Source organism: Methylobacterium sp. Leaf361 (genome assembly GCF_001424445.1).
Lineage (GTDB): Bacteria > Pseudomonadota > Alphaproteobacteria > Rhizobiales > Beijerinckiaceae > Methylobacterium.
Genome location: NZ_LMPY01000003.1, coordinates 220,432 through 277,539, shown reverse-complemented (window position 1 = coordinate 277,539; position 57,108 = coordinate 220,432). Strand labels below are relative to the sequence as shown.

Sequence of the window (57,108 nt, the reverse complement as noted above, 5' to 3'; positions counted from 1 at the left end):
CGGGCGTGTTGGCGAAGAAGTTGGGGCGGTAGTACTCGCCCATCTCGCCGGCCAGCTCCAGGGCGTAGTCGGTGAGCTCCTGCTTGGTGTTGCGCCACGTGAAGTAGGTGTAGCTCTGCTGGTAGCCGGCCTTGGCGAGCTTCTTCATCATCTTCGGCCGGGTGAAGGCCTCGGCGAGGAAGATCGCGTCCGGGTAGCGGCCGTTGACCTCGCCGATCACCCATTCCCAGAACGGGATCGGCTTGGTGTGCGGGTTGTCGACCCGGAAGATGCGCACGCCGCGCGCGCACCAGCCGAGCAGGATGTCGCGCAGCTCGATCCAGAGCGAGGGCAGGGCGCCGCCGTAGAAGTGGACGTTCGAGATGTCCTCGTACTTCTTCGGCGGATTCTCGGCGAATTTCAGCGTGCCGTCGGGGCGCCACTCGAACCATTCCGGGTGGTTCTTGATCCAGGGATGGTCGGGCGAGCACTGGATCGCGAAGTCGAGGGCGATCTCCATCCCGTAGGCGTGGCTCGCCGCGACCAGCCGCTCGAAATCCGCGAGCGTGCCGAGGTCGGGATGCACGGCCTCGTGGCCGCCCTCCTCCGCGCCGACCGCGTAGACCGAGCCGACATCGCCGGGCTCGGCCTTGAGGGTGTTGTTCTTCCCCTTGCGGTTCGTGCGGCCCACGGGGTGGATCGGCGTGAAGTAGAGGACGTCGAAGCCGAGCTCGCGGATCTCGGGCAGGCGCCGGATCACGTCGTCGAAGGTGCCGTGGCGGTTCACGTCCATCGACTGGGAGCGCGGGAAGATCTCGTACCAGGCGGAGAACCGGGCCGCGAGGCGGTCGGCGATCACCGGCAGGGTCACGGGGTATTGGGTCAGGTTCACCCGCTCGGCGTTGCGGCGCACGAGGCTCGATGCCTCGGGCTGAAGGATCCGGTCGAGCTGGGCGGCCGAGCCCGTCTCCTCGGCGGCCAGCGCGGCCACGAGCGCGGCAAGGCGCTCGGCGTCGCGACCGCCCCGGGTCCGGGCGAGCGAGGCCGCAGTCCCGACGAGCGCCACGCCCTCGATCGTCTCGAGCCGCACGTCGACGCCGGCGGCGCGCTTCTTCAGGGTGTCGCGCACCCACGATGAGAAGGCGTCGCGCCACGCGATCAGGGTGAACTCGTAGCGGGCGTTCCGCTCCAGGGGGAAGTGCCCGGCCCAGCGGTCGTTGTCGACGAAGACCATCGGGTCCTCGCGCCAAGTCTCGCCTCCAGACGCCTCGGTGCCGGCGACCCGCGACAGGATCGCGGCGTCGATGATCTCGTGGCCGTCGGAGAAGATGTCGGCCTCGACCCGCAGGGACTCGCCGACGATCCGCTTCACCGCCGAGCGGCCGCCGTCGAGTTCGGGGGTCACCGCCTCGATCACCACGCGGCCCTCCCCGTCCGGGGTGCCGCGCGTCGGCTGCCGGGCGACCGCCTGGGCGCTTGCGGCGAGGATGCGCAGCTCCCCCGGCATCAGGTCGATGGCGCTGCCGGGGTGGAAGGCGATCGGCTCGGCCTCCGGGGTCCGGTCGACGAAGGTGCCGAGCATCCCGCCGGTGCGGGCGACGAGCGCGCCGGCCTCCACCGGCACGGGCTTGTCGGTGGGGTTGTAGAGCACGATCAGCCCGTGCTGCGCCGAGGCGGGGTGGCCGGTGTCGAAGCGGGCGAGCGCCACCAGATCGCTGTCGGGGGCCGAGATCCGGATCTGCGCGCCCTCGACATTGGCGGCCGGCAGCTCCGCCCGCAGGGCGTTGATGGCCCGAATGGAGCCGGAGATGTCGATGCCGGTCTCGTTCTCGCGGTCGCGCGGCGTGGTCTCGACCACGTGCAGCGCCCGCCGGTAGCCCCACTCGTAGCCGATCGGCATGAGCACGCCGGCCGAGAAGAAGGCCGCGAGCGCGTAGCGGGTGCGCAGATGCGCCGCCACCGCCTCCGGGCCGCCGCCGATCTCGGCGGCGAGCCGCGTCATGTCGTGGTTCTCGGGGAAGGCGATCGAGGGGGCCAGCACTCGCAGGCGCTCGTACTGCTCGAGCGCCCAGGGCTTCCTCAGGTCCCACCACGCGAAGGAGTTGAACAGGTAGTCGAAACCGGCGCCGGCTGTGGCCCGGGCCTCCTCGAAGGTGCAGCCCAGGGTCTCGGCGGCGAACAGGCAGGCGGGATCGCGCCCCTTGGCCTCCCCGATCAGGACGCGCCAGGTCTCCGGCGGCACTTTGTAGGCGGCGTCGCACCGGAAGCCCGTCACGCCGAGCCCCTGCAGATGCGCCACGTAGGCACCCCAGATCCGGGTCAGCTCGTCCCGGGCGGCGGGCGTGTGGTAGTCGAGCTCGGCCAGGTCGCCCCAGACGGTGCGGATCGACGGGTCGTCCGGGTCGACGGCGGCCGGGTGCATGATCGAGCCGTCGGGCTCCTTCATGAACAGGTCGGGCCGCTCGGTGGCGAGCCGGGCGTTGTCGGCGGTGTGGTTGATCACGAGGTCGGTCATCACCGACAGGCCCAGAGCCGCGGCGGCGGTGCAGAAGCGGCGGATCTGCTCGTCGTCGGGCGTGCCGTCGGGGTCGCGGAACCGCTCGTCCAGGCGCTCGGGATCGGCGACCGCGTAGAGGCTCCGCGAGCCGCCGGTCTGGTGGAACGGGTTGAGGTAGACCCAGTCGAAGCCGAGGGCGGCGATCCGCGGCAGCTCGGCCGTCCAGTCCGAGACGCGCCCGACCAGGAGCGGGAACAGGTTGTAGATCCGCGGCCCCTCGGCCCGGGGGGCCAGCGCGGCCGGCAGGACGGCCGCGGCCCCGGACGTCGCAGCGGCTTTGGTCGGTGCGTTCATGCTGCCTCTCGGCTCCCGTTCCCAGTGTCGTAACGCCCGAACCGCCGGGCTGTGCCGCGCGATCCGGTCCGACGTGTCTCAGCAGAGTCGCGTGACAGGGCTGCGGAGGTGCCACCGGAAGACGCGCCCGGACCGCCGCCGTCTCTGCGAGCGGCGCCACGCTGATCCAGGTCGCGCTGCCCTGGGTCGCCTCGCTGCGCTCGCGATGACGGCGCGGTCACGGTTCCCGCCGCAGCACCGCGTAGGGGAGGTCGCGCAGGAGAGCACCGAGATCGGCCCCCTCCCCCTCCACCACCCGCCCCGAGGCGAGGTCCCGCCAGCGCGTCCCCGCCCCGAGATCGACCCGGGTGCCGGCAAAGGCCTCGCCCGACCAGACGGCTTCCCCGACGAAGCCCGCCACCAGCCGCGGCACCGCCACGAACAGGTCGCCGCCCTCTTGGACGGGGTCGGTCCGCCGGTAGGCGATGACGTGGTCGGCCCGGGCGCCGGTGGCCGCGACGGGCTCGTAGGCGGCGCTGGCGTAGAAGTCCGGGCGCTCGGCCCGCTCGGCGAGGAGCCGCGTCAGCGTCGCCTGCTTGACCCGCCCGTCCGGCCAGTGGCCCAGCAGGTCGGCGGGCGCCCCGCCCTCCTCCAGCATCCGCTCCAGGGCCGGGTAATCCACCGGGCGGCGGTTGTCGGGATCGACGAAGGAGAAATCCCAGATCTCCGTGCCCTGGTAGGTGTCGGGCAGGCCCGGCAGGGTGCATTTCAGGACCGTCCGGCCGAGGCTCGCCAGCATGCCGAGATGGGCGAGCCGTCGGGCGAAGGGCCGGAGTTCGCTCAGGAAATCCGAGCCCGGGGCGATCAGCGCCGTGAACAGCCGCTTGACCGCGCCCTCGTAGACCTCGTCGACGTTGACCCAGCTCGACCGGCGCTTGCCCTCCCGCATGGCCTTCTCGCCGTAGGCGATCAGCCGGTCGCGGAAATCCACGATCGCCCCGGCCTCGTCCCGCTCCAGCAGATCCAGCGGCCAGGCGCCCAGGATCGCCTGGAAGAACATCCACTGGTCGTTGGCGTCCGGGGCCGGCTCGCCGTCGATCCGGGCGAGGTGCGGGCCGGCGACCCGCTGCCACAGGTCCCAGGCCTTGGCCCATTCCTCGGGGATCTCCGAGAGGGCGAGCAGCCGCGTGCGGGCATCCTCGCCGCGCTTGGTGTCGTGGGTCGCGGTGGTGATCATGGCGCTCGGCCAGTCGCGGGCGCGGGCGATCTGCAGATCGTGGAAGTGCTCCGCGTCGATCCCGTACTCGCCCGGATCGCCGCCGACCTCGTTGAGGCCGAGCAGGCACGCGTAGCGGTAGAACAGCGTGTCCTCCAGGCTCTTGGCCATGACCGGGCCGGTGAGCTGCTGGAACCGGCGGCGGAAGCGCAGCACCACCCGCGGGTCCGGCCGGCCGGGCCCCGCCGTCTCGACCCGCCCGAGCAGGACGTCGGCGGCGAAATCGTGGACCGAGCGGTCGGGCAGGCTCGACCAGCGCTTGGCCTTCGCGACGGCGCCCTCGATCAGGCGGACATCCTCGGGCTCGACCTCGCCCTCCTCCAGATCCGACGGCAGGTAGCTCCGGTAGGTCGGGAAGCGCGCGATGATCTCGATCAGCGCCCGGCGCAGCGCGTTGACGGTGAAGTCGCGGGTGCGCCGGTCGGCGTCGGCGACCTCCTTGAGGTCGGTGGTCAGCACCTCCAGCTCGCTCGCGAAGCTGATTTCCAGGATCTCGGCCTTGGCGGCGCGGAGCTGGAAGCCGTAGGGCTCGTCGAACCCCGTGGCCCAGGTGTAGAGCCGCTCGATTTTCCCGCGCCGGCTCTTGTCGACCAGGATCCCGTCGAGCTGGTTGAGCACGTCGTAGCCCGTGGTCCCGGCCACCGGCCAGGGCCGCAGCCGCTCGCCCGGCTCCAGGATCTTTTCCACCACCACGTAGAAGCCCGGGCCCACGGCCGCCTGGAGCGCCCGCGCGTAGCCCAGCGGGTCGGCGAGCCCGTCGATGTGGTCGATGCGCAACCCGTCGATCCGGCCCTCGCGGACGTGCCGGAACACGGTCTCGTGCGAGCGGTGGAAGATGTCGGACAGCTCGACCCGCAGGCCGGCGAGCGAGTTCACGTCGAAGAAGCGGCGGTAGTTGATGTCGCTCGACGCCACCCGCCAGTGGGCCAGCCGGTAGGCCTGCGCCTCCAGCAGCCGGTGCAGCGGCCCGAAACTGTCCGGGCGGCCTTTGAAGCCGTTGAGCAGCGCCAGCGTGCTGGCGGTGGCCTCCTGGATCAGCGGCGACACGCCGTAGATCTCGGCGAGCCGGCGCTTCAGCCCCTCGGCCTCCTCGGGGAAGCCTTTGCGGCGGGTCTCGTCGGTATCGATCGACATCGCCCGCAGCCGCTCGGAGATGGCGAGCAGTTCCGCGGTGGTGTCGTCGTCCACCGCCCCGATCGCGGCGATCACCCGGTTGAGAATGGTCGGGTAGCTCAAGGGGCGGATCGGCAGCTGGTGCTCGTAGTGCCAGACGCTGAAGGCGCCGGTCTCGGGGTCGAACTTCAATTCTAGCGTGCCCTTCTCCAGGGCCTCACCGTAGCGGTCGCCGAGGAATGGGATCACGAGGTTGCGCCCGGCCCCGAGCCGCTGCCAGTCGATGTCGAAGGCGTCGGCGAAGGGCGACAGGGAGCCCCATTCGAGCACCGAGAGCCACCACGGATTGTCGGAGCCGCCGACGCCCATGTGGTTCGGGACGATGTCGAGCAGGAGCTTGATCCCGTGGGCGTGGAGCGTCTCGGAGAGCGCGATGAAGCCCTCCTCGCCGCCGAGCTCCGGGTTGATCGCGCCGTGATCGACGATGTCGTAGCCGTGGGTCGAGCCGGGCCGCGCCTTCTGGAGCGGCGAGGCGTAGACGTGGCTGATCCCGAGCCGGTGCAGGTAGGGGACGATCCGGCCCGCATCCGCGAAGGTGAAGTCCTTGTGGAACTGCAGCCGGTAGGTCGCGCGCGGCGGCGGCGCGGCGAGCCGCGCGGCGCCCGAGCGCGGGCCCCGCGCCTCGGCCGAGAGGGACGCCGCGAGCTTCGCCAGCGGCCCGCCGGGGGCGGCGATGTCCACGAGATCCCGGTCGAGCTTGCGCCGCCAGTTCGGGTAGCCCTCGGTCGAGCCGGGCACGTTGGCCTGGGCGAGTTCCGAGACCACGTCCTCGTACTGGACGGCGGTGAGCATCGCGGGCGCGCGGGCGAGGTAGCGGGCGGCGGCCTCGAAGGGCGCGGAATCCGGCGGCTCGGCGGAGGGCAGCAGCTGCTCGGCCGCCAGCGCCTCGGCGAGGCGGCGGCGCTCGACGACGCGCTCGCCCCGCTCGACCTCGGCCCGCTCCTGATCGTAGAGGCCGAGCGACTGGCGGGTGTCGGTGTCGACCCCGCGCCACCAGCCGACGAAGGTCGGCAGGTCGTGGGTGGTGATGGCGGTGAGCGCGTCCCGCGGGTAGGCCGAGGGCGGCTTGAAGCGTCCGTCGGCCTCGCGCTCGAAGGCGAGGATCCGGTAGCTCAGCACCCCGGCCCGCATCAGCGCGTCGGAGAAGCCTTCCGGCGCCGTGCCGAGATCCTCCGCGATGACGAGGCACTTGTTGCGGTGGCTCTCCAGCCGCAGCACCGCCAGCATCGGCTCGAACGGCATGGCCACGTAGGCTCCGGCCTGGGCCCCCGCCCCCAGCGGGATCAGGAACAGGCGGGCGAGCTGGAAGGCGTGGTCGATCCGGATCGCGCCGGCGTGGCGCATGTTGGCCTGGACCAGGGCCCGGAAGGCCGCGAGCCCGTCGCGCTCCATCGCCAGCGGATCGAAGGCCGGCAGGCCCCAGTTCTGGCCCTTCGGTGCGAGCAGGTCCGGCGGCGCGCCGATCGACACCTTGTCGGCGAAGCGCTCGGGATGCGACCAGATCTCGGAGCCGCCCCGGTCGGCGCCGACCGCGAGGTCGCGGTAGAGCCCGACCCGCATGCCGGCCCCGAGCGCCGCCGCGGAGGCCTCGGCGAGCTGCCGGTCGGCGAGGTACTGCAGCCACGCGTGGTAGCCGACGAGGTCCGCGTTCTCCGCCGCGAAGGCTCGGACCGCCTCCGTGCCGGCGCGGCGATACGCCTCCGGCCAGTCGCCCAGCCAGTGCGCCCCCTGCCCCCGGAAATGCTCGGACAGCGCCTCGAACAGGGCGTGCGCTTCGAGATCCTCCCCGCCCTCCTGGCGGAACTGCTCGAAGCCCGCGTCGGTCCCGGCCCGGGCCGGCGACTCCGCCCAGAGCGCCCGGAGCACCGGGTCGAGTACGTCATGCACGCCCTGGTGATCGACGAGGGCGGCCTCGCGCAGAGCCGTGATCGCGTCCGCGCGCTCGGCGAGCAGCGCCTCGGCCCGGGAGCCCGCGAGCCCCGGCAGGCTGCGCGGGGCGATGAACAGGGTCTCCAGGAACAGCCGCGAGGACGGCGAGTAGGGCGAGATCTTGGTCCGGTCGGAGCCGAACAGGGCGTGGACCGGGCTGAGCCCCAGGAACGCCGCGCCGCGCAGGGCGGCCTCGCGGGCGGCCTCGCCGGCATCCGCGTAGGTGCCGATGCCGATATTGCTGCCCGAGCGCAGGCCGTAGAGCTGGGCGGCCATGCCCCAGTCCGAAGCCCCCTCCTCCGTGTAGGGGCGCGGGCGCCAGCAGCGCTGGGGCGCGGCGATCACCCAGGCTTCGGTGCGGGTCTGCCCGGCCTGGACGGTCAGGCGATGGTAGCCCGGGGTCAGGGGCGGCAGCTCGAAGCCCGGCTCGGACCCGTGCGGGTTGGCCCTGCCCTCCCGGGCCGTGCCGCGCTCGTCCACGAGGCGCCAGACCAGGGTGTGGGGCGCGCCGTTCTGCGGGCGTACCGGGATGCGGGCCGCCCGGCGGGCCTCCACGGGCAGGAGCGGCGGGATCAGGCCGCGGCGCAGGCGCTCGACCTCGGCGAGGCTTCCGGTGATCGCCGCCTCGTCTTCGACCGCGAAGCCCAGGGACGCGAGCAGGCCGCGGCGCACCTCCAGCGGCGTCTCGACGGGCTTGCCGAAGGCATCGGTGTAGCCGGCGGCGACGCCGACGAGGTCGGCGAGTTTTTCGAGGGGGCTCACGCGCGAGGCTCCGTCAGGAAGACGCCGGTCCACGACGGCAACTCACGTCCGGCCCCGTCCGGGGCGTTGGTCCAGACCACGCGGCCGCCGCCCGGATCCAGCGCGAAGGGGGCGTCGCCGACATTGGCGACGAAGCGCAGGGTGCCGGTGCCGAAGCGCCACGTGCAGTCGACCACATCGGCCCGCGGCAGGGTGGCGGCGGCGCCGTCGTAGCCGGACTTCGCCAGGGGCACGACCACGTCGCGGCGCAGCCCCAGGAGCCGGGTCGTGTCGGCCAGAACCTCGCGGTGGGGCGAGCGTTCCCGCTCGGACCAGTCGAGCTTCGAGGCCTCGAAGGTCTCCCGTTCCGTGGGATCGGGGATCTTCGAGGTGTCGTCCGCGAACGCCGCGAAGCTCTTGAATTCCCGGCGGCGGCCATCGCGCACCGCCTTGTTCAGCTCCTCGTCCGGCGCGAAGTCGACGAAGAACAGGAACGGCGCCGAGGCCGACCATTCCTCTCCCATCCAGAGCATCGGGATCTGCGGCGCCAGCAGGAAGCCGGCCCGGGCGAGGTCGAGCTTCTTCGGATCGGCCAGATGGTTGAGGCGCTCGCCCAAGGCGCGGTTGCCGACCTGATCGTGGTTCTGCAGGAAGGTCACGAAGGCCGAGGGCGGCAGGTGCCCGGAGGGCTCGCCGCGCGGGTGGTTGTCGAGCGTGGCAAAGGGCTCGCCCTGATAGGCAAAGCCCTCCGCGAGGCAGCGGGCGAGGTGTTCGACCGGTTTGTCGGCAAAGCTCTTATAGTAGCCGGCATCCTCGCCGGTGAGCAGGACGTGCCAGCAATGGTGCAGGTCGTCGGCCCACTGGGCGTCGTGCATCTTCGGGCGCCCGGCGGCGTCCCGCTCCAGCCAGCGGGCCTGGTTGGCCTCGTTCTCCAGCATCAGGTGGATCTGCCGGTCCGGGAAGGTCTTGCGGACCGTCTCGCCGAGTTCGGCCAGGAAGTGGCGGGGCGAATCGTCGAGGATGGCGTGGACGGCGTCGAAGCGCAGGCCGTCGAAATGGTACTCTTCCAGCCAGTACAGGGCGTTCTGGATGAAGAACTGCCGCACCGTGGCGCCGCTCTCCTTGCCGTCGAAGTTGATGCCCGCGCCCCAGGGGGTCTGGTGGCGCTCGGTGAAGAACGTCCCGGCATAGGCGTGGAGGTAGTTCCCGGCCGGCCCGAAGTGGTTGTAGACCGCGTCGAGATAGACCATCAGGCCGAGCCCGTGGGCGGCGTCGATCAGGCGCTTGAGGTCGTCCGGGCGGCCGTAGGCGCCGTCCGGCGCGTAGGGCTGGACGCCGTCGTAGCCCCAGTTGCGCGAGCCCTTGAAGTCGGCGAGCGGCAGCAGCTCGAGGGCGGTGACGCCGAGCGCCTTGAGGTCGGCCAGCCGGGCCTGCAGGCCGGCATAGGTGCCCTCCGGCGTCGCGGTGCCGACATGGCACTCGTAGATCACCGCCTCCTCGAACGGCCGCCCGGTCCAGCCCGCGTCGGACCACTCGAAGCTCCGCGGGTCGATCACCTCGCTGAGGCCCGAGACGTCGTCCGGCTGGAAGCGGGAGGCGGGATCGGGCACGACGAGGTCGCCGTCGACGCGGAAGCCGTAGCGGGCGCCGGGCTTCACCCCGGGCAGGGCCGTGCGGCGCCAGCCGCCGCCGGATTCGGGCAGCGGGTGGTCGACGCCGTCGACGACGAGGTCGACGCTCCGGGCGGTGGGCGCCCAGAGGGCGAAGCGGACGCCGCCCCCGACCATCTCGGCCCCGAAATCCATGCTGTGGGCGCGCCGCATCGGGCCACCGTCCTCGTCATTGGCCGCGCGACCGGGACGCAAGCGCGGCAGGATCATCTGTCGTGGGAGAAGGCCCCGGGCCCGATCCGGTTCCCGCAGCGCAGCTATGGCGGAGCGGCCGCGTGGCAATGGGGTATCGGCGGGCGTGACGGCGAGGTGACGGCCAGGTGACGGCGGAGGGCAGCGGCGTGACGGCGGGCCGCGCGGAAACTAAGCCGCAGTTCCGTCCGCGCGGGGCGGCCCTATCTTGCCCGGCCGGCACTCTCGTCGGTCTGGGAGCGGACACTGGGTCGGGCGCACATCATCGGCATCCACGGGCTCGCCAACAAGCCGCCCCGGGACGAGAAGGCCGCCTGGTGGCGCGCCGCGATCCGCGAGGGGCTCGACCGCAATCTCGGGCTCCGGGTCGCGGAGCCCGACCTGCCCTTCACCTTCGTCTACTGGGCGGACCTGCGCTACCCGCAGCCGCTCGCGGGCGACCGCAACCGCGAGCCCTACCGCCCCGATCACGGCCTCGGGCCGTTCCCCTCCCCGGCGGGGGAGCCGGAGCGCGCCGAGCCGACCCTCACCGACCGGATCTACCGCGGCCTGTCGCATCTGCAGGAGGCCGCCGGGCTGACGCCGGTGGACGACCTGATCCTGGAATACCGCCTCGACGACCTCTGGGGCTACTACGAGGACGCGGACTTCCGGGCGGCGGCGCGGGCGCGCCTGCGCGATGCCCTGGCGGCGGCCGCGGCGGACCGCGTGCTGATCGCCGCGCACTCGATGGGCGGCCTGATCGCCTACGACGTGCTGCGCGCCGCCGAGGCGGACGGGACGCCGATGCCCCGCTGCGACCTCGTCACCCTCGGCGTGCCCCTCGGGCTCGCCGAATTGAAGCTGAAGCTCGCCGACGAGCACGGCGACCTCCGGGTGCCTGCGGCGCTCGCCGCCTGGACCAACCTGATGGATCGCCAGGACATCGCCACGGTGGGCGACGACCTCGCGGCCCTCTACGCGCCGAACGCCGCCGGGGTGCGGGTGCGGGACGTACCGGTGATCAACGCCTACCGGAGGCCGGACGGCGCCGAGAACCGGCACAAATCCTACGGCTACCTGCGGACCCCGGAATTCGCCCGGGTCGTGGCCGGGTTCCTGGACGCCGCGGCGTGAGCGATCCGGGGGAGGTGCCGCGCTCCGCCGCGCGCCGCCTCCCCGACCCGGGACGCGCGCCGCCCGGGTCGGGGCGCGGGCCTGCCGGGCCTCAGAGCCGACCCGGCACCACCTCGCGCAGGACGCGCTCCGTGGCGGCGTCCTCGATCTTGTTGATCAGCCGCTTCGCCTCGTGCTCGTCGCGCAGGGTCTTGGCCAGGGTGAAGGTCGTGCCCGTGAGGAACAGCGACGCCATGGCGAGGTAGCCCTTGATCCAGATGTCGGCGGGCAGGAAGAAGATGCCGAACGTCAGCATGGCGGCGGCGACGGCGAAGCTGACCAGCGTGAAGGTCTTCCAGGCGCCGGTATGGGGCATCTGCGGTGTCATGGTGCGGTCTCCTGAGGAATGATCGAAGGGGAAGCGGTGCGACGCCGATCAGGCGCCGGCCCTGAGGCGGTCGAGCACGGCCCGCGGGTCGGTGCGGGGGCGGCCGTAGCCCGCCGCCTCGAGATCGGCCTCGATCCCGCCCGCGGCCTCGGCCTCGAGCGCGGTCAGCGCGGCGGCGACGTCCGCCTCGGCCGCCTGCCGCTCGCGCAGGCGCGCCAGCGTCCGCTCGGCCTCCCCGAGCGCCCCCGCCGACAGGGTCGTGACCCGGCGGCCCTCGAGTCCGGCCCGCCGCAGCGCCTCGGTGGTGCGGGCGGTCTGGAGCCCGCGGTCGAGGTCCCGCAGGCGCTCGCCGCCCTGCGCGACCAGGCGCTTCAGCCGCTCGACCTCCGCGGCGAAGCGCTCGGCGGCGGCCCGGCGGTCGGCCCGCTCGTCCTCCAGGGCGGCGATGTGGATCGCCGCCTCGGTCCCGAGATCCTCGCGCCCGTCGCTGAGCGCCCGCCGCGCCCCGTCCGACAGGGTGTCGATGCGGGTGCCGATGGCGTCGAGGGCGCGCGCCTCGGCGGCGTGGTAGGCCATGGCGACGGCGAGTTCCCGCCGGGCGGTCGCCAGGGCGCCGGCGGCGTCCCGGATCTGCTGCCGCAGGATCGTCACGGCATGGGCGTCGTGGATCGCCTGGGCGTTGTCGGCGATCACGCCGCGCATCAGGAAGGAGAGGGTCCTCATCACGGTTCACCTCGCGGGAACGACGGGCCGGACCGCGTCCGGATTTGATTGAACGTCGTTCATGAAACAAGTAAACACGGGACGTGCCGGGCCGCAAGGGATAAAATGAACGAGGTTCATAAAAAATTGAGGGGGCGGCCGCGGAAGGAGCCCGGCGATCGGGCGGCCGATCGCCAGGCCCTGATCGCGGCCGCGGTGGCGATCCTGAACGCGGGCGGCGCGGCGGCGCTGACCGCCCGCGGCGTCGCGGAGCGGGCCGGCACGGCGGTCGGCTCGGTCTACACGCAGTTCGACAGCCTGGAAGTGCTGCGCCTGGAGGCGAACGCCGTCACCATGCGCCGGCTCCGGGACACCCTCGCGGGGGCGCTGGCGGCCTGTCCGTCGCGGGAGACGGAGGCGCGGCTCCTGTGCCTGGCCGACGCGTATCTCGCCTTCGCGGCCGAGCACCACGCCGCCTGGGCGGCGATCTTCGAGCGGCGCACGGTGGCGGCGCCGGACTCGGTGCAGGCCGACATCGCGGCCCTGTTCGGGATCCTGGAGGGGGTGCTGCGCGACGGCGGCCGCCTCGGCGAGGCGGCGATCCCCGTGATGGCGCGGGCGCTGTGGTCCAGCGTCCACGGCATGACCTATCTCGCCGATCTCGGCAGCCTGGGTCCCCTCGGGGTCAGCGACGTGCGGCCGATGATCGACGCGCTGGTGCGGGCCGCGGTCCGGGGCTTCTCCGCGGGCTGAGCGCCGCCCTGCCCGCCCGCGGGGCCCCGCCCCTCAGGCCACCCTCAGGCCGCGCCCTCAGGCAGCCTGGACCTCCGCCAGGAAGGCCTTCACGGCGTGGTCGAGCTCGTCCGAGCCGCGGGTGAGGTCGCGTGCGGCCGCCAGCACCTGCTCGGAGGCGCTGCCGGTCTCGTCGGCGCCGCGGCGCAGGTCGACGACGTTCTCGGACACGCCCTGCGCCCCGGTGGCGGCGCTCGCCACGCCGCGGACGATCTCCTGGATGGCGGCGTTCTGCTCCTCCATGGCGGCCGCGACCCCGACCGCGATGCCGCGCATCTCCTCGATGGTCCGGCCGACCGCGCCGATCGCCGCGACCGCGTCCCGGGTCTCGCCCTGGATCCGGCCGATCTGGCCGGAGATCTCCTCGGTCGCCTTGGCGGTCTGCTCGGCCAGCGCCTTCACCTCGGAGGCGACGACCGCGAAGCCGCGCCCGGCCGCGCCCGCGCGGGCCGCCTCGATCGTGGCGTTGAGCGCCAGCAGGTTGGTCTGGCCGGCGATCGAGGCGATCAGCCCGACCACGTCGCCGATCTTCTCGGTGCCGGCGGCGAGCGCCCGCACGGTCGCCTCGCCCTGGCGGGTGCTGATCGCGGCCTGCCCGGCGATCTCCGAGGCGCGGTTCACCTGCCCGGCGATCTCCTGGACCGAGGCCGACATCTCCTCGGTGGCCGCCGCGGCGGTCTGGACGTCGGCGGAGGTGCCGGCCGCCTGCGCGGCCACCGCGCCGGTGCGCTCGGTGGTGTGGGCGGCCGTGACGGTCAGCGTCCGCGCCGTCGCCTCGAGGTCGGCGGCCGCCGTCGCGAGGCCGCGGCTCAGGGTCCCGGCCCGGGTCTCGAAGGACCGGGTCAGCCGGTCGAGGGCGGCGGCCCGCCGGGCATCCCCGTCGGCGCTGGCGGCGGCGCGGGCGTCGGTCTCGGCCTTGGCGATCAGCGCGTCCTTGAACACCTGCACGGCGCCCGCCATGGCGCCGATCTCGTCCCGGCGCTCCCGTGCCGGCACCGGCACGGCGGTCTCGCCGGCCGCGAGGCGGTGCATGGCGCCGTTCAGCGCGCGCAGCGGCCGCGTCAGCCGCCGGCCGATCAGCGCCGCGAGCAGGCCGATCAGCGCCACCACCACGAGCATGCCGGCCGCCGCCTTCCAGGCCGCGTCCCGCAGGATCGCCGCGGTGTCGTCGGCGTAGATGCCGGTGCCGATCACCCAGCCCCAGGGGGCGAAGCCGCGCACGTAGGAGAGCTTCGGCACGGGGGCGTCGGCGCCGGGCTTCGGCCAGTAATAGTCGACGAAGCCCTGCCCCTGCCGCTTCACCGTCTCGACGAAGTCGACGAACAGGCGCTTGCCGGTGGGATCCTGCACGGCGGCGAGATCCTTGCCCTCCAGCTCGGGCTTGATCGGGTGGGCGACCATGCGGGGCTGCATGTCGTTGACCCAGAAGTACTCCTTGTCGTCGTAGCGCAGGGCCTTGAGGGCCCGGATCGCGGCGCCTTGCGCGTCCGCCCGGGACAGGCGCCCGGCCCGCTCCTCGCCCTCGAAATAGGCCGCGACCCCGTAGGCGACGTCCGTGAGGTTCCGCGTCTTGGCCATCCGGTCCTGCTCGACCTGGGATTTCAGGCTGACGAGCCCGATGCCCGAGACCGCGACGATGCCGACCAGCGCGGTGGCCGTGATGGTGTGGAGCTTCGCTCCGAGCCCGATCTTCACCCACGCCCCCGCGATGATGATTGCAAGAAGATGATTTCAACCTGCGATATTTTGCAGCTTCTGCGTTAGCGGAGCGTGAAGACGGCCTTGCGCGCGCCGGCCCGAGCCTGTCCACTCCCCGTCCAACGAAAGCCCGGCGCCGCTCAGGATCGCGCCGGGCCACAGGGAGAAGCGTCATGGTGCGTACGTCTCGGACGGGCTCGCTGCTGCCGGGCCGCCGTCGGCTCCTGCGGGCGGGATCGGTCCTCCTGCTGGCCGGGCTGGCGCTCGCCACCCCCGCCCGGGCCGACGATGCCAAGGTCCGGATCAGCCGGCAGCCGGGCTTCGTCTACCTGCCCGCGGTGCTGGCCGAGCAGCACAAGCTGATCGAGAAGCACGCCAAGGCCGCGGGCCTCGGGGACGTCACGGTGGAGTGGGTCAACCTGACGAGCGGCGCCGCCGGCAACGACGCGCTGCTCTCGGGCAACATCGACATCGTCGACAGCGGCTCGACCAACATGCTGCTGCTCAACGACCGCACCAAGGGCGACGTGAAGGGCCTGTGCGGGGTCGGCACCACGCCGATGATGTTGCTCACCCGCAATCCGGACGTGAAGGAACTCAAGGACTTCTCGTCCAAGGACAAGATCGCCCTGCCCTCCGTGAAGGTCTCGTCCCAGGCTGTGCTGCTGCAGATCGCCGCCAAGAAGGCGTTCGGGCCCGAGAACGCCACCAAGCTCGACCCGCTCACCGTCCAGCTCGGCCATCCCGACGCCGTGGCGGCGCTGGCGAGCCCGCACAACGAGGTCAACAGCCACTTCTCGCTGCCGCCGTTCCAGCAGCGCGAGCTGCAGGACCCGGCGATCCACAAGGTGCTCAATTCCTACGAGATGGTCGGCGAGCCGGTGAGCAACGCGATCTTCTACGCCCGGACCGGCTGGTACAACCGCAACCCGAAGCTCGCCGCCGCCATCGTGGCCGCCATCGACGAGGCCAATGCCGAGATCGCCCGGGATCCGCTGAAGGCCGCCAAGGACTACGTCGCGGCCACCAACGAGAAGACGCCCCCCGAGACCCTGGTCGAGATCATGAAGGAGCCCGGGACGAACTTCTCCACCACGCCCTACGGCATCATGCTCCAGGCCCGGCACTTCTACGCGATGAAGACCATCAAGACCGAGCCCAAGGACTGGAAGGACACGTTCTTCCCGATCGTCCACAACCTGCCGGGGCGGTAGGACCCCGGCCGCTCAGTGCGCCTCCACGGGCCCGGCGGCGCGCTGCGGCTTCTTGAGGATGGCCACCACGGCGAGGCTCGCCACGAGGCTCACGCCCACCAGCCAGAACCCGTCCGCGTAGGCCATCACGTAGGCCTCGCGGCGGACCTGGGCGGCGAGCTGGCCCAGCGCGATGCCCTTGGCGGCCAGCGGGTCGGCGATGCGGGCGTGCATCCCGGCGGCGAGCGCCGCGAGCCGGTCCTGGGTGCGGGTGGCGTTGACGGTGATCGCCTCGGCCAGCATCGAGAAGTGGAAGTGCTCCCGCCGGTCGATCATCGTCGACAGCATGGCGATGCCGATCGAGCCGCCGAGGTTGCGCATCATGTTCGACAGGGCGGAGGCGTCCGCGGTGTCGCGCGGGGCGAGGCCGACGGTGGAGAGCTGCGACAGCGGGATGGTGAAGAGCGGCTGGCCGACGGCCCGCATCAGCTGCGGCAGGATCAGCTGGTCGGCGCCGACATCGTGGGTCAGGCCGACGTTGATCCAGCAGCTCGCGATGAAGAACAGCGTGCCGGTGACCACCAGCACCCGGGCGTCGAAGGTCCGCATCAGCAGCGGCATCATCGGGAAGAGGACGAGCTGCGGCAGGCCCGACCACATCACCACGTAGCCGATCTGCTGGGCGTTGTAGCCCTGGATCTGCGCGCAGTAGACCGGGATGATGTAGATCGACCCGAACGAGACCGCGCCCAGCACGGTCATCAGCACGCAGGCGCCGCCGACCGAGCGATTGGCCAGGACCCGCAGGTTGATGAACGGGCGCTCGGTCGTGAGCTCGCGGACGATGAAGCCGGCGATGCCGGCCGCCGCCAGCAGCGACATGTTCACGATGACCTGCGAGCCGAACCAGTCCTTGCGCTGGCCCTCCTCCAGCACGTAGGTCAGGGCCGGCAGGCCGATCGCCATCAGGCCGATGCCGATCCAGTCGCCCTTGAGCAGCTCGCCCCAGCGCGCCGGCACGCTGTCGAAGGCGCCGAGCTGGATCGCCGCCGCCACGGGTCCGAAGATCAGGTTCAGGTAGAAGATGTAGTGCCACGACAGGTTGTCGGTGAGCCAGCCGCCGACCGTCGGGCCGATCGCGGGCGCGAAGGTCGCGGTCAGCCCGAACAGCGCGATGCCGATGGGCTGCTGCGCCTTCGAGAGCCGGGTGCGCACGATCACGATGGCGGTGGGGATCAGCACGCCGCCGGTGAAGCCCTGGCCGGCCCGGAACAGGATCATCTGGCCCAAGGTCGTCGACAGCGCGCAGGCCAGCGAGAAGGCGGTGAACAGCATGGTGTTCACCGCGAGGTAGCGGCGCAGGCCGATCACCGAGGACAGCCAGCCGGTGAGCGGGATCACGATGATCTCGGCCATCAGGTAAGCGGTGGAGATCCAGCTGCCCTCCTCGGTGGAGGCGCCGAGCGCCCCCTGGATGTCGGCGAGCGACGCGTTGGTGATCTGGATGTCGAGGATCGCCGTGAAGGCGCCGAGGATCGCGCCGAACACGGCGAGCCAGTCCCGGGCGCTCGCCTTCGCCTCGGGCACGGCCACGGCCGGCACGGGGCTGGTCGGGGCCGGACTCATCGGGGCCGGACTCATCGGGGCAGGGCCTCGCTGACGAGGGCCGGAGCGGGCCTCGGCCGGGCGGGCCGCACCGGCTCGACCGGATCCTGGGTGTGGACCGTGGCCTCCACCGACAGGCCCGGGCGCAGGCGGGCGATGAGCGGATCCGACGGGTCGAGGGCGACGCGCACCGGCACGCGCTGCACCACCTTGGTGAAGTTGCCGGTAGCGTTCTCCGGCGGCAGCAGCGCGAATTGCGAGCCGGTGCCCGGGGAGAAGCTCTCGATCCGGCCCCGGAACGCGTGGTCGCCGAAGGCGTCGACCGTGAAGGTGACGCGCTGGCCCTCGACCATGCGGCCGGTCTGGGTCTCCTTGAAGTTCGCCACGAGGTAGATGTCGCGGCCCATCGGCACGAGGGTCAGGAGCCCGGTGCCGGCCGAGACGACCTGCCCGATCCGCAGCGCCCGGTCGCCGGCCACGCCGTCGATCGGCGCCACGATGGTGGTGTAGCTCAGGTCGAGCCTCACTCCCTCGACCTTGGCCTGCGCGCCCTCCAGGCTCGCGCGGGTGCTGGCCTCGAGCGCCTGCAGGCTGTCGATCTGCTTCTGCGCGGCGTCGAGCGAGGCGGCGGCCTTGTCGCGGGCGGCGTGGCGCTGGCGCAGGTCGGACTCCGCCTGCTGCTGGCGCTGCACCGTGCCGGACCCGGTCTGCAGCAGGTTCTGGTAGCGGGTGTATTCCTGCTGCGCGAAGGTGAGGGCGGCCTCGGCGTTGGCGAGGTCGGCCCGCGACGAGGCGACCTGCGCCCGCTGCTGAACGATCGCCGAGGCGACGCCCAGGATCTGCGCCCGGTCCTTCTCGACCTCGGCCTCGGCCTGCCTGAGCTGGACCCGGTAGGACCGGTCGTCGAGGCGGGCGATGACGTCCCCGGCCTTCACCGACTGGTTGTCGCCGACCAGCACCGCCGCGACGGTGCCGGCGATGCGCGGCGCCACCGTGACCTTGTCGGACTGGAGATAGGCGTCGTCGGTCACCTCGAGGAAGCGCCCGACACTCCACCAGTGCCAGCCGTAGGTCCCGACCCCGCCCAGCGCGAGCAGGCCGAGGAGGGGCAGCACGATCCGCGCGCGGCGGCGGCGCGGCGCCGGTGCGGAGACGGTGGCCGGGACCGGCGCGGAGACCGGGGGCGTGACAGCCGCGGTGGTTGGGGCGGTGACCGGCGCACCCGCGACCGGGTCGGCGCTCTTGAAGCTGTCGCTGCGACGTGCGTCCATCGGGTCTGGCCAGAATCAAAACGGTACGGTATCGTTTTAATAGGACGAACGGCGGTGGTGAGCAAGGAGGATCGCGGGGTGACGGTCACGGAGATCGAGCGGGTGGAGGCGGGCCCGCGGCGCGGCGGCCGGCCGACCCGCGCGGAGGCGGCCCGGCGCGAGGCGCACCTGATCGCCGTCGCCACGACCCTGTTCCTGGAGCGCGGCTTCGACGCCACCTCCATCGACGCGGTGGCCGAGGCCGCCGGGATGAGCAAGCCGACGGTCTACGCGCGCTACCGCGACAAGCGGGCCCTGTTCGAGGCGGTCCTGCGCGAGCGGATCGCCGCGTGGCTGGCGCCGCTCTCCGCCGCGGCCGAGGCCCAGGCCGCGCAGGGCGGGAGCGACGACGTCGAGACCGCCCTGGAGGATCTCAGCCGCACCCTGCTGGCCCACGGCCAGTCGCCGGGCGCGGCGATGCTCAAGCGCAACCTCGTGGCCCAGGCGCTGCAGTTTCCCGAACTCGCCCGCCTCGCCCACGAGGAGGGCTGGCTGCGCGGCGTGCGCGCCGTGGCGCAGCTGCTCGACGCCTTCGCCCGGCGCGGGCGGATCGCCGTGGCGGATCCCGAGATCGCGGCCGACCTGTTCCTCAGCCTCGTCCTCGGCCGGTCGTCCCAGGCGACCCTCTACGGCATCGCCACCGACCCGGAGGCGCAGGAGCGGCGGCGGCAGGCGGCGGTGCGGCTGTTCCTCGACGGGGTGCGCCCCCGCTGAGGGCGACCAGTCGGCGCCGGTGGGTGATCCGGCCGCCGGTAGAATCGGCACGCCGGGCTCCGAACGGGTCCAACCCGCGATTGCGCCCCTCCCCGCCCGGGCCTATAGTGCGTCATCCCCATTCGACAGCGTGAGACGGGACATCCGGATCGGTCATCCGGAGCCCGCGGCCCGATGCCCGGCCCCCGTCCCGCCAGGCCGGAGCACGAGAAGCATGTCCCAGGGTCCGCTGATGCCGAAGGCGACCGCCGTCTGGCTGGTCGAGAACACCTCGCTCGCCTTCGAGCAGATCGCCGATTTCTGCAAGCTGCACCCGCTGGAGGTGAAGGGCATCGCCGACGGCGAGGTCGCGGCCGGCATCAAGGGGCTCGACCCGGTCTCCACCGGCCAGCTCACCCGCGACGAGATCGAGAAGGCCCAGAAGGCGCCGCACTACAAGCTCAAGCCCGCCGTCTCGAAGGTGAAGCTGCCGGAGGTGAAGCGCACCACCAAGGGCCCGCGCTACACCCCCCTCTCCCGCCGCCAGGACCGGCCGAACGCCATCCTGTGGCTGCTGCGCAACCACCCCGAGCTGAAGGATTCGCAGATCATCCGGCTCGTGGGCACCACCAAGTCGACGATCCAGCAGATCCGCGAGCGCACCCACTGGAACTCGGGCTCGCTCCAGCCGATGGACCCGGTCACCCTCGGCCTGACCACCCAGATCAACCTCGATTTCGAGGTCCAGCGCGCGGCGGCCGACCGCCCGGCCGCGGTGGCGGCCGAATCCGGCGCCTCGCTGCTGCCGACCGAGGTCTCCACGGCCCGCGACGCCGACGAGCGGGACCACGAGGACGATCACGGCGGCCGCGAGGAGCGGCTCGACGCCGATTCGGTCTTCGCCAAGCTCAAGGGCCGGCACCAGGACGAGGACGACGAGGACTAGGACCAAGACTAGGACCGGCCCCCGCTCCGACCGAGCGGGGGCCGGACCGACCTATTCCGGCAGCGGCCGGCCCCGCGTCTCCGGCATGAACCACGGCACCACGAGGCCGATCACGTAGACGCTCGACAGGGTCAGCGCCGCCGCGGCGACGCCCCCGAAGGCGGTCACGATCTGCCCGGCCAGGATCGGGAAGATCCAGGCGATCAGCCGCGCGCCGTTGAAGACCGCGCTCGACGCCGTCGCCCGGACCGCCGGGGTGAACAGCTCCGCGAGGTAGATCGCCATCCACGAGAAGGCGAAGCCCAGGGTGAAGAACCCGTTCAGGAAGGCGAGCGCCATGAACGGCACCAGCCCGCCGGTCCAGAGGTAGCAGGCGAGCGACGTGGCGATGCAGCCGGCATAGGTCACGAGCAGGAAGGCGCGGCGCCCGATCGCGTCGGCCACGAAGCCCGAGATCACGTAGGCGGTGATCGCCCCGATATTGTAGACGATGCCCATGCGCGGGCCCCAGACATTGGCCGGCGCGCCCGCGGCCTTGGCGAGCCCCTCCGTGTAGGCCGGCAGCCAGGACGAGACCGCCCACCAGCCCACCGTGGTGGCGAAGGACAGGAGCGTGGCGAGGAGGACCCGCCGCCGGCTCTCGGGCTCGCGGAAGATCTCCGTCAGGGAGAACGGGCGCCGCGCGCTCCGCGGGGCCCGGTCCGCGTCCTCCGCGGTGGCCGCCCAGCGCTGCGCCTTGAGCGCCCGCATCCACTGCTCGGATTCCTCCAGCGCCCGGCGCAGGTACAGGCACACGAAGGCCGGCAGCGCGCCCAGCGCGAACAGGATCCGCCAGGATTCCGCGCCCAGGGGCTCGGTGGCGGCGAGCACGGCCCACACGATGGCGGCGAGCACCGCGCCGCCGCCGAAGCCCGATTGCAGGAAGCCGCAGCCCTTCGGGCGGGCCCGGTTCGGCCAGGTCTCGGCCACGAGGGCGATGCCGGTGGACCATTCCGAGCCGATGGCGAGCCCGGTGATGAAGCGCAGGACGGCGAGCTGCGTGAAGCTCTCCGCGAAGGCGGTGAGCCCCGTGAACAGCGCGTAGCCCAGGATCGACACCATCATCATGCGCTTGCGGCCGATATAGTCGGCCGCGATCCCGCCCATCAGGCCGCCGATCCCCCAGCCGAGCAGGGTGATGCCGATGGCGAGGCCCACGTAGAAGGCCGGCGCCTGGGCCTGCTCGGGGGTGAGGATCGAGGCCAGCGCCGGGCGCAGGGCGTAGACCAGGGCCACCGCCTCGTAGCCGTCGAAGATCCAGCCGAGGTAGCTGCCCCACAGGATCCGCCAGTGGTGCCGGGTGAGACCCGCGTGCCACGGGGCGCCGGCCGCCTCGCGCATGCCCACGTCGCCCGCGTCCATCGTCCGCTCCTCCCGCCCGGGACGCGTCTGCGGCGCCCGCCCCGCCCTGATAGGTCGGTTGTGGCATCGGGTCGACCATATCCGGGCGGCCGATCCGGCGCCCCGGCGATCACGATCGCATCACGCCTTCACTGCGCAGCTTCACTGCGCACCTTGCACTGGGCACCTTCTGCGCGCCCGCGGCGTTCGGCCTAGCGCGCGGCGTCGAAGGCGGCGAGGAAGGCCGCGAGGTTGTCCGGTAGGGCCGCGCAGAGGTAGCCGCCCTCCTGGACCAGCGCCGTGGGCAGCCCGGCCCGGGCGATCCGCTCCGCCGCCCCGACGAAGCCCCCCCGGGAGACCGCGAGGGCGCCGATCGGGTCGTCCGCGGCGGCGTCGAGGCCGAGCGCCACCACGAGCGCCCGGGGCCGGTGCGCGGCGATCGCCGCGAGGCCCGCCTCGACGGCCTCGAGCCAGGGCGCGTCCCCCGAGCCCGGCGGCAGCGGCAGGTTGCGGTTGAACCCCGCCCCCACCCCGGCGCCGGTCTCGTCGGCGTAGCCGGCGAAGAACGGGAAGTAGTCGGACGGGTCGGCGTGGACCGAGACGGTCAGCACGTCGGCGCGGGCGTAGAAGATCCCCTGCGTGCCGTTGCCGTGATGGACGTCGATGTCGAGGATCGCCACCGGGCCGCCGGTCGCGGCGCGCATCCGCTCGGCCGCGATGGCGCTGTTGTTGAGGAAGCAGAAGCCGCCGGCGGAATCCGCGTAGGCGTGGTGGCCGGGCGGGCGGCACAGGGCGTAGGCGTGCCCCGCCGCCAGCGCAGCGTCGGCGGCCGCGACCGCGCACTGCGCCGATCCGTAGACCGCCGCCCAGGTGCCGGCGCGGATCGGCGTCGAGGTGTCGGCGGTGTAGAAGCCCAGGCGCCCGAGGAGGCCGGCGGGCTTCCGGTGCATCTGCGGCCGGGCGAAGGCCCCGGTCAGGATCTCGTCGCCGATGCCGGGGATCGCGTCCCGGCGCGCCCAGGCCTCGGCCAGGAACGCCACGTAGTCGGGATCGTGCACCGCCCGGATCGGGTCGAGGCCGTGATCGGCCGGCTCGGCGAGGTCGTGTCCGCCCCGGACGGCCGCGTCCCGCAGGATCGCGTAGCGGGCCGCCTGCTCGGGATGCGGGATTGGCGCGCCGCGGCGCATGTAGCGTTCGGGATCGTGCCGGCTCGAATCGGGCGTGTGGACGATGCGCATGCCGGCAGGTTAGGGCCCGCCGGGCCGCGCGTCATCCGCCCGGGACGGCCTCGCGGGGCGCGCCCGCATGGGATGCACCCGCATGGGACGCGCCCGGATGGGACGGACTCAGATGAGGTAGACGGTGCCGTCCGCGCGGAAGACCTTCGGGCAGTTCGCCCCGTCCACGAGGCGCTGGGCATCCTCCAGGGAGATCCCGTGCGCCAGGGCGATCTCCGGCAGCGTCTTCCAGGTCGGGGTCATGGTCCGGCTCCGTCCGTGATCCGTGCGGGTCGGGGATCAACGGCGCAAACGTCTCCGGGTTCGCCGACAGGGCCGATGACGGCTCCAGGATCCTGTCGAGGGTGTCGGCGCGCCACCCCGTCGGGTCGGGCGCGGCGGGGGCGACCTCGCGCAGGAGGGTCGGGACCCGGGCCCAGGGTTCCGTGACCGGCCCGGCGCTCGGCCGCATGCCCGCCCGGGTCCGCCCGCCGGCGACGCGGATGTCCGGGAAGCGCGCGCAGAACGCCGCCACGCAGTCGGGGTCGAAATGGCGGCCGCTCTCGGCGCGGATGCAGTCCAGGGCCGCCTCGAAGGGCATCGCGTCCTTGTAGGGCCGCGCCGTAGTCAGGGCGTCGAACACGTCCGCCACCGCGACGATCCGGGCCGAGAGGGGAATGGCGGCGCCGGCGAGCCCGTGCGGGTAGCCGCCGCCGTCCCACTTCTCGTGGTGGAACTCGGCGATCTCCGCGGCCAGCCGGATCAGCTCGGAGGCGCTCCCGCCCAGGATGCGCCGGCCGATCGCGGGGTGCGTCTTGACGAGGTCGAACTCGTCCCGGTCGAGCCGGCCGGGCTTCAGCAGGACGCCGTCCGGGATGCCGACCTTGCCGACATCGTGCAGCGGCGCCGCGAGGTAGAGGTTGCGGCAGATCTCCGGCGCCAGCCCGAGCCCCTCGGCCACGATCTGGCTGTAGCGGGCCACCCGCCACGTGTGATCGCCGGTGTCGTTGTCGCGGTACTCGACCGCCAGCGCGAGGCGGAAGATGATCTCCTCCTCGCGCTCGCGCATGTGGCGCAGGGCGGCCTCCACCTCGCCGTCGAGCCAAGCGGCCTGCTCGGCCAGCCGCCGCACCGCCCGGGCGAGCCGGATCAGGTTGCGCAGGCGGACGGTGAGCTCGACGCCCTGCATGGACTTGTCGAGGAAATCGGTCGCCCCGGCCTCCAGGGCGGCGAGCCGCACCGCGTCCGAGATGTCGCTGGTGACCATCACGATGGGCACCTGGGCGTAGTGCGGGATGGTCCGCATCTGCCGGATGAAGGCGATCCCGTCTATGTCGGGCATGTGGCAGTCGACCAGGACGAGGTCGAAGGCCCGCGTCCGCGCCTCGACCATGGCGGCGACCGGGTCGCCGTGATCGGTGACGGACACGTCGGGCTTGGCCTCCAGCAGCAGGCGCAGCCGCATCCGCATGGTGGCGCTGTCGTCGACGAGGAGCGCGTCCATCAGCGGCTCCCGGGCCGGCGCAGGCGATCCCGGGGCGGCCGCCGGACCGGGTATGTCGACACAGGAACCATCGCCGCGACGCCTCGCAAGACTGTCGAGCAGCATTGAAGGATGCGGCATTAACGGGCGGTAAATCGTCGTTCTCGGCTATATTGAGGAGATTTACTTTACTCGGAGGCTTGGCGGGTGCGAATTCGGGTCTTCGTTTGTCGGAGACCGGTGGGGCCGCGGCGATCGACCCGCGGAGAGTTGGCTTCGCCCGCTCCGGGGCGCCTGAGGGATCGGCGTGTCTGTAACCGGGATCGCCGCGGCGGCCCCGGCGCGGCCCCGGGATGGCGGGGTTGACGCGGTCGCCAAGCCCCCCGACGGAGACGCGGATCAGGACGGGTCCCGGGCGGCCCGGGACGCGCCGGCCGGACGGCGCGGCGGGAGGCGCCTTCGCGATGATGCGGTTCGATCTCGTCGATCTCGGCCTGTTCCGGCACGTGGTCGAGGCCGGCTCGATCACCCACGGGGCCGCGCGGGCGAACCTCGCCCTGGCGGCCGCCTCGACGCGGATCCGGCTGATGGAGGAATCCCTCGGCGCCGCCCTGCTGACCCGGGGCCGGCAGGGCGTCAGCCCGACCCCGGCCGGGCGCGCGCTCCTCGTCCATGCCCGGGAGGTCCTGGCCGGGGTGGAGCGCCTGCGCGAGGAGATGGCGGCCTTCTCGGGGAGCGCCTTCGGGCAGATCCGGGTGCTGGCCAACACCAACGCGCTCACCGAATTCCTGCCGGAGGCGCTCTCGGCCTTCCTGGCCGATCACCCCGGGATCGGCGTCGAGATCGACGAGCGCACCTCCGAGGAGATCGTCGGGCTGGTGGCCGAGGGGGCGGCCGATCTCGGCATCCTGTCCGGCACGGTGGATACCGGCTCGCTGCGGACCTTCCCGTTCCGGGAGGACCGGTTCGTGCTGGTGGCGGCCCGGGACCATCCCCTGGCCGCGCGCGGGACCATCCCGTTCGCCGAGGTGCTCGGCCACGACCTCGTCGGCCTCGACCGGCGCAGCGCCATCAGCCGCTTCCTCGTCGCCCAGGCGGTGCGCGAGGGGCGACCGATGCGCCTGCGCGTCCAACTCCGGGACTTCGACGCCGTCTGCCGTCTCGTCGAGGCGCGGGTCGGGCTGGCGATCCTGCCCGAGAGCGCCGCCGCCCGCGCCGCGCAGGGCCTCGCCCTCGCGGTGGTGCCCCTCGCCGACGCCTGGGCGCGGCGCGACCTGACCCTGTGCCTGCGCGACCTCGACGGGTTGCCGCCGTTCATCCGGGCCTTCGTGGCGGAGCTGCGCGCCTGAGCGGAACCCGCCCCGGAACCGCGCGATCCGCGCGGACACGATCCGCCCCGCCGCGGACGGGCCGCGGCGTCCCCGCCGCTCAGCCTCGCGCCGGGGCCGCTGGGCCGCCCGCCGCGCGCGGCGGCGTCAGCGCCACCGCTCGTCCGTGCAGGCCAGCAGGTAGACGACGTGCATGCACCGCGCCTGGGCGGCCTGCGAGGGCGCGTCGCCCATGCAGGCGCGCATCCCGACGGAGAGCAGGTCGCGATCGACGTCCTGATTGCGCGCGCAGGTGAAGATCGGCTGGAAACCCTCGAACCGGCTCACCTGCCAGAAGATGACCATGACCGCGAGCAGGCAGAACGTGCAGACCAGGATCCGGCTGTCGTAGAACCAGTGCCGCCGTCCGGCATCCGCGGCGTCGCGCGCGCTCATCCCGTCACCAGGCCCGTCACCGGGAGCACCGCCCGGATCCCCATCCTTCTCGGCATCGGCTCGCCCTCTCCCTCGCGCCGGATCCCCGGCCGCCCGGGCCGCCCGGGCCGTCAGTCGATCACCTCCACGATCCGGCGCGACCGCGGGTCGACGAGGACCGGGTGGTCGTTGACGATCGTGTAGCTGTAATCCGGCAGGGCGAACTCCCGCGGGACATCGTAGTACACGATGCCGTCCTCCGGGAGCACCGTGCCGACCCGCACGGGTCCCGCGAGCGCGATGGAGGGGCGGCGCTCGCCGCGGGCGTAGATGCGGAACCGCTCCCGCCGGTCGACGCCGAGGATGCCGTTGGCGGTGCCCACGGCCGCACCGATCGCGCCGCCGACGATCGCCCCGAGGGGGCCCGCCATCTCCTCGCCGCGCGAGGCGCCCTCCTGGGCCCCGCGCTCGAGCCCCTGCGCCCGCGCGCCCGCGGCGAGGCCCAGGGCGGCTGTCAGGGTGGCTGTCGGGGGAGCCACCAGGGTGGCGAGGAGCGCGAGGGACGCCGCGATCCGCATGATGTGTCGTCCTGGTCGGTGGCGTGGATCGGCAGGCCTGCGCCCGGGGGCGCGGGCGCGTCCCGGCCGGAGGCTACGCCGAAAAGCCTGCCGATCGGTTGCCGATCGGTCGCCGCCCGGCGCGGGGCGGCGGGGGGGGGCGGTGCCGGCATTGCCCCGGTCCGCCCATGGGGTAGCCTCCGGCTGATTCCGTCGGAGAGGACAGGGCATGCCGATCGAGACCGTGGAGACCGCCGGCCGCCGCCGGGGCGCCGACCTCCTGGTGGAGGTGCTGCGCTCGGAGGGCGTGCGCTACATCTTCGGCAATCCCGGCACCACCGAGTTGCCGCTCATCGACGCGCTCACCGAGGCGCCGGACATCGCCTACATCCTCGCCCTGCAGGAGGCGACCGCCGTGGCGATGGCGGACGGCTACGCGCAGGGCGCCCGCCGGCCCGCCTTCCTCAACCTGCACACGGCGGGCGGCCTCGGCCACGCCATGGGCGGGCTGGTGAATTCCCAGGTCTCCGGCACGCCGCTGGTGGTCACCGCCGGGCAGCAGGATCTCCGCCACGCCCTGACCGACCCGCTGCTGATGGGCGACCTCGTCGCCATCGCCGACCCGGTGATGAAGTGGGCCCGCGAGGTGACGAGCCCGGACCAGATCCCGATCCTGCTGCGCCGGGCCTTCCACGACGCGGGGGCCGCCCCCTCCGGGCCGGTCTTCCTGTCCCTGCCCATGGACGTGATGGAGGCGCTGTCGGCGGTGCCGGCCGGCGAGACCTCGACCATCGACCAGCGGGCCGTGGCGGGCTCCCTCGACCGCCTCGCGGAGAAGCTCGCCGCCATCGCGCCGGGCCGCCTCGCGCTGATCGCGGGCGACGAGATCGACGCCTCGGACGCCTCGGCGCAGATGGTGGCGCTCGCCGACCTGCTGGCGGCGCCGGTCTACGGCTCGTCCTGGCCGGCCCACATCCCCTTCCCCACCGCGCACCCGCTCTGGGCCGGGAACCTGCCGACCCGGGCCGACGCCATCGCCGACATCCTCGGGCGCTACGACGCGGTGTTCGCGCTCGGCGGCAAGTCGCTGATCACCGTGCTCTACTCGGAGGTCTCGGCGGTGCCGCCGGGGGTGCAGGTGTTCCAGCTCTCGGCGGACGTGCGCGACCTCGGGCGCACCTACGCCACCTGCCTGTCGACGGTGGGCGACATCCGCGCCTCCCTCGACGCCCTGCTGCCGCTGCTCGCGCCCCGCCTCGCCGACCGGGCCGACGCCTTCGCGGGCCTGCGCGCCGGGGCGGTGACCGCCCGGGCCGAGCGCCGGGCGAAGCTCGCCGCCGCCGCCGACGCGGCCTTCGAGGATCCGGTGATCGCGCCGCTGGTCGCCGCCCGGGAGGTCGCCCGCGCGGTCGGGGCCGAGACCACCATCGTGGACGAGGCGCCCGCGACGCTCACCCACCTGCGCACCTTCCTCGACAGCCCCTCCGCGCACCAGTACGCGGCGATGCGCGGCGGCGTGCTCGGCTGGGGCATGCCGGCCGCGGTCGGCTTCTCCCTCGGGCTCGACCGGGCGCCCGTGGTCTGCGTGGTCGGCGACGGGGCCGCGCTGTACTCGCCGCAGGCCCTCTGGACGGCGGCGCACGAGAAGCTGCCGGTCACCTTCGTGGTGATCAACAACGCCGAGTACAACATCCTCAAGACCTTCATGAAGGGCCAGGCGCACTACGCCTCGGTGCGCGCCAACCGCTTCATCGCCATGGACCTCACCGACCCGCGGATCGACTTCCCGGCGCTGGCCGCCTCGATGGGCGTGCCCGCCCGGCGGGTGACCCGGGCGGCCGACATCGCCCCGGCGATCGAGGCCGGGATCCGCTCGGGGGGCGCCAACCTCGTGGAGGTGGTGGTGCGGGCGACCTGAGCGGGGCCGTCGTCAGGGCTGCCGGCGGGGCTCTCACTCCAGTCCCGGCACCGGCACCCCGAAGGCGACCGCCAGCAGCACCATGTTGAGGGCGAGCACCAGGGCGGCCCCCGCCACGGCGGCGGCCTGGGTGAGCGGGCCGTTGGCGAAGGGCCCCATCACGCTGCGGCGCCGGGTGAACACCACCAGGGCCACCATCGGCACCGGCAGGGCGAGCGACAGCACCACCTGCGACAGGACCAGCGCCTGCGTCGGGTCGACCCCGATCGCCACCACCGCGAAGGCCGGCAGCATGGTCACGAGCCGGCGGACGAGGAGCGGGATGCGCCAGCCGGTGAAGCCCTGCATCACCAATTGCCCGGCGAGCGTGCCCACCACCGAGGAGGAGATCCCGGAGGCGAGCAGCGACACCAGGAAGGCCGCCCCCGCGGCGGGCCCGAGGAGCGGCGTCAGGGTGCGGTAGGCCTCGCCGATCTCCGCCACCTCGCTGTGGCCGACGTGGAAGGCGGCCGCCGCCATGATCACCATCGCCATGTTGACGAGGCCCGCCAGCAGCAGCGCCACCACCACCTCGCGGTTCGAGTAGCGGACCAGCAGGCGCCGGTCGGCCTCGGTGCGGGGATTGCCTCGGCCCTGGGTCAGGCCCGAATGCAGGAACAGCGCGTGCGGCATCACGGTGGCGCCGATGATCCCGACCGCGATGGTGAGCGCCTGCGCGTCCGGGATCCGCGGGGTGACGAGGCCCTTGGCGGCCTCGCCCCAGGCCACGGGCGCGATCAGGAGCTCGACCGCGTAGCAGAGGCCGATCGTGCCGACCATCGCGCCGATGGCGATCTCCAGCGGCCGGAAGCCCTCGTGCTCCAGGAGCAGGATCGCGTAGGTGACCACCGCGGTGATCGCCATGCCGGCCATGAGCGGCATGCCGGTGAGCAGCGACAGGCCGATCGCGCCGCCGAGGAACTCCGCGAGGTCGGTCGCCATGGCGGCGACCTCGCTGATGCCCCACAGGGCGAGGCGCACCGGCCGCGTCGTCGCGTCCCGGCAGTGCTCGGCGAGGTTCTTGCCCGTCACGATGCCGAGCTTGGCCGACAGGGCCTGGAACAGCATCGCCGTCAGGTTCGCGAGCAGCACCACCCAGAGCAGGCCGTAGCCGTAGCGGGCGCCGGCCTGGATGTTGGTCGCGAAATTGCCGGGGTCCATGTAGGCGATCGACGCCGTCACGGCGGGGCCGGCGAACAGCAGGAACCGGGCCCGGCCGCCGGGACGGCCGTCGAGGACGTCGCGGATCGCGCCCTCGGTCCGCCGGCTCATCGCCCCGGGCGCGGCGCGCCCGGGGGCCGTCGCGGCGTTGGGCGCCACCATGCTCGAACCCTCTCCTCAAAGATATAGCGGAGGCTATATTCAGGGTTCGCGGCCAGGATTCAAGGGGCTGGCAGCGGCCGCCGGTATCGGCCCCGCGGGACTCCCCTCGAGGTGGCGGTGTTTGCTAGACAGGGGTCGGGGCGGCCCGCGCGGACCGCGGTGGGGGAGAGCCGATGCAGGAACCGTCCGAGCCGGGCTCGCCCGAGACCGCGCTGGTCGATCCCGAGCGCCACGTGGAGAGCTTCCGCCAGGCCCGCGAGGCCCGGCGCTCGGAACTCGTGGAGGATTACGTCGAGCTGATCGACGACCTGATCGGCGACGGCGGCGAGGCGCGGCAGGTGGACATCGCGGCCCGGCTCGGCGTGGCGCAGCCGACCGTCGCCAAGATGCTGAAGCGCCTGTGCGAGGACGGGTTCGTCCAGCAGCGGCCCTATCGCGGCGTGTTCCTGACCGAGGCCGGCCGCCGGCTCGCCGCCCAGGCCCGGGAGCGCCACCGCATCGTCGAGCGCTTCCTGTGCGCGCTGGGCGTAAGCCCCGAGACCGCGCGGCGGGACGCGGAGGGGATCGAGCACCACGTCAGCGCCGAGACGCTCGCGGCGTTCCGCACCTTCGCGGAGCGGCACGGGGGGGCGTGAGGCGCCCCTCCGACCGTCATCGCCTCGCGCCGCTCGCGGAGACGCTCGCAGAGACGTTGTGTCTGCCGCGACCGCCACCCTCACGCCGTCGGCGCCGCCACCTTCTGGCGCAGGCCCAGGATCACCGCGCGGAGCATCTCGGCGCCCGCCGCGCCGGCATCCGGCAGGGTGCCGGTGCGGGAGGCGTAGACCCGCTCGTGCACGAAGGCGAGCTTGGCGATCACCGCGGGTGTCAGCTTGAACGGGTAGAGCGCCGGCTGGCCCATGCTGTGGGACAGCGAGTTGATCGCGTAGGTGAGCGGCAGCCACGCGGCGATCAGCCGGTCGAGGTCGGCCGTGTTGTACGGGTCGAAGTCGATCACGGTCGGCGCCTGCGGCCCGGAAGGCCCCCGCTGGCGCAGGCGCGGGCGCACGTGCAGCTCGAAGGTCGAGGCGGTCTCCACCGTGTCGACGATGTGCAGGTAGTGCGCGAAGGTCTCGGCGAAATCCTCCCACGGATGGGCCGTGGCGTAGGCCGAGACGTAGGCCTCGTCCCAGTCGGCGGGGGCGCCCCTCGCGTAGTGGTCCTGCAGGGCCTGGACGTAGTCGCGGCGCTCGTCGCCGAACAGCGCCCGGAAGGCGTCCCAGTCGGGGCTGTTCAGCACCAGCAGGTACCAGAAGTAATGCCCGATCTCGTGCCGGAAATGGCCGAGCAGCGTGCGGTAATGCTCGCCGAACAGGATCCGGCGGCGCTCCCGCTCGACGTCGTCGGCCTCGGCGATGTTCATGGTGATCAGGCCGTTGATGTGGCCCGTCAGCACCGGCGGCCCGCCGGAGACGCTCTCGGACGGGTCGACCAGGAAGTCGAAGGCCAGCCCGTCCGTGTACTGGGCGCGGGTGGCGAGCGGCAGTTCCAGGCGCAGCAGCGAGTAGAACAGCCGGTGCTTGGCCGCCTCGATCTGGCGCCAGCGGGCGAGGTTCCAAGGCTGCGACAGGTCCGGCACCACGCGGTTGTGGCGGCAGGCGGTGCAGTAGATGTCGGGGCTGTCCTCCGGCACCAGCCAGTTGCAGGCCTGCGCGAGGGCGTTGTTGCACAGCCGGTAGCGCCGGCCGGGATCCGCGTAGGCGTGGAAGATCTGCGCGCCGCCCATCAGCGGGTGGGCCGAGAGCCCCTGCGGCTCCAGCGCCGAGACCTCGTGGACCGCGCAGGCGTAGCCCAGCGGCCGCGCGCAGCTCTCGCAGGCGGTCGCCTCGAAGGTGACCGGCTGGTCGCAGGCCTGGCACTGGAAGATCTTCATCGCGCGGTCCCGGGCCGGCGGCCGGCCCACCTGCCGGTCAAGCGGGGCCGGGCGGCAAAGTTCCTGCCAGCGGCCCGGACGGCCGGGCGACGCACGGAAATTGCTTGTTGCGCGATCCGTGTCGCATAACCGTGCGGTGGGCGCCGGCGCCAGGGACCGGCAGCGCGACCGCGTTCGATCCTTTCGACGGAGCCATCGTGTCGATCAGAGCCGCCCTGCACCACGTCACGCATTACCGCTACGACCGGCCGATCAGCCTGGGGCCCCAGGTGATCCGCCTGCGCCCGGCCCCCCACGCCCGTACCAAGGTCCCGGCCTACGCGCTCACGGTGACGCCCGCCAACCACTTCCTGAACTGGCAGCAGGATCCGAGCGGCAACTGGCTCGCCCGCCTGGTCTTCCCCGAGAAGACCGACGAGCTGAGGATCGAGGTCGACCTCACGGCCGACATGGCGGTGATCAACCCGTTCGACTTCTTCGTGGAGGACTACGCCCAGGTCCGGCCCTTCGCGTACGACCCCGCCCTCGCCGGGGAGCTGGCCCCGTATCTCACGCCCGTCGACGCGGATTGTCCCGAGATGGAGGCGCTGCTGGCCCGTCTCCCGGAGGAGACCAGCACGGTCCAGTTCCTGGTGGCGCTGAACGGCCTGATCGCCCGGGAGACCGCCTACGGCGTCCGCATGGAGCCGGGCGTGCAGACCCCCGCCGAGACCCTGCGGCTGAAGAGCGGCTCCTGCCGCGACTCGGCGTGGCTGCTCGTGCAGGTGCTGCGCCGGATCGGCCTCGCCGCCCGGTTCGTCTCCGGCTACCTGATCCAGCTCGTGCCCGACACGACCGCGGTCGACGGGCCGACCGGCGCGTCGGCGGACTTCACCGACCTGCACGCCTGGGCCGAGGTCTACCTGCCGGGCGCCGGCTGGGTCGGCATGGACGCGACTTCGGGCCTGCTCACCGGCGAGGGCCACATCCCGCTCGCCGCGACGCCGCACTACCACTCCGCCGCGCCGATCTCGGGGGCGATGGAGCCCGCCGAGACCACCTTCGACTTCAAGATGACGATCACCCGCGTCGCCGAGACGCCGCGGATCACCAAGCCGTTCTCGGAGGACGTCTGGGCCGCCATGGACGCGCTGGGCGAGCGGGTCGACGCCGACCTCGCCGCGCAGGACGTGCGGCTGACCATGGGCGGCGAGCCGACCTTCGTGTCGGTGGACGATTTCGAATCGCCCGAGTGGAACATCGCGGCCGTCGGCCCGACCAAGCGCGGGCTCGCCGACCAGCTGATCCGGCGCCTGCGCGACCGGTTCGGCCCGGGGGGGCTGCTCCATTACGGCCAGGGCAAGTGGTATCCCGGCGAGAGCCTGCCCCGCTGGGCCTTCGCGCTCTACTGGCGCAAGGACGGCAAGCCGATCTGGCGCGACCCGGACCTGATCGCGCCGGAGGTGGCCGCCGGGGAGGCGGGGCACGCCACCATCGCGCAGGCCGAGGCGCTCGCCGACGCGCTGGCCCGCCGCCTCGGCCTCGCCGACTACGTCTTCCCGGCCTTCGAGGACGGGGAGCTCTGGGAGCGGAAGACTGCGGAGCTGCCGGTCAACGTCACGCCGGCCGACGCCAAGTCGGGCTCGGTGGAGTTCGACGCCCGGATCAGGCGGGTCTACGCGCGGGGCCTCGGGGAGGCGGCCGGCTACGTCCTGCCGCTGGCGAGCCTGCCCACCGGCAAGGGCGGCGAGGCCGACCGCGTCTGGATCTCGGAGACGTGGGACTTCCGGCGCGGCGCCGCCTTCCTGGTGCCGGGGGACTCGCCCGTGGGCTTCCGCCTGCCGCTGTCGTCCCTGCCCTACGTGCCGCCGGAGCACTACCCCTATTACCAGCCGCAGGACCCGCTGGAGCCCCGCGCCACCCTCCCCGACGGGCACCCCGAGGGCCATCCCGGCGCCGCTGTGGTCAACGGCTCCGGCATCACCGGCGTCGCGGTGCGCACGGCCCTGTCGTTCGAGCCCCGGGACGGGGTGGTGCGGGTGTTCATGCCGCCGGTGCAGCGCGCCGACGAGTATCTGGAACTCGCGGGCCACCTGGAGGCGGCCGCCGCCGCGCTGAAGCTGCCGATCCACCTCGAGGGCTACGAGCCGCCCTACGACCCGCGGATCGGCGTCATCAAGGTCACCCCCGATCCCGGCGTGATCGAGGTGAACGTCCACCCGGCCGCCTCGTGGCGGGAGGCGGTCGCCATCACCACCGACCTCTACGCCGAGGCCCGCCAGACCCGGCTCGGCGCGGAGAAATTCATGACCGACGGGCGCCACACCGGCACCGGCGGCGGCAACCACGTGGTCATGGGCGGCGTCACGCCGGACGATTCCCCGTTCCTGCGCCGGCCGGACCTGCTCAAGAGCCTCGTGCTCTACTGGCAGCGCCACCCGTCGCTCTCGTACCTGTTCTCGGGCCTCTATATCGGGCCCACGAGCCAAGCGCCGCGCATGGACGAGGCCCGCCACGACGGGCTCTACGAGCTGGAGATCGCGCTGGCCCAGGTGCCGGCCCCGGACGCGCCCAACATCCCGCGCTGGCTCGTCGACCGGATCTTCCGCAACATCCTCGTCGACGTCACCGGCAACACCCACCGGGCCGAGATCTGCATCGACAAGCTCTACTCGCCGGACGGGCCGACCGGGCGCCTCGGCCTCCTGGAGTTCCGCGCCTTCGAGATGCCGCCGGACGCGCGGATGAGCCTCGCGCAGCAGCTCCTGCTCCGCGCCCTCGTGGCGTGGCTGTGGCGCGAGCCGCAGACCGGCGGCTGTGTCCGCTGGGGCACGAACCTCCACGATCGGTTCATGCTGCCGCATTTCCTCTGGTCCGACTTCCTCGCGGTGCTGGAGGATCTCCGGGCGGCGGGCTACGATTTCGATCCGGTCGCCTTCGAGGCGCAGGCCCTGTTCCGGTTCCCGGTCTTCGGCACGGTCGAGCAGGGCGGGGTCCGGATGGAACTCCGCCAGGCGCTGGAGCCCTGGCACGTGATGGGCGAGGAAGGGACCAGCGGGGGCACCGTGCGCTTCGTGGACAGCTCGGTCGAGCGGCTGCAGGTCAGGGTCGAGGGCTTCGTGCCCGAGCGGCACGTCATCGCCTGCAACGGCCGCCGCCTGCCCATGACCTCCACCGGCCGCGGCGGCGAGGCCGTGGCGGGCCTGCGCTTCAAGGCGTGGCAGCCGGCCTCCTCCCTGCATCCGACGATCCCCGCGCACTCGCCGCTGACCTTCGACATCCTCGACGCCTGGAGCGGCCGCTCCCTCGGCGGCTGCCGCTACCACGTCGCCCATCCGGGCGGGCGCAACTACGAGACCCACCCGGTCAACGCCTACGAGGCGGAGGGGCGGCGCCTCGCCCGGTTCCAGCCGAACGGCCACACGCCGGGCCGGCTGGAGATGCCCCGCCCGGAATCGAGCGCCGAGTTCCCGCTGACCCTCGACCTGCGGACGCCGGCCCCGCAATGACCCGCGATGTTCGGACATCCGGGGCGGACACCGGCGCGGTCGACAGAGCGCGACGCGCCCCCGCTCCCGTGCGGGAGAGGGACCCGCGCTCCGCTCTGCGGCCGCGTCGTCGTCCACGCTGCGTGGATCCGCGAGCCGCGATGACCCGGGATCCGTGATGGAGGCGGCGCTCGCGGGCAGCCGCGGCCGGGCCGAGCGGCCAGAGGGCGCGCGCGAGCGCGTCGCCCGCTGGAGCGCGGGCTACCGCCCCGCCCCCGGCCGGCCGGACGAGTTCCTGGGCGCCGACGGCGCGCCCCGCGGGGCGTGGCCGCGCCTGCTCGACCGTCTCGGCGGCCTCACCGAGCCGGAGATCATGGCCCGGTTCGTCGCGGCGGAGCGGCACATCCGGGACGCGGGCATCTCGTTCCGCATCGCCGGCGACCAGCGCGAGCACCCCTGGCCGCTGGGCTGCCTGCCCCTGGTGATCGAGGGGCCGGAATGGGCGGCGCTCAGCGCCGGCATCGTCCAGCGCGCGGAGCTGATGGAGGCGATCCTCGCCGACGCCTACGGCGAGGGCCGGCTGGTCGCCGAGGGGCTCCTCCCCGCCGCGATCGTGGCCGGCACGCCCGAGTTCCTGCACCCGCTCCACGGGGTCGCGCCCCCCGGCGGCCACTACCTCAAGCTCTACGCGGCCGATCTCGGCCGGGGACCGGACGGGCGCTGGCAGGTGCTCGCCGACCGGACCCAGGCGCCCTCGGGCCTCGGCTGGGCGCTGGAGAACCGCATGGTCCTGGCCCGGACCTTCCCGGACTTCTTCCAGGACCTCCACGTCGAGCGCCTGCCGGCCTTCTTCCAGGCGTTCCGCGACGGGCTGGCGCTGGGGGCGGAGCGCGCCGACCCGCGCATCTGCCTGCTGACCTCCGGCCCCTACAGCAGCACCTACGTCGAGCAGGCGGCGCTCGCCCGCTACCTCGGCCTGATGCTGGTGGAGGGCGACGACCTCGTCATGCGCGACGGGCGCCTGCACGTGCGCACCGTCTCGGGCCTGAAGCGGGCCGACGCCCTGTGGCGGCGGATCGACGCCGACTTCCTCGACCCCTCGGAGCTGAACCCGGCCTCGCGCCTCGGCGTGCCCGGCATCCTCGACGCCCTGCGCAACGGCTCCCTGGTGATGGCCAACATGCCGGGCGCGGGGCTCGTCGAGTCGGCCGCCCTCGCCCCCTACCTCGACGGCATCGCCCGGCGCGTCCTCGGCGAGCCGCTGCGGCTCGGCCATCCGCGCACGTGGTGGTGCGGCGACCTCGAGGGCTTGGCGCACGCGCGGGCCAACCTCGACAGCCTGATCCTGCGCCCGGCCGCCACGCCCCAGCGCGGGGCGGGGCGCGACGCGATCCTGGCCGGCCCGATCCTGGCGGCGGAGCGCGAGCGGGTCGTGGCGGCCCTGCGCGACCGGCCCTTCGACTACGTCGCCCAGGAGGCGGCGCCGCTCTCGACGATGCCGGGCTGGGAGCGCGGCCCGGACGGCCTGTTCCTGACGCCCCGCCCCTTCGTGGTCCGCGTCTTCGCCGCGCGGACGCCCCTCGGCTGGCAGGTCATGCCCGGCGGCTTCTGCCGGGTCTCGGAGCGCGAGGACGTCGACCCGATCGAGCTGCGGCTCGGCATCCGCTCCGCCGACGTCTGGGTCCTGTCCGAGGAGCCGGTCGCCGCGCCCCTGATCGGCACGCAGGCGGCGCCGCGGGTGCGGCGGGTCGGCGGGCACCTCCCCGCCCGGGCCGCCGACGGCCTGTTCTGGCTCGGCCGCTACCTGGAGCGCGGCGAGGCGGTGATCCGGCTGGTGCTCGCCCACCTGCGCAGCGTCGGCGACGCCGTCGGGACCGACATCTCGGGCGCCCTCGACACGCCGGCGGCCCTGGCGCTCCGGGCGCTGCTGCACGAGTGGGGCGCCATCGCGGCCGCCGACCTGCCGACCGCCCGCCTCGCCCAGGAGGCGCTGGCCGGGCGCGACCGGCCGGGCTCGGCCCGGTCCCACGTCATCGCGGCCCGCCGCAACGCCGCCGCGCTCCGCGCCCGCCTGTCGGGCGAGGCGTGGCGGGTGCTCGCCGACCTGAACGAGTTCCTGTCCCTCAACACCGAGCGGGCCTTCACCGAGTCGCAGCTCGCGGGCCGGGCCGAGCGGGCCCTGAGCCAGCTCGCGGCGCTCGCCGGCCTCACCCACGAGAATATGAGCCGCGCCGAGGGCTGGCACTTCATCGAGCTCGGGCGGCGGATCGAGCGGGCGATCAACACCGGCGCCTTCGCGCTGGCCTTCGCCAACGACGAGGCGACCCCCGGCTGCCTCGGGGTGATGCTGTCCCTGTGCGATTCGCAGATCAGCTACGGGCGGCGCTACCTGCAGGGGGCGGCCCTCGACCCCGTGCGCGACATGGTGCTGCTCGACCCCTACAACCCGCGCTCGATCGCCTTCCAGGCGGAGGCGATCACCCGGCACCTCGCCGACCTGCCGGCGCTCGCCGCGGACGGGATCCCCGAGCCCCATTGCCGCCTCGCGACCCGGATCCTGGCGGAGCTGCGCAGCGGCGAGGCCGCGGATTTCGACGCCGTGCGCCTGACCGCGCTCGCGACCGACCTCGAGCGCCTCGCCGACGGCATCGCGGCCCGCTATTTCCCCACCGGGCCGAACGCGCTGCGCCCCGAGAAGCTGACGGGGCTCGCGTGATCTATACGCTGCGCCACCGCACCGCCTACCGCTACGGCCGGCCGGTGCACTTCGCCCGCTGCACCCTGCGGCTCAAACCGCAGGATTGCGAGGGCCAGAGCGTGCTGGCGAGCGCGGTCACGATCGACCCGAGCCCCGCCCGCGCGGTGATGCGGCGCGACTATCTCGGGATCGACGCGGTGGCGATCACCCTGGAGACGCTCCACACCACCTTCAGCGTCGAGGCGCTCTCCACCGTGCGGGTCGAGCGCCCGGCCCCGCCGCCGCCCGAATCCGGGATGGCCTGGGAGCGGGTCCGCGACGCCGTTCTCGCCGGGCGCGACCTCGGCGGCCGGGCGCCGGTGCATTTCCTGTTCCCGAGCGGCCGGGTGCCGCTGCTGCCCGCGATCACCGACTACGCGCGGCCGAGCTTCGCCGCCGGCCGCAGCGCCTACGGGGCGGCCCACGACCTGATGCTGCGGATCGGCCGGGATTTCCGCTTCGATTCCAAGGCCACCACCGTCTCGACGCCGCTCGCCGACTCCTTCGCGCTCCGGGCCGGGGTCTGCCAGGACTTCGCCCACGTGATGATCGCGGCCCTGCGCGGCATGGGCCTGCCCGCGGCCTATGTCAGCGGCTACCTGCGCACGGTGCCGCCGCCCGGCCGGCCGCGCCTGCGCGGGGCGGATGCGAGCCACGCCTGGGTGGCGGTCTGGTGCGGCGCCGGCTGGCTCGGCCTCGACCCGACCAACGGCGTCGCGGTGCGGGACGACCACATCGTGGTGGCCCGCGGCCGCGATTACGGCGACGTGGCGCCGGTCGACGGCATCGTCAGCGGCTCGGGCAAGCAGCGCCTCAAGGTCGAGGTCGACGTCATCCCCGACACCGAGACGCGGGATCTCGCGCTGGTGGGATGAGGTGACGCTCCGTCATCGCGAGCGCAGCGAAGCGACCCAGGGCGGCGCGACATCCCCGAAGGTGGCGCGACACCGGATCGCTCCGCTCCGCCCGCAAGGACGGGGATGTCGCGGACGCCACCCTCACCACATCGACTTGGCCGCCCGCTCCGGCCATTCCGCGTCGTAGCGCTGGCCGCCGACCTCGCCCGCGGTCAGCGCCGCCAGGATCGCCCCCGGCGTCGGCAGGCTTCCCGGGTCGACGCGGGCTTCCGGATCCCACAGCCCGGCCCGGATGATCGCCCGGGCGCACTGGAAGTACACCTCCGCGACGGTGATCACGAGGGCGGTGCGCGGCGCGTGGCCGTCGACCCGGAACGAGGCGAGCAGGTCCGGGTCGGCCGAGATCACCGCCCGGCCGTTCACCCGCAGCGTCGTGCCGGAGCCCGGGATCAGGAACAGCAGCGCCACCCGCGGGTCGCGCACGACGTTGCGGAGCGAGTCGATCCGGTTGTTGCCCCGCCGGTCGGGCAGGATCAGCGTGCGCGGGTCGGCGACCCGCACGAAGCCCGGCCGGTCCCCGCGCGGGCTGCAATCGAGCCCCTCGGGGCCGGCGGTCGCCAGCACCGCGAAGGGCGAGGCCGCGATCAGCGCCGCGTAGTCCGGCGTGATCGCGGCCGCCACCTTCACCGTCGAGGCGGGCGCCAGGGGCGCGCTGTAGAGCGCCTCCAGCGCGGCGAGATCGTCGACGATCATCGCGCCCTCACGCGACCGGGGCGGCCTTGCCGGCCGCGAAGGCTTCGTGCTCGGCGACCAGCGCCCCCGACAGCGCCGAGGCGATCAGGCCCCGGGTCTCGTCGACGCCGTAGAGGGCCACGAAGGAGCCGAACCGGGGTCCGCGCGCCTCACCGAACAGCACGTTGTAGAGGCTCGTGAACCACGCCTGCGACACGCCGGGCCGCCCGTCCGGGCTCTTGGCCTTGCCGGACGTGTCGGGGAAGTGGCGCCGGCCGACCTCGTAGATCGCCGCCTGCAGGGCCTCGGGATCGGTGGAGCCGGCATGCTCGGCCAGCGTCTCCGACAGGTCCTCCAGGGCCGCCCGCTCCTCGGGCGTCGGCGCCCGGTAGGTCTTGGCCGGCCGCACGAAGTCCGAGAAGTACTTCAGGGCGTGCTTCACCAGCCGGTCGAGGCCCGGATGGGTCTCCGGCCCGGTCCGCGGCGCGTAGCGGCGGATGAAGCCCCACAGCACCGCCGGATCCTCGGTGTTGGCGACCGCCGCGAGGTTGAGCAGCATCGCGAAGGTCAGGCTCGCGCCCTCGACCCGCTCGGGCTCCGGCGGGGTGCCGGCGTGGAGGTGCCAGACCGGGTTGCCCAGCCGCAGCTTCGCGTCCTGGCCGGCGTAGCGGTCGAGGAAGCCGATATACTCGTCGACGTGCCGGGGGATCACGTCGAAGAACAGGCGCTTGGCCTCGCGCGGCTTGTTGTACATGAACAGGGCGAGCGATTCCGGCGTGCCGTAGGTGAGCCACGCGTCGATGGTCAGGCCGTTCCCCTTCGACTTCGAGATCTTCTGGCCCTTCTCGTCGAGGAACAGCTCGTAGTTGAACCCCTCCGGCGGCTCGCCGCCGAGCGCCCGGGCGATCTTGCCTGAGAGCTTGACCGAGTCGATCAGGTCCTTGCCGGCCATCTCGTAATCGACGCCGAGCGCCACCCAGCGCATCGCCCAGTCGGGCTTCCACTGCAGCTTGGCGTGGCCGCCGGTCACCGGAGTCTCGTAGCGCTCGCCCGTGGCGGGATCGCGCCACACGATCGTGCCGCTCTCCGCCCTCACCTCGTCGATCGGCACCTGCATCACGTGGCCGGTGACCGGGTGGAGCGGCAGGAACGGCGAGTAGCTCGCCGAGCGCTCGGCCCGCAGCGACGGCAGCATGATCTCCATCACGGAATCGTAGCGCTCCAGCACGCGCAGGAGCGTCGCGTCGAACACGCCCGCGCGGTAGCACTCGGTCGCCGAGCGGAACTCGTAGGCGAACCCGAACGCGTCGAGGAAGCGGCGCAACTCGGCGTTGTTGTGCGCGCCGAAGCTGTCATGGGTGCCGAACGGGTCCGGCACGCGGGTGAGCGGCTGGTTGAGGTGCGCGGCCAGCATCTCCCGGTTCGGGACGTTGTCGGGAACCTTGCGCAGCCCGTCCATGTCGTCCGAGAAGGCGATCAGCCGGGTCGGCACCGCGTCGCGGGTGAGCACCCGGAAGGCGTGGCGCACCATGGAGGTGCGGGCGACCTCGCCGAACGTGCCGATATGCGGCAGGCCCGACGGGCCGTAGCCGGTCTCGAACAGCACCTCGGTCTTGCCGGATTTCTCCAGCCGCGCCACGAGCTTGCGCGCCTCCTCGAAGGGCCAGGCGGCGGCGTTGGCGGCGGCCTCGATCACGTCGGCGTCGAGGGTCAGGGCTGGGGGAGCGGCGGGCATGTCGTTGGAGACGATCTTCAGGGCTGAACGCGTTGGGGAGCGCGCACCCTAGAGCGGTTCGCATCGGAGCGGAACGCCCGGAGGTGCAATGCGGGGTTCCATCGCGGGCTCGCGCGTGAGGCCTGTGCGTGCGGCCTATGACAGCGTGGGCCGGTTTCGGCTTGGCAGACGCACGCTCGATCCGCTCGGCTTCCTGCGCGTGGTGGCCGACTCGCGAATCCCGGATCTCCGAATCTCGCCCTCATCCTGAGGTGCCGCGCAGCGGCACCTCAGGATGAGGGCGAGGAGAGGAAGTCCCGAGTCGAACAGGCTCTCGGCGCCGAACCTTGGCCCAGATGGCGCGGATCTCCGCATCGGTGGCGCGATCGCCGCGCGCCTCGGCGGCCCCGGATTCGTCGAGCTCCGCCTCTTCCTCCGGGGTGAACCGGTAAACCGGGGCCTCGTCCCCCGCGAAGGCCAGCATGAGCCGGGCGCTCTCGTCCTGAGGGTCCGGGGACGGGTCGCGCCTTCGCCACCGCCTGCTCGAGCAGATCCGCCACGGTGCCGTCCGCGTGCCGTCCGACAACCGAAGCCCGGCAGCAGGATCCCCATTCCTGCTGGCGACGAAAGCCCTCAGAACGGGCTGACGGGGAAGAACCGCAGGTACAGCTCGGTGTACTTGCCGTCGTCCCAGACCCGCTGGAGCGCGTCGTCCAGCGCCCGGGAGAGGGCGGCGTCCTCCTGGCGGGTGATCAGGCCGATCCCCTCCCCGAAATAGCGGTTCTCGAGGTAGTCGCCGCCGGTGAGCGCGCAGCAACTCTCCGCGTCCTGGCCGCCGACGAACAGGGCGAGGTTGAGGCCGTCGGCGAACAGGTAGTCGATCTCGCCGCGCTTGAGCGCGCTCTCGGCCGCCGTGAGATCGGTGAAGTCCTTCGGCACGGCCTTCGGGAAGAACGCCTTGAGGTAGGCCGCGTGGGCGCTGCCGGCGATGACCCCGACGCTGCGGCCGGCGAGCGCCGCCGCGGAGGGGACCGGCAGGCCCTTGTCGGCCCGGGCCGCGAAGCGCGCCGGCCAGCGGAAATACGGCCGCGTCGCCAGGAATCGCGACCGCAGGGACGCGGTCAGCGGGATGGCGGCCGCGACCACGTCGCCCTGCTTGCCGTCGAGGGCGTCGAGCAGGGTGTCGAAGCGGCGCGCCTGCACCGTGCAGGTGATCGTCAGCTTCTCGCAGACCGCCCGGGCGAGCTCGACCACGAAGCCCGTCGGGTTGCCGTCGGGGCCGGCGAAGTGCAGCGGCGGGAACTCGTCGTCCGTGAGGAAGCGGACCGCCCGGCCGGTCTGCGGCGCCTCCACACGCTCGCCCCGGCTGCGCGGGTTCCAGAAATCCGGGATCGTGACGGCGGGGGTGGCGGTGACGCCCGTGGCCGGCGCGGCCGGGGGCGCCGCGGCGGCGGCCGGCCCCGCGAGGAGCGCCGCGACCGCGGCCGCCGCGATCCGGGATGGGATGGCTGTCCTATCGCCTCTTGACGACGGGGACGGGGCGGTGCTCCTCTCGGAGCGCGGGGGCGGGGACTGGCTCACCCCCCCTCCTCTACCACGTCCTCGGGCCGCCGGGGGAGCGCGCGGCGTGTCGTTCCAGCGCCCGCCCGCGGGGCCGGAGGGCCTGCCGCCGGAGATCGCCTTCCTGCTGGACGAGGGCGTCGACGCGCGGCTGCTGGCCCGGGCCGCCGCCGCGGCGACCGCGGCCGGGACCGACGCGGCGACCGCGCTGATGAATGCCGGCCTGATCGCGGAATCGGCCTACTACGCGGCCCTGGCCCGGGCGCTCGGCGCCCCCTACCTCGACGGCCCGATCCCGTTCGGCCTGGGCCTGCGCTTCCCCGACAGCCTCGTGGCCGGCCTCGCGCCGCTGGCACCGGGCGCGGTGGCGCCCTGGGTCCTGGCGCCCCGCGGGCGGGCGATCGCGGACCTCCTCGACGCCGCCGGCCGCGCCGCTGGCCACGCCGCCGTGCCGGCGATCACCAGCCCTACCCGCCTGCGCGAGGCCGTGTTCGCGTCCGTGCCCGGGCAGGTGGCGGATCACGCGGCGCACGACCTGCGGCGGCACGGCCCCGAGTGGGCGGCCGCCCCCGAGCCGGCCTTCCGCTGGCTGCTGGTCCTCGCCCTCGGCGGGACCGCCGCGCTCTGCCTGTGCGCGGCGCTGCCGGCCCCGCTGGCGCGCGCGGTAATGACGGCCGGTCAGGTCCTGTTCCTGGCCATGGCGACCCTGCGGATCGCGGCCCTCGCCATCGCGGCTCCGGTCGCCGCGGAGGCGGTGGTGCCCCTCGCCGAGGCCGACCTGCCGGTCTACACGATCCTCGTCCCCCTCCACCGCGAGGCGGCGGTGGTGCCGGACCTGCTCAGGGCGCTCTCCGCCCTCGACTATCCGGCCGCCAAGCTCGACATCAAGCTGCTGCTCGAGGCGGACGACGCGGAGACCGCCGCGGCCCTCCCCCGCGACACCCTCCCGGCCCGGTTCGAGGTGATCACGGTGCCGCCGGGCGGCCCGCGCACCAAGCCGCGGGCGCTCAACGCCGCGCTGCCGCTGGCTCGCGGCACCCTGATCACGGTCTACGACGCCGAGGACGTGCCCGATCCCGGGCAACTGCGGCTGGCGGCCGCCCTGTTCGCGCGCCTGCCCGCGCGGACCGCCTGCCTCCAGGGGCGGCTCGTGATCGACAATGCCGGCGATTCGCGCCTCGCCCGTGCCTTCGCCCTCGAATATGCCGGGCTGTTCGACGTGCTGAACCCGGCCTTCGCCCGCTGCGGCCTGCCGGTCCCGCTGGGCGGCACCTCGATGCACCTGCGCACCGACGTGGTGCGGGCTCTGCACGGCTGGGACGCCCACAACGTCACCGAGGACGCGGATCTCGGCCTGCGCCTCGCGCTGGCGGGCTACACCGTCGGCGACCTTCCCAGCCCTACCTTCGAGGAGGCGCCGGCCCGCCTCGGGCCCTGGCTCGGCCAGCGCACCCGCTGGCTGAAGGGCCTGGTCCAGACGAGCCTCACCCACGGGCGGCACCCGCTGGCCAACGCCCGCAGGCTCGGCGGCCTGGAGACGCTCTGCGCCGCCGCCCTGGTCCCCGGGACGGTGGTCTCGGCGCTCGCCTACCCGGCCTGCCTCGCCGCGGCGGCGTGGTCCTTCCTGGTCCGGGACATCCCGGCCGCCCCCGTCTTCCTGGACAACCTCTCCACGGGGCTCGCCATCACGCTGTTCGGGACGGGGCTCGCCGCCCTGGTCCTGCCCGCCCTCGTCGGCTGCGCCCGGCGCGGCTGGGGGGACCTCGCCCGGTCGGTCCCGTGGATGCCGGTCTACTTCCTGCTGGTCAGCCTCGCCGCGTGGCTGGCGCTGATCGAACTGGTCCGGGCGCCGCTGCGCTGGAACAAGACCCGGCACGGCCTCGCGCGGACCTCCCGCAGCGGCCGCCGGCGGCGGGCGTACCCTGCGACAGCCTGCGACACCGGGACGTGACCGGGCGGCGGCGGATGCGCGTCGGCTTGATCTGGATCAGTCGCGGGCCCGCGCCGGGCCGCTAGCTTGGCCAGCCGGCTCCCGCCCGCGCCGCGGGCGGCCGGTGATTCGCCTCGCGGTGGTCCAAGCGATGCCGGCCTATCACCTCCGACGCACCCTCGAGCACGCGGACGGCCGCTGCGGCCTCGCCTTCGCCAGCGACCGCCTGGAGGCGGACGACGCGGAGGCGGCGATCCGCCGCGCCCGCGACCTGTGCCGGGCCGCCGCCAACATGCTCCTGACCGGGGCGGTGCTGACCGATTCCCTCGGCCGGATCCTGTGGTCGTTCACCCTGGCGCTGGCCCGGGAGCCGCTCTGCGTCCGGCCGACGAGCTGAGGCCCCCGGCGGAACCCGCGCGGATCGGCGCGCCGTGCAACGCCCGCGGCCCGCGCGCCGTTGACCCGCACGGGCGCGGCCCGGAGAGGCCGAGAGCGCGGCCGAGCGAGCTGCCGGGAGAGCTGCCATGAGCACGATCGCGATCCTGATCGGCACGAAGGCGGGGGCGCGCCTCCTGGCCGCCGCCTCCGAGCGGGAGGCGGCCCTCTCGGCCGAGGCCTTCCTGCTGCGCCTGCCCGTCCGCGCCCTCCCGGCGCCGCTCTGGGTGCAGTGCGCCGACCCGGCGGTCAGCGGCCGCCTCACCGGCTACCTGAACGGCCTGCAGGCCGAGCAGGTGCGCGAGCGCGACCCGAGCCGGGTCTGAGGCCCGGCGCTGAGGACCGGCGCTGAGGACCGGCGATCCGCGAGACGCATTTCCCTGCGCCGCGCCATGCTCTAACCCCGTCCGCATGAGCGAGACACGCGACGCGGGCCGGTCCGGGGCGAGCGGGGGGCGGGACGCCGATCCCGCCGCGGAGGCGCCCCTGGGCCGGCTCCTGCGCCTGATGGCGACCCTGCGCGATCCCGTCGCCGGCTGCCCCTGGGACGTGGCGCAGAGCTTCGCCACCATCGTGCCCTACACGATCGAGGAGGCCTACGAGGTCGCCGACGCGGTGGCGCGGGGGGACCTCGGCGACCTGCGCGACGAGCTCGGCGACCTGCTGCTTCAGGTGGTGTTCCACGCCCGCATGGCCGAGGAGCGGGGCACCTTCGCGTTCGACGACGTGGCCCGCGCCATCGGCGACAAGCTGGTCCGACGCCACCCCCACGTCTTCACCCCGGACGGCGCGCCCCTGCCTGCCGGCTCGCCCCTGCGCGACCCCGCGGCGGTCGAGGCCCAGTGGGCGGCGATCAAGGCGCAGGAGCGGGCGGCCCGGCAGGCGGAGCGGCGGGACGCGGGGCTCGCGCCGGACCCGGCGCCCGACCCCCTCGGCGGCGTCGCGCGGGCGCTGCCGGCCCTCGCCCGGGCGGAGAAGATCTCCCGGCGGGCGGCCGCCTACGGCTTCGACTGGGACGACGCCGCCCAGGTCGTCGACAAGGTCCGCGAGGAGACCGACGAGGTCGCCGAGGCCCTGGCGGCGGGCGACCCGGAGGCCCTGTCCGAGGAGATCGGCGACCTCCTGTTCTCGGTGGCGAACCTCGCGCGGCACGCCGGGATCGACCCGGAGACCGCCCTGCGCGACGGCACCGCCAAGTTCGAGCGGCGCTTCGCCGCCATGGCGCGGCATCTCGCGGCGTCCGGGGGCGCCCTCGGCCGCTCCGACCTCGCCGCCATGGAGTCGGCGTGGCAGGCGGCCAAGCGCGACGAGGCGGCGGGACAGGCGTAGCGGCGCTGTCAGGCCGCCCCGCCCCGCCCTGCCCGCTCGCTCGCGGCCCGAGATGCCGGCTCGTCGCGGCGGATCCGTCGGGCTCCGAAACGGTGATCCGACGCGTTGGCGTTCCGGCGGGCGGGCGTTAAACCCGTGCCATGTTCGACGACGCGGCCGCTCGGCGCTACCTCGCGGGACTGGCTCCCGTGGCGGCGGGGTCGGTGCGCTGGCTCATCTACGATCACGACCGGCAATGGGTCTCGGTCGTGGACGGCGATCTCGTGTCCCTGCGGCAGGATTGCCTGCACGTCCTCGACGTCTCCGCGGAGGCGGACGCCACCGCGTCCCTCGTCGACGCGATCCGCGAGTTCCTCGCCGAAGGGACGGAGCGCACCCCGCAGATCGTCGCCCTCTCGTGCGCCGTGCTGATGCAGAGCGTCGGGGATCTCGACGCGGTCTTCGATCGGATCCGGTCCGGCGTCATGGCAACCCTCGTCTACGCCGAGGACGTCGTGGTCAGGCCCGTCGCCGGGTAGCGCGGATCGGCCCTCGCCCGGACGCGCCGCCCGACCGGGCCGGCTGCCTTCGCGGCTGCCTTCGCGGCGATCCCCGCGGCGATCCTCCGCGGCTCCCCCGCGCGGCGAGGGCTCGACACGTCGCGACGCGCGGATATGTTCCGCGCATGCGCTTCGCCCTGCCCGCCCTCGCCGTCCTCGCCGTCACCGCCGCCCTGTCCCGGCCGGCCGCGGCCGAGACCATCCTCCAGGAGCGGTTCGGGTGCCACACCCAGGAGGTCACGGACCGCCTGTTCAAGCTGGTCATGGCGGGCGACGAGTCCGGGTTCGGCCAGCTGCTGCAGGGCAGCCTCGCCAGCGGCGAGTGCCGGTCGTTCAAGCCCGGTGAGGAGGTCCGGCTCGAGTCCCGGACGATGAGCTACGGCTGCCTCGCCCTGAAGGACACACAGGATCGCTGCTACTGGACGCCGCTGAGCGCCATCGAGAAGTCGAACTGACGGCGAACTGACGCCCCCGCGGGGCGGCGGCGAACCGGCGCCCGGGGGCGCCGGCCCGCCCGCGCGGCCGGTGCGCGGTCAGGCGGCCTTCTTCCCCCGGCCCTTCGACGGCTCCGCGTCCGGCTCCGCCCCGCCGGGCTCGCCCGCGGCGTTGATCGACTCGGCAATCTTCGAGAGCAGCGCGTCGGTCCGCTTCTCCTCCTGCAGGGTCTCGTCCAGGAGCTGGGCGGCGTCCGCGTAGCCGAGCTGGGCCGCCCAGGTCTTCAGGGTGCCGTAGCGGGCGATCTCGTAGTGCTCCACCGCCTGGGCGCAGGCGGCCAGCACCGCGTCGGCGGCCGGGCTGTCGGCGAAGTCGTCGAGATCCTCCTCCATCTCCGAGACGATGCCCTGCATCGCCTCGCAGGTCTTGGCCCGGGCCGGCTTGCCGATGATCTCGAAGACCTGCGTCAGGCGCTCCACCTGCTGGGCGCTCTCCTCGGCGTGGGTCTCGAAGGCCTGGCGCAGCTCGTCGTGCTCCGCCGCCTTGGCGGATTTCTTGAGGGCTTTCACCGACTGCTTCTCGGCGTAGTAGACGTCCTTCAGGGTCTCGTAGAAGGCGTCCTGCAGCGTCTTCTGCTTGGCCATTCGGTCTGTCTCCGCTGGGGTCCGCGCGCCGGGCTCGGCTGCGTCCTCCGGGGAACTCCGGTCCGGCCGGCCGTATCCGGGCGATATCTTCGCCCTGTGGAGGAACCTTTCGGCGCTCAGCCGCCCGCCCCGTCCGGGCGCGGCTTCCGGCTGCCCCGCGGCGCGTCGCCCGGCTTCGGGCGCAGGCGGTCGAGGACCGTTTCCAGGGCGCGCTCCACCGCGTCGCGGTCCGGCACGGTCTCCGGCACCGCGTCCGGCGGAGGCGGGGGCGATCGGCCCGGGTCGCGGCGCTTCGGCATGTCGTCCGCCCGTATCGCCGCCGGGCCGACCGGTCTTCCGGCCCGCGCGGCGGATTCCGGCCGGTCGATCGGCCAGGATCCTGGGATCAAAGCCTGCGGGGATCCGGGGATCCCGGGATCCTGTGATCAAGGTTCGCGGATGGTTGCCGGCGCGTCGGGATCCGGACCTTTCGGCGGCCGTGCCGGATCACCGGAGATCTCGGTCGCGCCCTGTCCGGACCCGCGGCGGCCGCCGAACGGCCAGTCGATCAGGCCGCCGGCCCAGAGCGCCACCCAGACGAAGACCGGCTGAAACGCGAGCCGCGGCCCGTGGTACCACCAGGAATCCGGGATGCCCTCGACGTGGACGTGCTCGAACGCGTGCTTGAGGTTCGCCGGATAGACGCAGACCGCGTAGAGGGCGAGGCCGATCGCGGCGGCGCGGCGGAACCGTCCGGTGAGGAGGCCGACCGCGCCCGCGATCTCGCACAGGCCGGTCGCCAGGATGACGAGCCGCGGCTGCAGCACCCAGTCGGGCATGAGCGGCAGCATCGCGTCGGTCGCCACAAGGTGGACCACGCCGATGAACCCGTAGATCGCCGCGAGCGCGTAGCGCAGCCGGCGCCGCCAAGTCTCGATTGACGCCTCGGTCACGCGACCGCGTCCTCCGTGACGCCGCAGGCCTGCGCCACGCGGGCGCGCAGGGCCGCCACGAGGCGGGTCACCGCCGGATGGCCGGCGCCCGGGCCGGCGCTCGGGAAGGCCGTGTCGCCGATGGCCGTCACGGGGGCCAGGAGCCGCAGGGAGTTGGTCAGGAACACGGCCTCCGCGCCGAGGAGATCGGGCAGGCCGAGCGACCGTTCCTCGGCCCGCAGCCCGCATCCGGCGGCGAGACCCAGCACCTCCGCCCGCACGATGCCGGCGAGCACGCCGTCCCCGAGCGGGGGCGTCACCAGATTGGCGCCGAACAGGGCGAAGAGGTTGCCGGTGCCCGCGCAGGCGACGCGGCCCCGGGTGTTGCGGAACAGCGCCTCGTCGAACCCCGCGGCGGCGGCCTCGCGGGCGGCCAGCACCGCGTCGAGATAGCCCAGCGTCTTCAGGCGGGCGGCGGGGGAGGTGTCGTTGCGGGCGATGGCTGTCGGCCACAGGCGCAGGGGCGCGAAGGACGCGGCCCTGGCGCTCGCGGCCGCGGTGGCGAACAGGGTCGGGTTCGGCGCGTCCGGCGGCCTCAGGCCGCGCGGGCCGGAGCCGCGCGTCAGCGTGGTCCGGATCGCGAGCCGCTCCCCCTGACCCGCGAGGTCCCGCATCGCCGCACGGATCCGCTCGGGTTCGGCCGGGATCCCCAGCGTCTCCGCGGAGGCCACGAGCCGGGCGATATGGGCGTCCTCGAAGGCGACGCGGCCGCCGAGCGCCAGTGCGGTGTCGAACAGGCCGTCGCCGAGCGTCAGGCCGCGGTCGGTGTGGTCGAGCGGAGCCGTGGTTCCGGGCAGAAGCGCCCCGTCACGCCACAGCATCGCGGCGCCCCTCCGGCCTCTCCCGCCACGCGCGGGCGAGATCCAGGAAATTGGCGAACAGGGCGTGGCCGCCTTCGGTCAGGACCGATTCCGGGTGGAACTGGATGCCGTAGGTCGGGTGAGTCCGGTGCGACAGCGCCATCACCTCCCCCTCCTGCGAGACCGCGTCGACCGAGAGGTGTCTTTCCATGTCGGGACCGGGATTCACGACCAGCGAGTGGTAGCGCCCGACCGGCATCGGCGCCGGGATTCCGGAAAACAGGCGCTCGCCGGTATGGGCGATCGGCGTCATCTGCCCGTGGAGGGGGCGCTGTGCCCGCCCGACCGTGCCGCCGAAGGCCGCGCCGATCGCCTGATGGCCGAGGCAGACGCCGAGGATCGGCACCGCGCCCGACAGGTCGCGGATCGCCGGCAGGGAGATCCCGGCCTCCGCGGGGGTGCAGGGCCCGGGCGAGACCACCAGGGCCTCCGGCTCCAGCGCCCGGATGCCGGGGACGTCCAGCGCGTCGTTGCGCACGACCCGGACCGTCTCGCCGAGCTCCTCCAGGTAACGGACGACGTTGAAGACGAACGAGTCGTAATTGTCGAGGACGAGGATCATGCGAAGGCCTCGAACACGCGGGCGGCCTTGGCCAGGGTCTCGTCGTATTCCGGGCCGGGCTCCGACAGCAGCGTCACCCCGCCCCCGGCCTGCAGGACCGCCTGCCGGTCGTCCATGAACACGGTGCGGATCGCGATCGACGTGTCGAGCGCCCCGTCGAAGCCGATCCGGCCGATGGCGCCGCAGTAGAGTTCCCGCGCGTCGCCCTCGATCTCCGTGATGATGTCCATGGCGCGGATCTTCGGCGCGCCCGTGATCGAGCCGCCCGGGAAGGTCCCTTCCAGGAGGTCGAGGGCGTCGAGCCCGTCGCGGAGGTCGCCGGTCACCACCGACACCAGATGGTGAACGTTGGCGTAGGTCTCCAGGCCGCACAGGGTCGGCACGGCGACGCTGCCCGGCCGGCAGACCCGCGACAGGTCGTTGCGCAGCAGGTCGACGATCATGACGTTCTCGGCCCGCTCCTTGACGCTGGCCTGGAGCGCCTCGGCCGTCGCCCGGTCGGCCGCCGGGTCGTCGAGGCGGCGGGCAGTGCCCTTGATCGGGCGCGTCTCCACGTGCCGCCCGTCGAGGCGGATGAACCGCTCCGGCGAGGACGAGGCGACGGTCAGGCCCTCCTGTTCCAGGTAGGCCCCGAAGGTCGCCGGGTTGGTCTCGCGCAGCCGCCGGTAGAGGGCGAACGGGTCGAAGCCGGCCGGCAGGTCGGCGACGAAGCGCTGGGCGATGTTGGCCTGGTAGATGTCGCCGGCTCGGATGTAGGCGCGGACCTTTTCAACTGCTTTTTCATAGCTTTGGCGGTCGAAGTTCGAGCGCCACGCGAGCGGCTGGGCCGGCCGGGCGGGGGCCGGGATCGGCGGCTCCGCACCGCCGAGCAGGTCGGCGAAGCGGGCGAGCCGCGCCTCCGCGCGGGCCCGCCGCGCGTCCGGCGCGGTCTCGGGGAAACCCGTGGCGACGAGCCGGCCCGTGCCGGCGGCGTGGTCGACGACCAGCGCGGTGTCGTAGAGGTTCAGCGCGATGTCGTCGGTGAGCCCCGCCCGCCGGGCGGGCGGCGCCACCCGCTCCAGCGCCGCGCCGAGGTCGTAGGCGAGGTACCCGATCGCCCCGCCGGGGAACGGCTCCGGGCCTGCCTCGAGCCGGTAGGGTTCGAGGCAGGCCCGGAGCGCGGCCATCGGGCCGCCCGCCACCGGCCTCCCGTCGAGGGTCGCGCGCCCGTCGCGGTAGCGGAACCGCGCGAACGGGTCGGCGGCCACGATCGAGTGCCGCCCCAGCGGGTCGTGCCGCATGGCGCTGTCGAGGAAGGCGAGCCCGGGCAGGGCGCGCAGCCGCGCCGCCGCCGCGACGGGATCGATGAAGGGGATCTCTCGGGTCCACATGACCGGGTTCGGGGCCGCCATCCTCGAGCTGTGCGTCGTGCGCTGCCGTCGCACACGCGATGCCGCGGGGGAAGCGGCAGTTCCACGCAGGCCCCGCCGCCGCGCGCGGGCGGGCCGTGTCCGGGGCGCAGGGCCGCGCCGTCCAATCCTGATGTGGGGTCTGAGGAGACCGCCGTAAAGCTCTGCCGTAACGATAGGATCTGCGCCTAGGCTCAGGCTCGCGCGCAGGGCCGGGCACCCCTGCGGCGGCCGGCCTCGCGCGGAGGCGCGGGAGCCTGTATAGGAGCGCGACCCCGAATTCCTGGTCCCGCGCGCTGGGCGGCCGATCGCCCCGCCGGACTGTCCGACCCGAATGCCATGACCGCCACGCCCGCTCCCCGCGGCCCCGCTCCCGGCGCCGCCCCGAAAATCTCGTTCGTCTCGCTGGGCTGCCCGAAGGCGCTGGTCGATTCCGAGCGGATCCTCACCCACCTGCGCGCGGAGGGCTACGAGCTGGCCCGGCGGCACGACGGCGCCGACGTGGTGATCGTCAACACCTGCGGCTTCCTCGATTCCGCCAAGGCGGAGTCGCTCTCGGCCATCGGCGAGGCCATGGCGGAGAACGGCCGCGTCATCGTCACCGGCTGCATGGGCGCGCAGCCGGAGGAGATCCGCGAGAAGTACCCCGACCTCCTGGCGGTGACCGGGCCCCAGGCCTACGAGTCGGTGGTGGCGGCCGTCCACGAGGCGGTGCCGCCGGCCCACGACCCGTTCCTCGACCTCGTGCCGCCGCAGGGGATCAAGCTCACCCCGCGCCACTACGCCTACCTGAAGATCTCGGAGGGGTGCAGCAACCGCTGCAGCTTCTGCATCATCCCGAGCTTGCGCGGGAACCTCGTCAGCCGCCCCGCCGCCGACGTGCTGCGCGAGGCCGAGAAACTGGTGAAGGCCGGCGTGAAGGAGCTGCTGGTCGTCAGCCAGGACACCAGCGCCTACGGCGTCGACATCCGCTACAGTGAGAGCCCGTGGCGCGACCGGCAGGTCCGGGCGAAGTTCTACGACCTGACCCGGGAACTCGGCGAGCTCGGCGCCTGGGTGCGGTTGCACTACGTCTACCCCTACCCGCACGTGGACGAGGTCATCCCGCTGATGGCCGAGGGCAAGGTGCTCCCCTACCTCGACATGCCGCTCCAGCACGCGAGCCCCTCCGTGCTCAAGCGCATGCGCCGCCCCGGCAACCAGGAGCGCCAGCTCGACCGGATCCGCAGCTGGCGGCAGACCTGCCCGGACCTCGCGATCCGCTCGACCTTCATCGTCGGCTTCCCCGGCGAGACCGAGGCCGAGTTCGAGGAGCTGCTGGCCTGGCTGCAGGAGGCCAAGCTCGATCGGGTCGGCTGCTTCGAGTACGAGCCGGTGGCCGGCGCCACCGCCAACGCGCTGGGCGACCTCGTGCCGCCGGCGGTGAAGGCCGAGCGCAAGCGCCGGTTCATGGAGACCCAGAACGGCATCGCGCTTCGGCTGCAGCGGGCCAAGGTCGGCAAGCGGCTGCCCGTCATCGTCGATTCCGTCGAGGGCGGGGTGGCGCGGGGCCGGTCCAAGGCCGACGCGCCGGAGATCGACGGCAATGTCCACGCCGCGTTCCGGCGCCCGGTGCGGGTCGGCGACATCGTCACGGTGAAGATCGACCGGGCCGAGGCCTACGACCTCTACGGCAGCGTCGCCTGACGGCAGACCCCGTCTTTGCGAGCGCAGCGAAGCAATCCAGGGATGCGCTGCGCTCGGGAACGTCGCGCTGCGCTCGCGATGACGGGCGCGGACCGGACTCCTGTTGACGCCGCGTCCGGCGCGGCTTGACCCCGCCCGCCCCGCGCGGTCTTTCGGAACAGATCAGGAACTTGGTCGGGACCCGAGGCGGCGATGGATCCGGAGGTCGCGCTCCGAAAGATCATCCACATCGACATGGACGCGTTCTACGCCTCCGTGGAGCAGCGCGACGACCCGTCGCTGCGCGGCCGGCCGCTGGCGGTCGGCGGCTCCCGGGAGCGCGGGGTGGTGGCCGCTGCGAGCTACGAGGCCCGAAAATTCGGTGTCCGCTCCGCCATGCCGTCGGCCACCGCGCGGCGGCTGTGCCCGGACCTGCTGTTCGTAAAGCCGCGCTTCGAGGTCTACCGGGCGGTCTCCGAGGAGATCCGGGCGGTCTTCGCCCGGCACACGGCCATCATCGAGCCGGTGGCCCTCGACGAGGCCTATCTCGACGTCACCGAGAACCTCCAGGGCCTCCCGACGGCGACGGCCGTGGCGAAGGCGATCCGGGCCGAGATCCTGGAACGGACCGGACTCATCGCCTCGGCCGGGGTCTCGTACAACAAGTTCTAATGCGCATCCTCGTGCAATTTTGTCCATAAAGTGCGCTAAGATATTGTATATTCGTATAAAAACATTTGTTGACAATCTTCTCAGCTCAGGCGTAGCCTTGAAGCGTTATGTTACGTCCCCCGAAATCCGAAGGTAGCCTCCGACTTAAGATAGCTCTGGTCGTCTTCGCTGACGGAGAGCGGTGCCCGATGCTGCTCGACGATAGTGGCATCCCGCTTTTCGATCCGACCGTCTGGTCGATGACGAGGTACCGTCAGAAGAGCGCCTCCACTGTGGAGCAGGCCCTGCGAGGGGCGATGTTCATCCACCTGTTCTGCTGGCAGCACAGTATCAATCTAGCCGAGCGTGTCAGGGCAGGCACATTCTTCGAGGTGGGGGAACTCGACGCCCTCGTAGCTGATGCATCCAAGCCGTTCACCCGCCTACGAACAGCGGCGAAGGTTTTGCCCAAACCCAAGTTTCCCACACTTAAAAGCCGCTCTACCGCGAGACTTCTGCGTAGACTCCCAACGACGGCGCGAGTGCGGACAGTTGCCTCTGAGACGACCAGGATAAGGCTGCATTACGCCACCAGCTACCTGAAGTGGCTCGGAGAGCGGCAAAAGTCCCGTCTACATAACAGAGAGATTGGTGCCAACGAGGCTTCCGTTGAGGCGCACGAATACGGGGTCAGGCTAATCGAAGTAGTTGAGCAGATCGAGGAGCGAGCCCCCTCCATAAGCCGCAAGGGCCTTATCAGTCTGGAGTCCGGACAACGAGATAGGCTGCTGGCGGTCATTCATCCGGAGAGCCAGGAAAATCCATGGAGCGATCCGTTCGTGCGCCTGCGGAACTGGGTGATCGTTCGCTGGCTCCTCGGCACTGGAATGCGACGAGGCGAGTTGCTCGGCCTCCGGGTGCGCGACTTCAACCGCGGCCAATCGTATTGCGAGATCAGGCGTCGGCATGATGACAAGCGCGACACGCGTCGTAGGCAGCCGAACGCAAAGACTTTGGAGCGCCTGGCCCCTCTCGACGAGGGTTTGACCGACCTTGGAGAGCGATACCTCAAGGCCCGCAACAAGATCAAGGCCGCTCTGAGGCATGGCATCTTCTTCGTTGCGGAGGACGGCAAGCCTCTTTCAGATAGCGCAATCACGGGGATGTTCGCGCTACTGCGAGAGAGGAACCCAGACGTCGGCCCGGTCAGTGCCCATGTCTTAAGGCATCAATGGAACGAAGATTTCTCGGCCTACGCCGACAGCATCGGGTTGGGACCGGACGAGGAGGTCCGGGAACGTTGCTGGCTCATGGGATGGTCCCCCACGTCGAGAATGCCAGCCTATTACTTGAAGCGCAGGACGAAAACTAAAGCTGACGAGCACAGTAGAGAGATGCAACGTCGGCTTATGAAGCATGCGCCCAAGAATCATCTGCAGATGAATCATATAGAAAGTATGAATAAGTCCTAAAGCGACAGCAGGGTTTGATGTGGGGAGATGAGCGATGCTTGATAGGGTCGCCGCCAATTCGCTACGCACCAAAGCCGCTTACAAGCTTCCGGCCCAAGCAGAAACCCGCGACGGGTACGTTTATTGCCCTGGCGACGATGACTGGGCCATAATTACCGCTACTCAGCGACGGAACTTCCACTTCGGCGACCTCGGCGTTGCTGTTTCACTTGTGACGGGGTTCAAAGGGTTTGTCGTAGCGCGACTCCGCAGCGAGAACCCGCAGTCCGCCTATACAAACTACCAATGGTTGCGCTTGCTGCTTCTCAACATCGCCACCTACGACCCGGCCGCGATCGAGATCTCGTCTGCCCACGTGATGAATTATCAGGCTGCGCTTGAGGAGCGCTATCGCTATCGGTCGACCCAGGCCAACGATGCCGTAAGGAACTGGGCGCGGCTCGGCATACCGGGGGTCTCAGAGGAGGCATTCGTCGCCGCCGCCGACATGCCGAAATACCATAGTAATAAAGCGCGAGCAGTAAGATTGCGATGTCCTATTGAAGGCGCGTATTCGAACCTGGAGTATGATGGACTGTACAAGGCTTTGCATGCAGCCTTTGCATCGGGTAAAATATCGCTCGATAACTACGCGATATGCCTTCTTAGTGGTGCGATCGCACCCCGCCCTATCCAAATCGCCAGTCTGATGGTCGGCGATTTGAAGATCACGGCTGGCCCAGTCGGGAAGATCTACACCCTTTGTGTCCCGCGGGCAAAGCAGCGGAGCGGAGGATACCGCGCCCAATTCACTGACCGCCCCCTTGTCGAGGAGATCGGCATGGTACTTGAGGCACAAGCCCGAATAGTTCGCGAAAAAGCGAGGCGATGCGGGATGAATGACCTCAAGCAGATGCCGCTATTCCCTGCCCTTCACGCGTGCGGCACATTCTTCGACGGCAAGATGACGGTTGCCCGGCCGACATCCTCTTCTATGGCGATGAGGATCATTAGCGTGATGGAAGGCCTGGGCGTGAAGTCGGAACGGACCGGAGGGGAAATAAATGTGAATGCCACGCGGGCGCGGAGGACGATCGGCACGAGGGCCGCCCAGGAGGGCAAGTCTCTGGAGGAGATCGCTGCCGTCCTCGACCACACGTCAGTGGCTACTGCTTCGAGCTACGTCGAGATCCGCTCGGAACTGCTCCAACATTTGGATAAAAAGGTCGCCATGTTGTTGGCCCCTATGGCACAGCGCTTCGCGGGAACGCTGGCAGCGCGCGGCGATGACTTGGAGCACGGTATTCAGCGACACGTCTTCGGGGCAGTTGACGATGGTGAAGGTCCTGCTGACGTAGGCGGGTGCGGGAAGCACAGCTTCTGCGGTCTCGGCAAGCC

Annotated in this window: 44 protein-coding genes and 2 pseudogenes (2 of these 46 cut by a window edge); 21 read left to right on the top strand and 25 right to left on the bottom strand. The window is 72.6% G+C overall.

The window, feature by feature from the left end; translation table 11 throughout:
- The 3 genes from ASG32_RS04910 to treZ all read right to left on the bottom strand — a co-directional run.
- Positions 1–2,830 carry the 5' portion of a maltotransferase domain-containing protein gene (locus tag ASG32_RS04910; RefSeq protein WP_056523146.1) on the bottom strand. It extends 566 nt beyond the left edge of the window, so the window shows 2,830 of its 3,396 coding nt (coding positions 1–2,830); it begins with the start codon at positions 2,828–2,830; its stop codon lies off the left edge, out of view.
- A 217-nt stretch (positions 2,831–3,047) separates the two neighbouring features.
- A complete protein-coding gene (locus tag ASG32_RS04905) occupies positions 3,048–7,949 on the bottom strand; it encodes a malto-oligosyltrehalose synthase (RefSeq protein ID WP_056523144.1) in 4,902 nt (1,633 codons plus the stop codon).
- Complete coding sequence (treZ, locus tag ASG32_RS04900; RefSeq protein ID WP_056523233.1) at positions 7,946–9,751, bottom strand: malto-oligosyltrehalose trehalohydrolase; 1,806 nt, start codon at positions 9,749–9,751, stop codon at positions 7,946–7,948. Before treZ ends, ASG32_RS04905 begins: the two co-directional genes overlap by 4 nt.
- Positions 9,752–10,036: 285 nt before the next feature.
- On the opposite strand from treZ, the gene ASG32_RS04895 reads away from it, so the two are divergent.
- Positions 10,037–10,906: a hypothetical protein gene (locus ASG32_RS04895; protein WP_056523141.1), complete on the top strand. Its 870-nt coding sequence runs from the start codon at positions 10,037–10,039 to the stop codon at positions 10,904–10,906.
- A gap of 91 nt (positions 10,907–10,997) precedes the next feature.
- On the opposite strand, the gene ASG32_RS04890 is transcribed toward ASG32_RS04895, so the two are convergent.
- Both ASG32_RS04890 and ASG32_RS04885 read right to left on the bottom strand, forming a co-directional pair.
- The gene (locus ASG32_RS04890; RefSeq protein ID WP_020093331.1) at positions 10,998–11,273 is read right to left on the bottom strand and encodes a YiaA/YiaB family inner membrane protein; all 276 of its coding nucleotides are present in this window, start codon (positions 11,271–11,273) and stop codon (positions 10,998–11,000) included.
- 48 nt (positions 11,274–11,321) lie between these two features.
- The gene (locus tag ASG32_RS04885; RefSeq protein WP_056523139.1) at positions 11,322–11,996 is read right to left on the bottom strand and encodes a PspA/IM30 family protein; all 675 of its coding nucleotides are present in this window, start codon (positions 11,994–11,996) and stop codon (positions 11,322–11,324) included.
- A gap of 105 nt (positions 11,997–12,101) precedes the next feature.
- On the opposite strand from ASG32_RS04885, the gene ASG32_RS04880 reads away from it, so the two are divergent.
- Positions 12,102–12,728 carry a TetR/AcrR family transcriptional regulator gene (locus ASG32_RS04880; protein WP_056523137.1) on the top strand — a complete coding sequence of 209 codons (627 nt, stop codon included), beginning with the start codon at positions 12,102–12,104 and terminating at the stop codon, positions 12,726–12,728.
- Positions 12,729–12,785: 57 nt separating this feature from the next.
- Here ASG32_RS04880 and ASG32_RS04875 read toward each other — a convergent pair whose 3' ends face one another.
- Positions 12,786–14,462: a cache domain-containing protein gene (locus tag ASG32_RS04875; protein ID WP_020093328.1), complete on the bottom strand. Its 1,677-nt coding sequence runs from the start codon at positions 14,460–14,462 to the stop codon at positions 12,786–12,788.
- A gap of 176 nt (positions 14,463–14,638) precedes the next feature.
- Here ASG32_RS04875 and ASG32_RS04870 point away from each other — a divergent pair, with 176 nt between their 5' ends.
- A complete protein-coding gene (locus ASG32_RS04870; RefSeq protein WP_020093327.1) occupies positions 14,639–15,679 on the top strand; it encodes an ABC transporter substrate-binding protein in 1,041 nt (346 codons plus the stop codon).
- Between the two features lie 12 nt (positions 15,680–15,691).
- Here the strand turns inward: ASG32_RS04870 and ASG32_RS04865 are convergent, their stop codons facing one another.
- Positions 15,692–17,284: a DHA2 family efflux MFS transporter permease subunit gene (locus ASG32_RS04865; protein WP_056523135.1), complete on the bottom strand. Its 1,593-nt coding sequence runs from the start codon at positions 17,282–17,284 to the stop codon at positions 15,692–15,694.
- An 11-nt stretch (positions 17,285–17,295) separates the two neighbouring features.
- Positions 17,296–18,534, bottom strand: a complete 1,239-nt coding sequence (locus ASG32_RS04860; protein WP_056523133.1) for an HlyD family secretion protein — start codon at positions 18,532–18,534, stop codon at positions 17,296–17,298.
- A 57-nt stretch (positions 18,535–18,591) separates the two neighbouring features.
- Here ASG32_RS04860 and ASG32_RS04855 point away from each other — a divergent pair, with 57 nt between their 5' ends.
- Together ASG32_RS04855 and ASG32_RS04850 are read left to right on the top strand one after the other, a co-directional pair.
- Positions 18,592–19,287: a TetR/AcrR family transcriptional regulator gene (locus tag ASG32_RS04855; protein ID WP_234080757.1), complete on the top strand. Its 696-nt coding sequence runs from the start codon at positions 18,592–18,594 to the stop codon at positions 19,285–19,287.
- Between the two features lie 214 nt (positions 19,288–19,501).
- A complete protein-coding gene (locus ASG32_RS04850; RefSeq protein WP_020093323.1) occupies positions 19,502–20,212 on the top strand; it encodes a cell cycle transcriptional regulator TrcR in 711 nt (236 codons plus the stop codon).
- Positions 20,213–20,263: 51 nt separating this feature from the next.
- Here the strand turns inward: ASG32_RS04850 and ASG32_RS04845 are convergent, their stop codons facing one another.
- From ASG32_RS04845 to ASG32_RS04835, 3 genes are all read right to left on the bottom strand, one after another.
- Positions 20,264–21,613 carry an MFS transporter gene (locus ASG32_RS04845; protein ID WP_056523130.1) on the bottom strand — a complete coding sequence of 450 codons (1,350 nt, stop codon included), beginning with the start codon at positions 21,611–21,613 and terminating at the stop codon, positions 20,264–20,266.
- Positions 21,614–21,804: 191 nt separating this feature from the next.
- Positions 21,805–22,830 carry a histone deacetylase family protein gene (locus ASG32_RS04840; RefSeq protein ID WP_056523128.1) on the bottom strand — a complete coding sequence of 342 codons (1,026 nt, stop codon included), beginning with the start codon at positions 22,828–22,830 and terminating at the stop codon, positions 21,805–21,807.
- Between the two features lie 31 nt (positions 22,831–22,861).
- Positions 22,862–24,313 (bottom strand): HD domain-containing phosphohydrolase, encoded by a 1,452-nt coding sequence (locus ASG32_RS04835; RefSeq protein WP_020093320.1) that lies wholly within the window; start codon positions 24,311–24,313, stop codon positions 22,862–22,864.
- A 443-nt stretch (positions 24,314–24,756) separates the two neighbouring features.
- On the opposite strand from ASG32_RS04835, the gene ASG32_RS04830 reads away from it, so the two are divergent.
- Positions 24,757–25,641 carry a LysR substrate-binding domain-containing protein gene (locus tag ASG32_RS04830; RefSeq protein ID WP_082557748.1) on the top strand — a complete coding sequence of 295 codons (885 nt, stop codon included), beginning with the start codon at positions 24,757–24,759 and terminating at the stop codon, positions 25,639–25,641.
- A gap of 126 nt (positions 25,642–25,767) precedes the next feature.
- Here the strand turns inward: ASG32_RS04830 and ASG32_RS04825 are convergent, their stop codons facing one another.
- Positions 25,768–26,055, bottom strand: coding sequence for a hypothetical protein (locus ASG32_RS04825; RefSeq protein WP_020093318.1), 288 nt, complete (start codon positions 26,053–26,055; stop codon positions 25,768–25,770).
- A gap of 110 nt (positions 26,056–26,165) precedes the next feature.
- Positions 26,166–26,612, bottom strand: coding sequence for a DUF1236 domain-containing protein (locus ASG32_RS04820; RefSeq protein WP_082557747.1), 447 nt, complete (start codon positions 26,610–26,612; stop codon positions 26,166–26,168).
- 208 nt (positions 26,613–26,820) lie between these two features.
- Between ASG32_RS04820 and ASG32_RS04815 the strand changes: the two genes are divergently transcribed.
- Positions 26,821–28,509: a thiamine pyrophosphate-binding protein gene (locus ASG32_RS04815; protein ID WP_020093316.1), complete on the top strand. Its 1,689-nt coding sequence runs from the start codon at positions 26,821–26,823 to the stop codon at positions 28,507–28,509.
- 33 nt (positions 28,510–28,542) lie between these two features.
- Here ASG32_RS04815 and ASG32_RS04810 read toward each other — a convergent pair whose 3' ends face one another.
- Entirely contained in the window at positions 28,543–29,871 is a 1,329-nt protein-coding gene (locus ASG32_RS04810; protein ID WP_020093315.1) for an Nramp family divalent metal transporter, read from the bottom strand.
- Positions 29,872–30,044: 173 nt separating this feature from the next.
- Between ASG32_RS04810 and mntR the strand changes: the two genes are divergently transcribed.
- Positions 30,045–30,506 carry a manganese-binding transcriptional regulator MntR gene (mntR, locus tag ASG32_RS04805; protein WP_056523126.1) on the top strand — a complete coding sequence of 154 codons (462 nt, stop codon included), beginning with the start codon at positions 30,045–30,047 and terminating at the stop codon, positions 30,504–30,506.
- 80 nt (positions 30,507–30,586) lie between these two features.
- On the opposite strand, the gene ASG32_RS04800 is transcribed toward mntR, so the two are convergent.
- Positions 30,587–31,783 (bottom strand): putative zinc-binding metallopeptidase, encoded by a 1,197-nt coding sequence (locus ASG32_RS04800; protein ID WP_026604947.1) that lies wholly within the window; start codon positions 31,781–31,783, stop codon positions 30,587–30,589.
- Between the two features lie 197 nt (positions 31,784–31,980).
- Here ASG32_RS04800 and ASG32_RS04795 point away from each other — a divergent pair, with 197 nt between their 5' ends.
- From ASG32_RS04795 to ASG32_RS04785, 3 genes are all read left to right on the top strand, one after another.
- A complete protein-coding gene (locus ASG32_RS04795; protein ID WP_056523227.1) occupies positions 31,981–35,271 on the top strand; it encodes a transglutaminase family protein in 3,291 nt (1,096 codons plus the stop codon).
- Between the two features lie 157 nt (positions 35,272–35,428).
- Positions 35,429–37,966, top strand: a complete 2,538-nt coding sequence (locus ASG32_RS04790; protein ID WP_056523125.1) for a circularly permuted type 2 ATP-grasp protein — start codon at positions 35,429–35,431, stop codon at positions 37,964–37,966.
- Entirely contained in the window at positions 37,963–38,862 is a 900-nt protein-coding gene (locus ASG32_RS04785; RefSeq protein ID WP_056523123.1) for a transglutaminase family protein, read from the top strand. Before ASG32_RS04790 ends, ASG32_RS04785 begins: the two co-directional genes overlap by 4 nt.
- Positions 38,863–38,985: 123 nt before the next feature.
- On the opposite strand, the gene ASG32_RS04780 is transcribed toward ASG32_RS04785, so the two are convergent.
- From ASG32_RS04780 to ASG32_RS04765, 4 genes and pseudogenes are all read right to left on the bottom strand, one after another.
- A complete protein-coding gene (locus ASG32_RS04780) occupies positions 38,986–39,597 on the bottom strand; it encodes an MSMEG_1061 family FMN-dependent PPOX-type flavoprotein (protein ID WP_020093309.1) in 612 nt (203 codons plus the stop codon).
- Between the two features lie 7 nt (positions 39,598–39,604).
- Positions 39,605–41,311 (bottom strand): lysine--tRNA ligase, encoded by a 1,707-nt coding sequence (locus ASG32_RS04775; protein ID WP_056523121.1) that lies wholly within the window; start codon positions 41,309–41,311, stop codon positions 39,605–39,607.
- 325 nt (positions 41,312–41,636) lie between these two features.
- Positions 41,637–41,850, bottom strand: a pseudogene (locus ASG32_RS04770) (hypothetical protein); the annotation flags it as partial.
- Between the two features lie 73 nt (positions 41,851–41,923).
- The gene (locus ASG32_RS04765; protein WP_042672727.1) at positions 41,924–42,871 is read right to left on the bottom strand and encodes a transporter substrate-binding domain-containing protein; all 948 of its coding nucleotides are present in this window, start codon (positions 42,869–42,871) and stop codon (positions 41,924–41,926) included.
- A 46-nt stretch (positions 42,872–42,917) separates the two neighbouring features.
- Between ASG32_RS04765 and ASG32_RS04760 the strand changes: the two genes are divergently transcribed.
- From ASG32_RS04760 to ASG32_RS04735, 6 genes are all read left to right on the top strand, one after another.
- Positions 42,918–44,801: a glycosyltransferase family 2 protein gene (locus ASG32_RS04760; protein ID WP_056523119.1), complete on the top strand. Its 1,884-nt coding sequence runs from the start codon at positions 42,918–42,920 to the stop codon at positions 44,799–44,801.
- A 130-nt stretch (positions 44,802–44,931) separates the two neighbouring features.
- On the top strand, positions 44,932–45,177 hold the full coding sequence (locus tag ASG32_RS04755) for a hypothetical protein (protein WP_056523118.1): 246 nt from the start codon (positions 44,932–44,934) through the stop codon (positions 45,175–45,177).
- 127 nt (positions 45,178–45,304) lie between these two features.
- Positions 45,305–45,541 carry a hypothetical protein gene (locus ASG32_RS04750; RefSeq protein ID WP_056523116.1) on the top strand — a complete coding sequence of 79 codons (237 nt, stop codon included), beginning with the start codon at positions 45,305–45,307 and terminating at the stop codon, positions 45,539–45,541.
- A gap of 85 nt (positions 45,542–45,626) precedes the next feature.
- Positions 45,627–46,544: a nucleoside triphosphate pyrophosphohydrolase gene (gene mazG / locus ASG32_RS04745; RefSeq protein WP_082557746.1), complete on the top strand. Its 918-nt coding sequence runs from the start codon at positions 45,627–45,629 to the stop codon at positions 46,542–46,544.
- 140 nt (positions 46,545–46,684) lie between these two features.
- Positions 46,685–47,062, top strand: coding sequence for a hypothetical protein (locus tag ASG32_RS04740; RefSeq protein WP_056523114.1), 378 nt, complete (start codon positions 46,685–46,687; stop codon positions 47,060–47,062).
- 146 nt (positions 47,063–47,208) lie between these two features.
- Entirely contained in the window at positions 47,209–47,538 is a 330-nt protein-coding gene (locus tag ASG32_RS04735; RefSeq protein WP_056523111.1) for a hypothetical protein, read from the top strand.
- Positions 47,539–47,616: 78 nt separating this feature from the next.
- On the opposite strand, the gene ASG32_RS04730 is transcribed toward ASG32_RS04735, so the two are convergent.
- From ASG32_RS04730 to pabB, 6 genes are all read right to left on the bottom strand, one after another.
- Positions 47,617–48,162 (bottom strand): ferritin-like domain-containing protein, encoded by a 546-nt coding sequence (locus ASG32_RS04730; protein WP_042672733.1) that lies wholly within the window; start codon positions 48,160–48,162, stop codon positions 47,617–47,619.
- 116 nt (positions 48,163–48,278) lie between these two features.
- Positions 48,279–48,461, bottom strand: coding sequence for a hypothetical protein (locus ASG32_RS04725; RefSeq protein ID WP_056523223.1), 183 nt, complete (start codon positions 48,459–48,461; stop codon positions 48,279–48,281).
- Positions 48,462–48,587: 126 nt separating this feature from the next.
- Positions 48,588–49,094 carry a DoxX family protein gene (locus ASG32_RS04720; protein WP_056523109.1) on the bottom strand — a complete coding sequence of 169 codons (507 nt, stop codon included), beginning with the start codon at positions 49,092–49,094 and terminating at the stop codon, positions 48,588–48,590.
- Positions 49,091–49,954: an aminotransferase class IV gene (locus tag ASG32_RS04715; RefSeq protein ID WP_020093297.1), complete on the bottom strand. Its 864-nt coding sequence runs from the start codon at positions 49,952–49,954 to the stop codon at positions 49,091–49,093. The genes ASG32_RS04720 and ASG32_RS04715 overlap by 4 nt, the downstream gene beginning before the upstream one ends.
- Entirely contained in the window at positions 49,941–50,555 is a 615-nt protein-coding gene (locus ASG32_RS04710; protein ID WP_056523107.1) for an aminodeoxychorismate/anthranilate synthase component II, read from the bottom strand. Before ASG32_RS04710 ends, ASG32_RS04715 begins: the two co-directional genes overlap by 14 nt.
- Positions 50,552–51,925, bottom strand: a complete 1,374-nt coding sequence (gene pabB / locus ASG32_RS04705) for an aminodeoxychorismate synthase component I (RefSeq protein WP_056523105.1) — start codon at positions 51,923–51,925, stop codon at positions 50,552–50,554. Before pabB ends, ASG32_RS04710 begins: the two co-directional genes overlap by 4 nt.
- Positions 51,926–52,282: 357 nt before the next feature.
- On the opposite strand from pabB, the gene rimO reads away from it, so the two are divergent.
- From rimO to ASG32_RS33690, 4 genes and pseudogenes are all read left to right on the top strand, one after another.
- Positions 52,283–53,629 carry a 30S ribosomal protein S12 methylthiotransferase RimO gene (gene rimO / locus ASG32_RS04700; protein WP_056523103.1) on the top strand — a complete coding sequence of 449 codons (1,347 nt, stop codon included), beginning with the start codon at positions 52,283–52,285 and terminating at the stop codon, positions 53,627–53,629.
- A 192-nt stretch (positions 53,630–53,821) separates the two neighbouring features.
- Positions 53,822–54,274 (top strand): annotated as a pseudogene (locus tag ASG32_RS04695) (DNA polymerase IV); the annotation flags it as partial.
- Positions 54,275–54,468: 194 nt separating this feature from the next.
- Positions 54,469–55,731 carry a site-specific integrase gene (locus ASG32_RS32170; protein ID WP_157861903.1) on the top strand — a complete coding sequence of 421 codons (1,263 nt, stop codon included), beginning with the start codon at positions 54,469–54,471 and terminating at the stop codon, positions 55,729–55,731.
- A 34-nt stretch (positions 55,732–55,765) separates the two neighbouring features.
- Positions 55,766–57,108 carry the 5' portion of a hypothetical protein gene (locus ASG32_RS33690; protein ID WP_157861902.1) on the top strand. The gene runs 214 nt beyond the window's last position, so 1,343 of the gene's 1,557 nt are visible here — the first part of the coding sequence; its start codon is at positions 55,766–55,768; the stop codon falls past the right edge of the window.

What these genes read in the sequence shown, in the direction of transcription:
- treZ (WP_056523233.1), bottom strand. Translation starts at nt 9,751, where the DNA reads ATGCGGCGCGCCCACAGCATGGATTTCGGGGCCGAGATGGTCGGGGGC.
- ASG32_RS04890 (WP_020093331.1), bottom strand. Translation starts at nt 11,273, where the DNA reads ATGACACCGCAGATGCCCCATACCGGCGCCTGGAAGACCTTCACGCTG.
- ASG32_RS04885 (WP_056523139.1), bottom strand. Translation starts at nt 11,996, where the DNA reads ATGAGGACCCTCTCCTTCCTGATGCGCGGCGTGATCGCCGACAACGCC.
- ASG32_RS04880 (WP_056523137.1), top strand. Translation starts at nt 12,102, where the DNA reads ATGAACGAGGTTCATAAAAAATTGAGGGGGCGGCCGCGGAAGGAGCCC.
- ASG32_RS04870 (WP_020093327.1), top strand. Translation starts at nt 14,639, where the DNA reads ATGGTGCGTACGTCTCGGACGGGCTCGCTGCTGCCGGGCCGCCGTCGG.
- ASG32_RS04865 (WP_056523135.1), bottom strand. Translation starts at nt 17,284, where the DNA reads ATGAGTCCGGCCCCGACCAGCCCCGTGCCGGCCGTGGCCGTGCCCGAG.
- ASG32_RS04860 (WP_056523133.1), bottom strand. Translation starts at nt 18,534, where the DNA reads ATGGACGCACGTCGCAGCGACAGCTTCAAGAGCGCCGACCCGGTCGCG.
- ASG32_RS04850 (WP_020093323.1), top strand. Translation starts at nt 19,502, where the DNA reads ATGTCCCAGGGTCCGCTGATGCCGAAGGCGACCGCCGTCTGGCTGGTC.
- ASG32_RS04845 (WP_056523130.1), bottom strand. Translation starts at nt 21,613, where the DNA reads ATGGACGCGGGCGACGTGGGCATGCGCGAGGCGGCCGGCGCCCCGTGG.
- ASG32_RS04840 (WP_056523128.1), bottom strand. Translation starts at nt 22,830, where the DNA reads ATGCGCATCGTCCACACGCCCGATTCGAGCCGGCACGATCCCGAACGC.
- ASG32_RS04835 (WP_020093320.1), bottom strand. Translation starts at nt 24,313, where the DNA reads ATGGACGCGCTCCTCGTCGACGACAGCGCCACCATGCGGATGCGGCTG.
- ASG32_RS04830 (WP_082557748.1), top strand. Translation starts at nt 24,757, where the DNA reads ATGATGCGGTTCGATCTCGTCGATCTCGGCCTGTTCCGGCACGTGGTC.
- ASG32_RS04825 (WP_020093318.1), bottom strand. Translation starts at nt 26,055, where the DNA reads ATGAGCGCGCGCGACGCCGCGGATGCCGGACGGCGGCACTGGTTCTAC.
- ASG32_RS04820 (WP_082557747.1), bottom strand. Translation starts at nt 26,612, where the DNA reads ATGCGGATCGCGGCGTCCCTCGCGCTCCTCGCCACCCTGGTGGCTCCC.
- ASG32_RS04815 (WP_020093316.1), top strand. Translation starts at nt 26,821, where the DNA reads ATGCCGATCGAGACCGTGGAGACCGCCGGCCGCCGCCGGGGCGCCGAC.
- ASG32_RS04810 (WP_020093315.1), bottom strand. Translation starts at nt 29,871, where the DNA reads ATGGTGGCGCCCAACGCCGCGACGGCCCCCGGGCGCGCCGCGCCCGGG.
- mntR (WP_056523126.1), top strand. Translation starts at nt 30,045, where the DNA reads ATGCAGGAACCGTCCGAGCCGGGCTCGCCCGAGACCGCGCTGGTCGAT.
- ASG32_RS04800 (WP_026604947.1), bottom strand. Translation starts at nt 31,783, where the DNA reads ATGAAGATCTTCCAGTGCCAGGCCTGCGACCAGCCGGTCACCTTCGAG.
- ASG32_RS04790 (WP_056523125.1), top strand. Translation starts at nt 35,429, where the DNA reads ATGGAGGCGGCGCTCGCGGGCAGCCGCGGCCGGGCCGAGCGGCCAGAG.
- ASG32_RS04780 (WP_020093309.1), bottom strand. Translation starts at nt 39,597, where the DNA reads ATGATCGTCGACGATCTCGCCGCGCTGGAGGCGCTCTACAGCGCGCCC.
- ASG32_RS04775 (WP_056523121.1), bottom strand. Translation starts at nt 41,311, where the DNA reads ATGCCCGCCGCTCCCCCAGCCCTGACCCTCGACGCCGACGTGATCGAG.
- ASG32_RS04755 (WP_056523118.1), top strand. Translation starts at nt 44,932, where the DNA reads ATGCCGGCCTATCACCTCCGACGCACCCTCGAGCACGCGGACGGCCGC.
- ASG32_RS04750 (WP_056523116.1), top strand. Translation starts at nt 45,305, where the DNA reads ATGAGCACGATCGCGATCCTGATCGGCACGAAGGCGGGGGCGCGCCTC.
- mazG (WP_082557746.1), top strand. Translation starts at nt 45,627, where the DNA reads ATGAGCGAGACACGCGACGCGGGCCGGTCCGGGGCGAGCGGGGGGCGG.
- ASG32_RS04740 (WP_056523114.1), top strand. Translation starts at nt 46,685, where the DNA reads ATGTTCGACGACGCGGCCGCTCGGCGCTACCTCGCGGGACTGGCTCCC.
- ASG32_RS04735 (WP_056523111.1), top strand. Translation starts at nt 47,209, where the DNA reads ATGCGCTTCGCCCTGCCCGCCCTCGCCGTCCTCGCCGTCACCGCCGCC.
- ASG32_RS04730 (WP_042672733.1), bottom strand. Translation starts at nt 48,162, where the DNA reads ATGGCCAAGCAGAAGACGCTGCAGGACGCCTTCTACGAGACCCTGAAG.
- ASG32_RS04725 (WP_056523223.1), bottom strand. Translation starts at nt 48,461, where the DNA reads ATGCCGAAGCGCCGCGACCCGGGCCGATCGCCCCCGCCTCCGCCGGAC.
- ASG32_RS04715 (WP_020093297.1), bottom strand. Translation starts at nt 49,954, where the DNA reads ATGCTGTGGCGTGACGGGGCGCTTCTGCCCGGAACCACGGCTCCGCTC.
- ASG32_RS04710 (WP_056523107.1), bottom strand. Translation starts at nt 50,555, where the DNA reads ATGATCCTCGTCCTCGACAATTACGACTCGTTCGTCTTCAACGTCGTC.
- pabB (WP_056523105.1), bottom strand. Translation starts at nt 51,925, where the DNA reads ATGTGGACCCGAGAGATCCCCTTCATCGATCCCGTCGCGGCGGCGGCG.
- rimO (WP_056523103.1), top strand. Translation starts at nt 52,283, where the DNA reads ATGACCGCCACGCCCGCTCCCCGCGGCCCCGCTCCCGGCGCCGCCCCG.
- ASG32_RS32170 (WP_157861903.1), top strand. Translation starts at nt 54,469, where the DNA reads ATGCTGCTCGACGATAGTGGCATCCCGCTTTTCGATCCGACCGTCTGG.